The sequence below is a fragment of the Ensifer sp. 22460 genome, assembly GCF_052044935.1.
In the GTDB taxonomy this organism is placed as follows: Bacteria; Pseudomonadota; Alphaproteobacteria; order Rhizobiales; family Rhizobiaceae; genus Ensifer.
Genome location: NZ_JBQENZ010000001.1, coordinates 1 through 56,870 on the forward strand (window position 1 = coordinate 1; position 56,870 = coordinate 56,870).

Annotated in this window: 49 protein-coding genes, 1 tRNA gene and 1 pseudogene (1 of these 51 running past the window's edge); 24 read left to right on the top strand and 27 right to left on the bottom strand. The window is 61.8% G+C overall.

Features of this window, described 5'->3' with window-relative positions; all coding sequences use genetic code 11:
* The 3 genes from ACTJKM_RS00005 to ACTJKM_RS00015 all read right to left on the bottom strand — a co-directional run bounded on the left by ACTJKM_RS00005 (position 1) and on the right by ACTJKM_RS00015 (position 4,838).
* The gene (locus ACTJKM_RS00005) at positions 1 to 1,062 is read right to left on the bottom strand and encodes a porin (protein WP_440659799.1); all 1,062 of its coding nucleotides are present in this window, start codon (positions 1,060 to 1,062) and stop codon (positions 1 to 3) included.
* Positions 1,063 to 2,306: 1,244 nt separating this feature from the next.
* Positions 2,307 to 2,396, bottom strand: a tRNA-Ser gene (locus ACTJKM_RS00010).
* A gap of 225 nt (positions 2,397 to 2,621) precedes the next feature.
* Positions 2,622 to 4,838, bottom strand: a complete 2,217-nt coding sequence (locus tag ACTJKM_RS00015; RefSeq protein WP_218372955.1) for a caspase family protein — start codon at positions 4,836 to 4,838, stop codon at positions 2,622 to 2,624.
* A gap of 311 nt (positions 4,839 to 5,149) precedes the next feature.
* On the opposite strand from ACTJKM_RS00015, the gene ACTJKM_RS00020 reads away from it, so the two are divergent.
* From ACTJKM_RS00020 to ACTJKM_RS00030, 3 genes are all read left to right on the top strand, one after another.
* Entirely contained in the window at positions 5,150 to 5,506 is a 357-nt protein-coding gene (locus ACTJKM_RS00020) for a hypothetical protein (RefSeq protein ID WP_058320515.1), read from the top strand.
* Positions 5,507 to 5,701: 195 nt separating this feature from the next.
* A complete protein-coding gene (locus ACTJKM_RS00025; protein ID WP_058320279.1) occupies positions 5,702 to 6,079 on the top strand; it encodes a PilZ domain-containing protein in 378 nt (125 codons plus the stop codon).
* Positions 6,080 to 6,182: 103 nt separating this feature from the next.
* Positions 6,183 to 7,298: a pyridoxal phosphate-dependent aminotransferase gene (locus ACTJKM_RS00030; RefSeq protein ID WP_440635495.1), complete on the top strand. Its 1,116-nt coding sequence runs from the start codon at positions 6,183 to 6,185 to the stop codon at positions 7,296 to 7,298.
* A 57-nt stretch (positions 7,299 to 7,355) separates the two neighbouring features.
* On the opposite strand, the gene ACTJKM_RS00035 is transcribed toward ACTJKM_RS00030, so the two are convergent.
* Entirely contained in the window at positions 7,356 to 7,622 is a 267-nt protein-coding gene (locus tag ACTJKM_RS00035; RefSeq protein WP_057252835.1) for a sel1 repeat family protein, read from the bottom strand.
* Between the two features lie 596 nt (positions 7,623 to 8,218).
* On the opposite strand from ACTJKM_RS00035, the gene ACTJKM_RS00040 reads away from it, so the two are divergent.
* From ACTJKM_RS00040 to ACTJKM_RS00060, 5 genes and pseudogenes are all read left to right on the top strand, one after another.
* Positions 8,219 to 8,560, top strand: coding sequence for a DUF2147 domain-containing protein (locus ACTJKM_RS00040; protein WP_057252837.1), 342 nt, complete (start codon positions 8,219 to 8,221; stop codon positions 8,558 to 8,560).
* Between the two features lie 304 nt (positions 8,561 to 8,864).
* Positions 8,865 to 9,038, top strand: coding sequence for a hypothetical protein (locus tag ACTJKM_RS00045; RefSeq protein WP_093232134.1), 174 nt, complete (start codon positions 8,865 to 8,867; stop codon positions 9,036 to 9,038).
* A gap of 77 nt (positions 9,039 to 9,115) precedes the next feature.
* The gene (locus ACTJKM_RS00050; RefSeq protein ID WP_162261310.1) at positions 9,116 to 9,292 is read left to right on the top strand and encodes a hypothetical protein; all 177 of its coding nucleotides are present in this window, start codon (positions 9,116 to 9,118) and stop codon (positions 9,290 to 9,292) included.
* Between the two features lie 217 nt (positions 9,293 to 9,509).
* Positions 9,510 to 9,830, top strand: a pseudogene (locus ACTJKM_RS00055) (YnfA family protein).
* An 83-nt stretch (positions 9,831 to 9,913) separates the two neighbouring features.
* Complete coding sequence (locus tag ACTJKM_RS00060) at positions 9,914 to 11,416, top strand: AMP nucleosidase (RefSeq protein ID WP_058320282.1); 1,503 nt, start codon at positions 9,914 to 9,916, stop codon at positions 11,414 to 11,416.
* A gap of 57 nt (positions 11,417 to 11,473) precedes the next feature.
* Here the strand turns inward: ACTJKM_RS00060 and ACTJKM_RS00065 are convergent, their stop codons facing one another.
* Positions 11,474 to 12,427, bottom strand: a complete 954-nt coding sequence (locus tag ACTJKM_RS00065; protein ID WP_113132270.1) for a lysylphosphatidylglycerol synthase domain-containing protein — start codon at positions 12,425 to 12,427, stop codon at positions 11,474 to 11,476.
* Between the two features lie 131 nt (positions 12,428 to 12,558).
* Between ACTJKM_RS00065 and ACTJKM_RS00070 the strand changes: the two genes are divergently transcribed.
* Positions 12,559 to 13,536, top strand: coding sequence for a glycosyltransferase family 2 protein (locus ACTJKM_RS00070; RefSeq protein ID WP_057252846.1), 978 nt, complete (start codon positions 12,559 to 12,561; stop codon positions 13,534 to 13,536).
* Positions 13,529 to 15,058: a glycosyltransferase family 39 protein gene (locus ACTJKM_RS00075; RefSeq protein ID WP_113132269.1), complete on the top strand. Its 1,530-nt coding sequence runs from the start codon at positions 13,529 to 13,531 to the stop codon at positions 15,056 to 15,058. The genes ACTJKM_RS00070 and ACTJKM_RS00075 overlap by 8 nt, the downstream gene beginning before the upstream one ends.
* On the opposite strand, the gene ACTJKM_RS00080 is transcribed toward ACTJKM_RS00075, so the two are convergent.
* The gene (locus ACTJKM_RS00080) at positions 14,995 to 15,918 is read right to left on the bottom strand and encodes a diacylglycerol/lipid kinase family protein (RefSeq protein ID WP_113132268.1); all 924 of its coding nucleotides are present in this window, start codon (positions 15,916 to 15,918) and stop codon (positions 14,995 to 14,997) included. The genes ACTJKM_RS00075 and ACTJKM_RS00080 overlap by 64 nt on opposite strands.
* A gap of 146 nt (positions 15,919 to 16,064) precedes the next feature.
* Positions 16,065 to 16,538 (bottom strand): Lrp/AsnC family transcriptional regulator, encoded by a 474-nt coding sequence (locus ACTJKM_RS00085; RefSeq protein ID WP_058320285.1) that lies wholly within the window; start codon positions 16,536 to 16,538, stop codon positions 16,065 to 16,067.
* A 152-nt stretch (positions 16,539 to 16,690) separates the two neighbouring features.
* On the opposite strand from ACTJKM_RS00085, the gene ACTJKM_RS00090 reads away from it, so the two are divergent.
* Positions 16,691 to 17,599, top strand: a complete 909-nt coding sequence (locus ACTJKM_RS00090; protein ID WP_113132267.1) for a DMT family transporter — start codon at positions 16,691 to 16,693, stop codon at positions 17,597 to 17,599.
* A 79-nt stretch (positions 17,600 to 17,678) separates the two neighbouring features.
* Here the strand turns inward: ACTJKM_RS00090 and ACTJKM_RS00095 are convergent, their stop codons facing one another.
* The 3 genes from ACTJKM_RS00095 to ACTJKM_RS00105 form a co-directional block, all read right to left on the bottom strand.
* Complete coding sequence (locus tag ACTJKM_RS00095) at positions 17,679 to 18,566, bottom strand: ABC transporter permease (protein WP_057252855.1); 888 nt, start codon at positions 18,564 to 18,566, stop codon at positions 17,679 to 17,681.
* 112 nt (positions 18,567 to 18,678) lie between these two features.
* Positions 18,679 to 19,677, bottom strand: a complete 999-nt coding sequence (locus ACTJKM_RS00100; RefSeq protein ID WP_058320287.1) for an ABC transporter substrate-binding protein — start codon at positions 19,675 to 19,677, stop codon at positions 18,679 to 18,681.
* Positions 19,678 to 20,003: 326 nt separating this feature from the next.
* Positions 20,004 to 21,665, bottom strand: a complete 1,662-nt coding sequence (locus ACTJKM_RS00105; protein WP_440659801.1) for an electron transfer flavoprotein-ubiquinone oxidoreductase — start codon at positions 21,663 to 21,665, stop codon at positions 20,004 to 20,006.
* A 461-nt stretch (positions 21,666 to 22,126) separates the two neighbouring features.
* On the opposite strand from ACTJKM_RS00105, the gene ACTJKM_RS00110 reads away from it, so the two are divergent.
* From ACTJKM_RS00110 to ACTJKM_RS00130, 5 genes are all read left to right on the top strand, one after another.
* Entirely contained in the window at positions 22,127 to 23,425 is a 1,299-nt protein-coding gene (locus ACTJKM_RS00110) for an Hsp70 family protein (RefSeq protein WP_057250363.1), read from the top strand.
* 99 nt (positions 23,426 to 23,524) lie between these two features.
* Entirely contained in the window at positions 23,525 to 24,424 is a 900-nt protein-coding gene (locus ACTJKM_RS00115; RefSeq protein ID WP_058320516.1) for a uracil-DNA glycosylase, read from the top strand.
* A gap of 176 nt (positions 24,425 to 24,600) precedes the next feature.
* The gene (locus ACTJKM_RS00120; RefSeq protein ID WP_089043882.1) at positions 24,601 to 24,777 is read left to right on the top strand and encodes a hypothetical protein; all 177 of its coding nucleotides are present in this window, start codon (positions 24,601 to 24,603) and stop codon (positions 24,775 to 24,777) included.
* Positions 24,778 to 24,856: 79 nt separating this feature from the next.
* Positions 24,857 to 25,012, top strand: coding sequence for a hypothetical protein (locus ACTJKM_RS00125; RefSeq protein ID WP_093232127.1), 156 nt, complete (start codon positions 24,857 to 24,859; stop codon positions 25,010 to 25,012).
* A gap of 199 nt (positions 25,013 to 25,211) precedes the next feature.
* Positions 25,212 to 26,504, top strand: a complete 1,293-nt coding sequence (locus ACTJKM_RS00130; protein WP_440659804.1) for an MFS transporter — start codon at positions 25,212 to 25,214, stop codon at positions 26,502 to 26,504.
* A gap of 34 nt (positions 26,505 to 26,538) precedes the next feature.
* On the opposite strand, the gene ACTJKM_RS00135 is transcribed toward ACTJKM_RS00130, so the two are convergent.
* Positions 26,539 to 27,477: a DMT family transporter gene (locus ACTJKM_RS00135; protein ID WP_057250367.1), complete on the bottom strand. Its 939-nt coding sequence runs from the start codon at positions 27,475 to 27,477 to the stop codon at positions 26,539 to 26,541.
* A 429-nt stretch (positions 27,478 to 27,906) separates the two neighbouring features.
* Between ACTJKM_RS00135 and pepN the strand changes: the two genes are divergently transcribed.
* A complete protein-coding gene (gene pepN, locus ACTJKM_RS00140) occupies positions 27,907 to 30,555 on the top strand; it encodes an aminopeptidase N (RefSeq protein WP_113132791.1) in 2,649 nt (882 codons plus the stop codon).
* 269 nt (positions 30,556 to 30,824) lie between these two features.
* Positions 30,825 to 33,155, top strand: a complete 2,331-nt coding sequence (locus ACTJKM_RS00145; RefSeq protein ID WP_440659805.1) for a PAS domain-containing sensor histidine kinase — start codon at positions 30,825 to 30,827, stop codon at positions 33,153 to 33,155.
* An 88-nt stretch (positions 33,156 to 33,243) separates the two neighbouring features.
* Here the strand turns inward: ACTJKM_RS00145 and ACTJKM_RS00150 are convergent, their stop codons facing one another.
* From ACTJKM_RS00150 to feuN, 12 genes are all read right to left on the bottom strand, one after another.
* Positions 33,244 to 36,198: a bifunctional [glutamine synthetase] adenylyltransferase/[glutamine synthetase]-adenylyl-L-tyrosine phosphorylase gene (locus ACTJKM_RS00150; protein WP_058325579.1), complete on the bottom strand. Its 2,955-nt coding sequence runs from the start codon at positions 36,196 to 36,198 to the stop codon at positions 33,244 to 33,246.
* An 84-nt stretch (positions 36,199 to 36,282) separates the two neighbouring features.
* A complete protein-coding gene (locus tag ACTJKM_RS00155; protein WP_057250375.1) occupies positions 36,283 to 37,689 on the bottom strand; it encodes a sensor histidine kinase in 1,407 nt (468 codons plus the stop codon).
* Positions 37,686 to 38,384, bottom strand: a complete 699-nt coding sequence (locus ACTJKM_RS00160) for a response regulator transcription factor (RefSeq protein ID WP_058325578.1) — start codon at positions 38,382 to 38,384, stop codon at positions 37,686 to 37,688. The genes ACTJKM_RS00155 and ACTJKM_RS00160 overlap by 4 nt, the downstream gene beginning before the upstream one ends.
* A 252-nt stretch (positions 38,385 to 38,636) precedes the next feature.
* Positions 38,637 to 40,196, bottom strand: a complete 1,560-nt coding sequence (locus tag ACTJKM_RS00165; RefSeq protein WP_058325577.1) for a Do family serine endopeptidase — start codon at positions 40,194 to 40,196, stop codon at positions 38,637 to 38,639.
* A 340-nt stretch (positions 40,197 to 40,536) separates the two neighbouring features.
* Positions 40,537 to 40,992 (bottom strand): cytochrome c-type biogenesis protein, encoded by a 456-nt coding sequence (locus tag ACTJKM_RS00170; protein ID WP_058320294.1) that lies wholly within the window; start codon positions 40,990 to 40,992, stop codon positions 40,537 to 40,539.
* A complete protein-coding gene (locus ACTJKM_RS00175) occupies positions 40,989 to 42,977 on the bottom strand; it encodes a heme lyase CcmF/NrfE family subunit (RefSeq protein WP_058325576.1) in 1,989 nt (662 codons plus the stop codon). The genes ACTJKM_RS00170 and ACTJKM_RS00175 overlap by 4 nt, the downstream gene beginning before the upstream one ends.
* Positions 42,974 to 43,426, bottom strand: coding sequence for a cytochrome c maturation protein CcmE (ccmE, locus tag ACTJKM_RS00180; protein ID WP_057250386.1), 453 nt, complete (start codon positions 43,424 to 43,426; stop codon positions 42,974 to 42,976). Before ccmE ends, ACTJKM_RS00175 begins: the two co-directional genes overlap by 4 nt.
* A complete protein-coding gene (gene ccmI / locus ACTJKM_RS00185; protein ID WP_058325575.1) occupies positions 43,423 to 44,565 on the bottom strand; it encodes a c-type cytochrome biogenesis protein CcmI in 1,143 nt (380 codons plus the stop codon). Before ccmI ends, ccmE begins: the two co-directional genes overlap by 4 nt.
* Positions 44,566 to 44,697: 132 nt before the next feature.
* On the bottom strand, positions 44,698 to 45,141 hold the full coding sequence (locus ACTJKM_RS00190) for a hypothetical protein (protein ID WP_058325574.1): 444 nt from the start codon (positions 45,139 to 45,141) through the stop codon (positions 44,698 to 44,700).
* A gap of 217 nt (positions 45,142 to 45,358) precedes the next feature.
* Entirely contained in the window at positions 45,359 to 46,744 is a 1,386-nt protein-coding gene (locus ACTJKM_RS00195; protein WP_058325573.1) for an ATP-binding protein, read from the bottom strand.
* Entirely contained in the window at positions 46,734 to 47,405 is a 672-nt protein-coding gene (gene feuP, locus ACTJKM_RS00200) for a two-component system response regulator FeuP (protein ID WP_034789361.1), read from the bottom strand. The genes ACTJKM_RS00195 and feuP overlap by 11 nt, the downstream gene beginning before the upstream one ends.
* Before the next feature lie 142 nt (positions 47,406 to 47,547).
* Entirely contained in the window at positions 47,548 to 47,802 is a 255-nt protein-coding gene (feuN, locus tag ACTJKM_RS00205; RefSeq protein ID WP_057250394.1) for a two-component system FeuPQ modulator FeuN, read from the bottom strand.
* Positions 47,803 to 48,641: 839 nt separating this feature from the next.
* Between feuN and ACTJKM_RS00210 the strand changes: the two genes are divergently transcribed.
* Together ACTJKM_RS00210 and ACTJKM_RS00215 are read left to right on the top strand one after the other, a co-directional pair.
* Positions 48,642 to 48,782, top strand: coding sequence for a hypothetical protein (locus tag ACTJKM_RS00210; protein ID WP_173515957.1), 141 nt, complete (start codon positions 48,642 to 48,644; stop codon positions 48,780 to 48,782).
* 225 nt (positions 48,783 to 49,007) lie between these two features.
* Positions 49,008 to 49,346 (top strand): MmcQ/YjbR family DNA-binding protein, encoded by a 339-nt coding sequence (locus tag ACTJKM_RS00215; protein ID WP_057250396.1) that lies wholly within the window; start codon positions 49,008 to 49,010, stop codon positions 49,344 to 49,346.
* Between the two features lie 190 nt (positions 49,347 to 49,536).
* On the opposite strand, the gene ACTJKM_RS00220 is transcribed toward ACTJKM_RS00215, so the two are convergent.
* A complete protein-coding gene (locus tag ACTJKM_RS00220) occupies positions 49,537 to 50,004 on the bottom strand; it encodes a YcgN family cysteine cluster protein (RefSeq protein WP_057251076.1) in 468 nt (155 codons plus the stop codon).
* Between the two features lie 163 nt (positions 50,005 to 50,167).
* On the opposite strand from ACTJKM_RS00220, the gene ACTJKM_RS00225 reads away from it, so the two are divergent.
* From ACTJKM_RS00225 to ACTJKM_RS00235, 3 genes are all read left to right on the top strand, one after another.
* On the top strand, positions 50,168 to 52,369 hold the full coding sequence (locus tag ACTJKM_RS00225) for a transglycosylase domain-containing protein (RefSeq protein ID WP_057250398.1): 2,202 nt from the start codon (positions 50,168 to 50,170) through the stop codon (positions 52,367 to 52,369).
* 147 nt (positions 52,370 to 52,516) lie between these two features.
* Positions 52,517 to 53,104, top strand: a complete 588-nt coding sequence (locus ACTJKM_RS00230) for a DUF1214 domain-containing protein (RefSeq protein ID WP_058325572.1) — start codon at positions 52,517 to 52,519, stop codon at positions 53,102 to 53,104.
* The gene (locus tag ACTJKM_RS00235; RefSeq protein WP_057250402.1) at positions 53,097 to 53,642 is read left to right on the top strand and encodes a DUF1254 domain-containing protein; all 546 of its coding nucleotides are present in this window, start codon (positions 53,097 to 53,099) and stop codon (positions 53,640 to 53,642) included. Before ACTJKM_RS00230 ends, ACTJKM_RS00235 begins: the two co-directional genes overlap by 8 nt.
* A 267-nt stretch (positions 53,643 to 53,909) precedes the next feature.
* Here ACTJKM_RS00235 and ACTJKM_RS00240 read toward each other — a convergent pair whose 3' ends face one another.
* The 3 genes from ACTJKM_RS00240 to ACTJKM_RS00250 all read right to left on the bottom strand — a co-directional run bounded on the left by ACTJKM_RS00240 (position 53,910) and on the right by ACTJKM_RS00250 (position 55,546).
* Complete coding sequence (locus ACTJKM_RS00240) at positions 53,910 to 54,080, bottom strand: hypothetical protein (protein WP_176707512.1); 171 nt, start codon at positions 54,078 to 54,080, stop codon at positions 53,910 to 53,912.
* A 326-nt stretch (positions 54,081 to 54,406) separates the two neighbouring features.
* Complete coding sequence (locus ACTJKM_RS00245) at positions 54,407 to 54,688, bottom strand: hypothetical protein (protein ID WP_057250404.1); 282 nt, start codon at positions 54,686 to 54,688, stop codon at positions 54,407 to 54,409.
* Positions 54,689 to 54,841: 153 nt separating this feature from the next.
* Complete coding sequence (locus ACTJKM_RS00250; protein WP_082615819.1) at positions 54,842 to 55,546, bottom strand: SH3 domain-containing protein; 705 nt, start codon at positions 55,544 to 55,546, stop codon at positions 54,842 to 54,844.
* A gap of 297 nt (positions 55,547 to 55,843) precedes the next feature.
* Here ACTJKM_RS00250 and ACTJKM_RS00255 point away from each other — a divergent pair, with 297 nt between their 5' ends.
* Positions 55,844 to 56,870, top strand: partial view of a DUF2336 domain-containing protein gene (locus tag ACTJKM_RS00255; protein WP_113514566.1) — the 5' portion only. The gene runs 47 nt beyond the window's last position; 1,027 of the gene's 1,074 nt are visible here — the first part of the coding sequence; it begins with the start codon at positions 55,844 to 55,846; the stop codon falls past the right edge of the window.

Consider the following 56,870-nt stretch of genomic DNA (forward strand, 5'->3'; position numbering starts at 1 on the left):
TTAGAAGTCGCGCTGCAGACGGACGAAGCCGAATACCTGGTCGTCGCTGTTGTCAGCATCTTCATACTGAACCGAAACGCGGGTCGCGAGGCCTTCGGTGATCTTGTAGTCCAACGTTACGCCAGCGCGCCACATATCGTCGCTGCCAAAGTCGGTGACCGAGTCCTGCAGGCTGCCGAAGTACTGAACGCCGGGGGTGACGGCGAGCTTGTCGGTGGCGTTCCAGCGGTACGAAGCTGCAACGGACCACTCGGAAGCGTTCCAGTAGGTGTTCGGGTTGGAAGCCCAGATACCAGCAAGCTGGAAGACGCCCGGACCGAGGTCAGCCGAGAGCAAGCCGCGGATCGCGCCTTCTTCCCATTCGGTGTCGTAGCCGCCGAGCAAGTCGAAGGAAACGCCGCCGACCGAAGCCGAAACGATACCGGAGATGCCGATGCCGTTAGCCTTGGTGGACCAGCCTTCGAGCTCGTCAACCGAGATACCAGCCTGGAACGAACCACCGTCGTAGAGGTAGGCGATCGAGTTGAACTCGGTGACGTTGCCGAGCGTGTCGGTTTCGCCGTTCAGGCCCTTATCCCACCAGTTGTAGAAGAAACCAGCCTTGAGGCCACCGAGCTGGATGTAGGCTTCATCAACGTCGATGAAGTCGCTATCGCCAGAGTCGGTGTCGTTGTCGGCGTTGAACTCAGCGGCGAAGAAGCCGGTGAGCGTGCCGTACTCGGTGTCGCTTTTGGCGTCGAACGAGATGTAAGCGCGCGAGAAGGCATCCCAGTCAGACGTGGACTGATCGAGTACACCGTTGCCGTCGAAGTCGTGGTCACGCTGGTCATAACGGCTGGTCGAAGCGTCGTCACCAAACGAGGTCTGGAAACGGATGAAGCCGCCAATCTTGAGGCAGGTTTCGGTGCCCGGGATGTAGAAGTAGCCAGTGCCGAAAGCGTCGCAAACGCGAACGTATTCCATGGGCTCCGGCTCGGCTGCGACGATTGCGTCGGCTGCCTGTGCGCCGGATACTGCTGCGAGAGCAGCAGCGGAGCCGAGAAGAAGGCTCTTGATGTTCATTTCTGACCTCCAGTCAAAAGTTTCAAACGGGTCTGGGTATTTTGCTGAAGGACAGCTTTCCCTGCCCCATCCCCAACGTTCAAGAAGTCGGACGATCAACCGCCCTTGCTTCCGGAGTTGAAAATACAAGACCGGATCATCGGCGCAACGTCCAACTAGCGAGATCACGCGCTTTGCATCGCCCTTCGCCGAACCCTGTTGCTGAAACGACACAAAATCGCCGCAGACCCCGGAAGAAAATTAACAAAGCATTAAGAAAAGCCTTTGGTGGCAGGGGCTTAGCATTAGGGAAACAGACGCAGCCTGTTTCAGAAAGAGGCAGAAAGCTGCCCAAAATAGGGGAAAGGATGGCCACAAACGCCGACTCCACCTCCGCAGCAAGCGGCTAAAACAGCATTCGCTCCAGGAAATGAGAACAGGACGGACCTTTCGCAATCCAAAGATTCATCAGAATCAATGCCGAGATTCGCAAACGAAACGCATCCTTGATTCTGGTTCAGCGAGATCGTGGCCTGCACCCGCAGGAAGAGAACGTCTATAGACGGACGCGGCCCACAGAGATCTCGGGCGACGGTTGACGCCAGCCAGGCAGAGAGAGAGAGAGAGAGAGAGAGGTGCTGAAGCTGAAAACAGAGGGTGAGACAGCAGCCGAGATAGTGAACGCGGTAGGAATAAACCGTGCGAGCGTCCTTAGGATACTGAAAGAGGCTGCGTAGGGTGAAGATGCAGAACGAAACTGGAGGGCTCGCGGCGAGCCTCCATCGGTGAGATGTTGGGATAAGCCGCCGCTAGAGCAGTCAGTTCATCTCTGACTTCCTTCGAGGTCTTTAGGCCGAAGATCAGTCCATCGGGTCCTCTGCACCAATCGGGCAATCGTCGTAGGGCCTATCGGAGGACCTTCCTGCCCCCGTAACTAATCGCCATTCACTCTCATACACCCACTCGGCCCGGTATTGATCTAAATCGGAGCAAGACTTCGAAAGGGCAAACGTGCCTGGGTGCGGATTGGTCAGGCTGGAGGAGTACAGCGAGGACCCACGTCAAAAGGTCGCCTCCCTAACCCGGAAGGGCAGACATCTGGCCGACAGCCTTTATCGTCTTCTGGAATCTTGGTCCAAGGTGTCCCAAAACATTTCTGGGTCACACGACTGGGTTACAGCAGCAACAAGCCCCATCATTAGGGCTGTCCGCAAATCACTGAAAACTTAGAAGAAATTGGGGCCGCCTGTGACCCAAAAGAACAGTGGCGGAGAAGAAGGGATTCGAACCCTCGATACCGTTTCCGGTATACTCCCTTAGCAGGGGAGCGCCTTCGACCACTCGGCCACCTCTCCGTTAGCGCCTGACTAGTGACACTCAGCGGCCAATGCAAGATTTTTTTGTCGGTTTCCGGCAATTCCCCTCATTTTCCGTGTGGGCCTGGCCGGGAGGAAGCAAACGTGTGGGCGTAGCGACAGGCACTCGTGCAGCCAAGCAGGAGTGGCTGGAAAGTTTCGGCGCTTGCGGTCGGCCGATTCTCACACGCGATAGAAATGAACCCGAAGTCCGCGTGTCTTGCCCTACGATTTGCGTGCGAGGCGCTCGATCGCCTGCTGAGTGGCGGCACCGAAGTCGCCGTCAATCGGTCCACCATAGTAGCCGCGGTCCTTAAGCAGCGCCTGCATTTCCTTGCGGAACGCCGGCGTGAAGTTGTTGGGCTGCGTTCGCAATTCTTCCAGCTTGGCCGGGTCGCCGCCCTCGATGCTGGCTGCGGCCCAGCGAACCGCCTCCTTTGCGTCTGCCTTGGTACCGAGGCCGTAATCATAGAGACGGCTCAGATTGCCCATGGCGTAGGCGCTGCCGGCATTCGCGGCCATCTCGTACCAGGTGCGCGCCTGCACATAGTCCTGCGAGACACCGTTGCCGATATCGTAGAACCAGCCGAGCAATGCCATGGAATAAGAATCGCCCATATTGGCCGCCTTCTCGTACCAGACCTTGGCTTCGCCGTAGTTCTGCTCCGTCCCCAATCCGTTCTGATAGGCCCATCCGAGTGACGACATGGCATTGGTGTCGCCGCTTTCAGCTGCTTTCTTGTACCAGGACAGCGATTGCGCCAGGTCCTTGGGCAGGCCGAGCCCTTCCCGGTAGAACCAACCCATCGTTGCCATGGCGTTGGCATAGCCCTGGCTGGCCGCCTGCTCATACCACCTCGCCGCCTCCGCATAGTCCTGCGCGATGCCGCCGTAGCCCTCGCGATAGAGCCAGCCGAGTGACGCCTGGCCGTAGGCGTTGCCACCTCTCGCCGCCTCCTCGAACATGCGCTTGCCCTGGTCTACGTCCACCGGACCATCGGTCCCATAGACTGAGAACCAGGCCAGATTCGTCAGCGCATACATGTTGCCGCCGTCGGCCGCCTTCCGGTAGTTGCGCCGCGCGTCGACATAATTGCGGCCGGCATCTTGCGCCCGACCCAGCATGTTGACGAGCATCATATCGTCCGGGTTCTCGTTGACGGCCTGGGCGCAGGCGGTCAAAGCCCGCTCGGAATCGAGCTTCAGGAAATTGACCCCGAGGAAGCCCGGCATCGATTGCGGCTCGCCCGCCAGCAGATAGCAATCGCGCGAGGCCTGGGTGTCCTTACCGGTCGGCGAGACGTTGAGACCCTTTTGCGGCTCGAGCGCCGCGATCTGCTGCTCGGCTTCGGCTTTATACTTGCTGTCAGGATAACGCTCAATGAAGCGCGTCAGCGCCGCCGCATCGGTCGACTGTTTCAAGGCTTCCCAGGCAATCTCGTCAGGCGTCACGCTCGACGTCTGCTCGGCTTCGGTCAAAAGCTTCAGCTTCTTTTCGGCGAGCATCTTATAGACCGGGTCCGATCCATGCTTCGCCAGGAAGGCGGTTAGCAGATCCTTGTCGGCGAGGTCGCGGATGTTCTGCCAGTCGGCAGCCGCCTCGGATTGGCTGTTCGGCGACAGTTGTCCGCCGTTGTTGGTGATACTGATGTTCACCTCTTTGATATTGAGGAAGATCTGCGCACCACCGAGCGACCCATAAACGAACGGCTCCTGGCCGCGATTGGTCACCGACACCACCTCGTCCCGCACCTTGCCGAGCGCAATGCGGACATCGACGCCGGGTTCGGTCAGGTATTTGGCGAGTGCGGTGGCGAAGGGGCTGTTCTTGCCCTCCCCATCGAGCGCGACCGTGCCGGCCTTGGAGGCAAATGCGACGAGCAGGTCGGCCGATTCCGGTTCGACCCGCGCCAGCCCGCGCGAAACCGCCCTGGTCGAGATCGAGCGTGTCATGCTCTGCTCAAAGGGATTGTTGCGGCAGGCGTCGAGGATGACGAGCTTGAGCTTGGTGGCGCCTTCGAGCGAACGCTGAACCCGGTCGAGCCCGATGGCCTCGTCCTCGACGTCCTTGTCCGTTTTCAATTGCACGTCGACGGGAAGCAGAAAATTCTCGCCGTTCATCTCCATGCCGTGACCGGAATAATAGACGATCGCGACTTCGGCACCGGTTGCGAGGTCTTCGAACTCGCGCAACGCCTTGACCATGTCCTGGCGACTAACGTCGTGCACCGTCGTGACGGTATCGAAACCGGCCTCCTCGAAGGAGGCCTTCATCAGTTCCACGTCATTGGCAGGGTTGTTGAGCGGTGACGTTGCTTCATATTTCTCGTTGCCGATCAACAGTGCGACGCGCTTGGCAGCCCACGCATCGGACGCCGACACAAACAACGCCATACAAAGAATAGAGAGCGGCAGCCAATGCCGCAAATGCCCCATGAACATGCCCTTCCCTCCGGCACCGACCATCGTTCTTCGCCTTGCCCGGCTTGAATGACGAACGATGCCCTCACCCCTCTGAACCGCGGAATCACCACATCGGGCGTTCCGTTCATGCCGGACCAAAGTATTACGTATGAGGTGGGGGCTTTCAATGTGCGCACGCATCATAATTTATTCCGTGACACGCGCGTGGCCGGCACAAGGTCGAAGCAAGTCGGTGCGCTTAGCTGAAACATGATAGCGGCACGGCTGTCGATTCCATCGACGACGACGTTGCCGGAGGTTGCGAAAGGCTATCGGTCTCGGAGCTTGCCATGTCTATGAAGATGCATGTCGCGGAAGGAAAGCCCGGCCAGCTTGCGACTGCCCATCAGCACTACTTCATCGAGCGGCCCTGCCGCATCCTCGTCATCGGCGAACACCTGAAGGCGAAGACCAAATATCAATGCCTGCTGCGCCATATCTCGATCGCCGGCGCGATGCTCGATTTCAACGCGGCAATCCTGATACCAAAACACTTTTTCCTGGAAATCGAGGGGTTCAAGGAGGAAATCGGCTGTTCGCAGGTCCATCGCGAAGGCGCAGAGCTTGGCGTGCGCTTCAATATGCTGCTTTCGCCGGACTTCCTGCGCCGGCTGATCCGCATGCAATTTTCAAGTGGCGGAATCTGACCTTTCAAAGCAGGCCGTGCGACATTAGATTTTTAGTGATCGATTTCAGGGGATTGCAAGTTTCTCATGCAAAAGTGATTCTAGCATCGGTGGAAATCGCCCACCGATACAATGTGGGACAAATGAATTGTCCGGGGTCAAGGAATGCGGTCAGAAACTGATCGCGTCCGACCCGGCACTGGCGGAGAATGACGCATGCAGAACCAGACGATGTACTCCTGCGTCCCGTCGCCTTTCTACGAGCGGCGCTATGAGCGATTCTCCATCGGGCACGCCGGTACGCTGACCGCTGTGCAGCCGGGGCTCGGCAGCGTCTCCGTGCGATCCTGCCGGATGATCGACATTTCGCGTGGCGGCGCGAGCTTTGCCGTCGACACCAACATCGGCCTGCCCCAACACTATTATCTGCATATCGTCGGCACGCCGCTCAGGATCGGTTGCGCCGAAGTCTATCGCAACGGCGAGCGCATCGGTGTCCAGTTCATCAAGCCGATCGAGCAGACCTTGCTGCGCGAGATCATCCGGCAAGAGTTCTTCACCGGGCAGGTCAAGAACGCAAAGCCGCGGCTGTAGAGCACCGGAATTCCTGCAGCTTTTCTCGCGGGGATGATTCCGAATTGCCAAAGCATGCGATAAGTTCCCCGTGACGTTATTCGAACGGGGCCCATTATTCAGCATGTCCGCATTTTCTCGCTTCACGCCGCTCATCCAATCCCTGCCGTCAACAATTCCGTTTGTCGGGCCGGAGGCCATCGAACGCCAGAGGGGTCGCCCGATCGCCGCGCGAATCGGAGCCAACGAAAGCGGCTTCGGCCCCGCCGAAAGCGTGCTCTCGGCGATCCGGGAAGCAGCCGGCGGAACCTGGAAATACGCCGACCCGGAAAACCACGACCTGAAGCAGGCACTTGCGGCCCACCTCGGCACCACGCCGGCCAATATCGCGATCGGTGAAGGCATCGACGGGTTGCTCGGCCAGATCGTCCGCAGTGTGATCGAGCCGGGTATACCGGTCGTCACATCGCTTGGCGCCTACCCCACGTTCAACTACCACGTTGTCGGCCATGGCGGCCGGCTGGTCACGGTGCCGTATGCCGGCGACCGAGAGGACCTCGACGGCTTGCTTGCGGCCGTGAAGCGGGAAAATGCGCCGCTCGTCTATTTCGCCAATCCCGACAATCCGATGGGGAGCTGGTGGCCGGCAGACCGCATCGTCGAGTTTGCCAGGGCCCTTCCGGAAACAACGCTCTTTATTCTGGACGAAGCCTACTGCGAAACAGCGCCGGCCGAATCCCTGCCGGCCATCGATGCCTTGATCGATCGCCCGAACGTCGTGCGCACGCGCACTTTCTCGAAAGCATACGGGCTCGCCGGTTCACGTATCGGCTATGTGATCGCCACGCCGGGCACCGCCCAGGCATTCGACAAGATCCGCAACCACTTCGGCATGAACCGGATTGGTGTCGCTGCGGCGATCGCCGCGCTTGCGGACCAGGAGTATCTGAAAGAAGTGACGGCTAAGATTGCGGCCTCTCGCCAGCGTATCGCTGCGATCGGCACAGAGAACGGCTTGTCGCCGCTCGCTTCGGCCACGAACTTCGTGGCGATCGACTGCGGCCGGGATGCGGTCTTTGCCCGCGCGATCGTCGATACCCTGATGAACGACCATGGCATCTTCATCCGGATGCCGGGAGTGGCGCCCCTTAACCGCTGCGTCCGTGTCAGTACCGGACCGGAAGCGGAGATGGCCCTGTTTGAGGCCGCGCTGCCCGAGGTTCTGAAAAAGCTGGCCTGATCCAGCTTTCAGAGTCCGGCTGTCGGGCGGCGCCCCTCTGGGTGCCGCTCATTTGGTTCAATGAACCGTCATCCATTCGCGAGCGGCGCGCAGAGCTGCGGCGAGATCTGCCTTGCTCATCGTCATCGCCAGATCGGCGCGCAGATCGACTGCACGGTCGCAGCCCTTGATCGCGGCAATGTTCAGCCACTTGTGGGCGGCGACGAGATCGACCGGGCGACCGTGGCCGGTCGCATAGGCCAGACCCATTTCACAGAAGATTTCCGCCTGGTTGTCACCACCCATCGCGGCATCCGAAGCAATCTGCATATCAAAGCGTGCCATTGTCTTGTCCCTGTCTTGCCTGGTTGGTTCTTCCGAAGCGGCCCGCCCGTTTGGGGCGGACCATGCTCCAGATCAGCACTTGTTTTGGTCCCTGTTCGACCTTGCCTCTTTGCGGGCCTTCCGGAGCGCGCCATCTTTTTGCGGCGTCGTCTTCGGTGGTTTTTCGGAGCGTTTTTGTCCGCTCGTCTTATGGCTTCAATATGCAGCAGGGCTTTCAATGCGCGCTTAAAATGCATGCTTAATTTGCGACAAACAAAGTTCAAACGCTTGGTAAACTTGAGCTTTTGTTAAACATCGGAAGTCCGGGAATCCGGCGCATTCGCTTCAAAATTTACGAAAAATTCAACTGCCGATTTCAACCAAACGCTAACCACGAAAAGATCGACGGTGGCAGAGCCGCCAGGATTTCCTAGATTTCGACCTGCTTGAAACGGCCAAGAAAAAGCAGCAAAAGCCGCCGTTTGGCTTGTTTACCTTTACGTGCGCGTAAGCTATCTTGCGCGCGGCAGTGAGGAGACTGCCTTTTTTGCATACGAGGACATCTAAAGCTGCCGGCGGAGCGGACCACGCCGGCAGCCTCGATCTGGAGGACTGGAATGTTACGTACCTTGCTCATGACCGCGACGCTCGCCCTTGGCATTGCCGGGACGGCGGCAGCGGCAGAACCGATCGTCGGCAACTGGAAGACCGCAAGCGGCGCGACCGCGGAGATTGTGCCTTGTGGCGGAGCCTTTTGCGTGACGCTGAAGACCGGCAAGCATGCCGGCAAGCGCATCGGCAACCTCGCCGGTACCGACGGCAGCTATTCGGGCGAAATCACCGATCCGGATACCGACAAGACCTATAGCGGTTCTGGCGCCGTCAACGGCAATTCGCTGAAGATGAAGGGCTGCGTCCTGAAAGTGCTCTGCAAGTCACAGACCTGGACGCGCCTCTAAGCGCGCGATACGGCGGCACGGACACATTGACGAATTGAAAGGGCGGCCATCGGCCGCCCTTTTTGCATGTGCGGTCCATGGACTTAGCGCTGTTACGCGACCATTCGTAGCGCCGCCCCCTTGGCTCCTCCTTGCGCACCCACTGTGATCGCGACCGGTCTCGATCTCCCGATCCGTGCAGCGCGCCTCCCCATGCAACCGAAGATGAACGCCAGATGAACGGACATCTCAGCATCAATTCAGTTTGGGTGTGCGAAAACACACTCAATCGATTTGAACCTGCCTCCAAACAACGGACAGAACCATGGATATCCTTGCTCGGCGCCTCACCATCATCAGCCTTCTGATGGTCGTTTTCGCTGTAACTCTCGCCGCTGCCGTCAGCGCGGACACCGAACGTCGCCGCACCAATACCTATCTCGGTTCGCTGACGGATTGCACCGCGCATACGGCGCAATACTGCCAGGCCAAACTCTAACCCGGGACGAGACGGGCTACGCCCTGCTCCGCCGCCAAGTGAAACTGATCACCGCGTGATCTGATGGAGAAACGAACATGCTGGCCGCTCTTTCGACATCCGCGTTTCTCTCGCTGCGCGTGCTTGCACTGGCCGGCCTGCTGATGGCACCGGTTGGAGCGCTTGCCTACTCCAAGGCCAACGGTGCCGGCATCGGCAAACAGGGCGCCGGCCTCGTCCTCTTCGTCACCCTGCAGCGTCAATCGATGACCTGAGGCGGGGGCCACCCGATCGGATTGCATGAAAAGGGGCGCGCGCGCCCCTTTGTTCTTTCCGGCTTGCACTTAACGCCGCTTTCCTGTCCTCTCGCACCTGCAGCGTCGTGCTTCTTTTAAGATACGCCAAGGTTGCTGCAGCACTTTGAGTTTCTGCTTGTTTCCCCTAATCGGATACGATTGTGGGATTCGCCACAACAACCCCTTGTCAGCCCCGATGCCCGCCTATCTCGTCTATACGCTTGCCGCCCTTGCCGAAATCGCCGGCTGCTTTGCCTTCTGGGCGTGGTTGAAGCTCGATAAATCCATCCTCTGGCTTATTCCCGGCATGGCCTCCCTGGCACTTTTCGCCTGGCTCCTCACCTGGATCGACAGCGAAGCTGCGGGCCGCGCCTAAACGGCCTATGGCGGCGTCTACATCGCCGCGTCGCTGCTCTGGCTCTGGCTTGCCGAAGGGGTCAGGCCCGACCGCTGGGATCTGGCCGGCATGACCATCGCCCTTCTCGGCAGCGCGGTCATCGTCGCGGGCCCGCGTTGAACCGATGACCTGAGGCCGCCGCGCGGTCGTGCAAGCCAATATCTTGTCGTTTGCTTGTCAGAAGCCGCAGCCTATAATGCGACATGAACAAGCGAATCTCTTCACACTCCGTCCTTTCCGTCGCAACGCCTGAGCCTCTCGAGCCGCAATACTTCGACGATCCTGCGGCTGCTGTCGATTGCCTCGAGGCGCTCTACGAGCGCAATACCCGGTTCCTCTGCGAAGCGTTCGAGGGCCTGGGCAAGTCCGACGAGCCGCTCACCCGCTATCGCGCCTGCTATCCGCAGGTCAGCATCGAGACGAGCAGCTTCGGACATGTCGATTCCCGCCTGTCCTTTGGCTATGTCAGCGCGCCCGGCGTCTATACGACCACGATCACCCGGCCGAAGCTTTTCCGGCACTATCTGAAGGAGCAGCTCGGGCATCTGATACGGAACCACGGCCTCGGCGTCACCGTCTCGGAATCGGCAACCCCGATCCCCCTGCATTTTGCCTTTGGCGAGGGCGCCTATGTGGAGGCATCGGCGGCAAACACCATCGACATTCCGCTACGCGATCTGTTCGATGCGCCTGACCTGACGACGACCGACGACGAGATCGCCAACGGCTCCTACGAGCCAGGCCCCGGAGAACCCTCGCCGCTTGCGCCCTTCACGGCTCAGCGCATCGACTATTCGCTGGCGCGGCTCAGCCACTATACCGCGACCAACGCCACGCACTTCCAGAACTTCGTGCTCTTCACGAACTACCAGTTCTATATCGACGAGTTCTGTGCCTGGGCCCGCCAGCAGATGGCCGAAGGCGGCAATGGCTACACGGCCTTCGTCGAGCCCGGCAACATCATCACGCCCGCCGGCGCCGACAAGCCGGAGACCGACTATACGCTCGCACGGCTGCCGCAGATGCCCGCCTATCACCTGAAGAAGAAGGGGCACGGCGGCATCACCATGGTCAATATCGGCGTCGGCCCATCCAACGCCAAGACGATCACCGACCATATCGCTGTGCTGCGCCCGCATGTCTGGCTGATGCTCGGCCACTGCGCCGGTCTTCGCAACAGCCAACGCCTTGGTGACTACGTGCTCGCGCATGCCTATATGCGCGAGGATCACGTTCTCGACGACGACCTTCCGGTCTGGATCCCCTTGCCGGCGCTCGCGGAAGTGCAGGTGGCACTGCAGGACGCCGTTGCCGAGGTCACCGGCTACCGGGACTACGACCTCAAACAGATCATGCGCACCGGAACCGTCGCAACCATCGACAACCGCAACTGGGAACTTCGCGACCAGCGCGGCCCGGTCAAGCGCCTGTCGCAGGCCCGCGCCATTGCGCTCGACATGGAATCGGCGACGATCGCCGCCAACGGCTTCCGCTTCCGCGTGCCCTATGGAACGCTGCTCTGCGTATCGGACAAGCCGCTGCATGGCGAATTGAAGCTGCCGGGCATGGCGACCGCCTTCTACAAGACACAGGTCAGCCAGCACCTGAAGATCGGCATCCTTGCGCTGCAGAAGCTTGCGGCCATGCCGCCGGAGAAGCTGCATTCCCGCAAGCTCAGAAGCTTCTACGAAACCTCGTTCCAGTAACCATTGGAATTGCGCAATTCCGGACGGAAAACTGCTTCACACTTTTCCTGGAATTGCTCAGCGCCGTCTCCCGAGCGCCATCGACAGCATCGTGCCCGCCACCGCGGACACGATGATCAAGAGATGTGCGTTGACGCCGGCGGCCGCGAGTTGTTCCACTCCGGCGCGATCGGCGCCTGCGCCGAAGGACACTGCCCCGGCCGCGATCGCGGCCGGATAGGTGCCGACGCCAGCGGGCGCATGCATCGGCAGCACCGAGGAGAGTTCGCCGCCGAGAGCACCGCCGAAACAGGCGGCCAGTGGCGCAACGCCCATGAAGGCCAGCACCCAGGCAAGGACAAGCACCTTGACCGCCCAGTTGAGGATGGTCATGCCCCAGGCGCGCAGGAACGCGACGATATTGGCCGGGACGCCCGCCTCCAATTCGTCGACGATAGCATCAAGCTTTGTCGGCAACAGCCGACGCGCCAGCGCAATCACGTGATCCTTCAGCAGGAAGAAGAGAAGCGGCGAGACGAACGCGGCAAGCCATGCCATCCACAAGGCGGCTGATCCGCGGCCGATGACGAGACCGACGGCCGCAACGACGAGAAGGGCGTGCAGGTCGAGCAGGCGCATCACCAGAAGAGCGGACGTGCCGCGCGCGAGCGGCACGGAAAACTCCGAGCGCATCAGCAGCGGAAAGCTCGTTTCCCCGGCACGAAACGGCAGCATGATGTTGAGGAGATTATGGACCTGGGTGACGCGAAACAGCGGCAGGAAGCGCCCCGCCGTTTCGTTCGGGAAGTAATCGTAGATGCGATAGCAGCGAATGAAATAGGTTGCGACAAGCAGCACCAGAGCCGAGACGGCGGAACTGAAGCCGATCTCGGACCATTGCCTCAGCAGCGCCGGCCATCCCCAGAACCATTCGACGAAGGCCGCATAGGCCGCAATGGCACCTGCCGAAAGTAATGTCATCCGGTTGCGGGCGAACCAGGATCGCCGATCGGACTCGCAATCCGAAGTCATCAGGTCTCGATTTCCCGTGTTGAAACGCAAGATTGAACGTTGGTTATCACTGATAACTGTGCAAGAAAACGGTTATGTAGCCCAATCCAAATCTTGCGGCATTGTAAGCGCCGCATGTACGAGCTGTTCCTATGTACCCCATCGAACTATCCGTCGTCATTCCCGTGTTCAACGAAGAGGACAGCGTCCAGCCGCTGATCACACGTGTCCGCGATGCGCTGGCGAACTTTCCGTCTCCGTGGGAACTGATCCTCGTTGACGACGGCAGCACCGACCGAACGCTGGCAAATGCAAGAATGGCTCTTTCCGATCCGGGCCTCGATCTCAAGATTGTCGAATTGCAGAAGAACTTCGGGCAAACGGCAGCGATGCAGGCCGGCATCGACGCTGCCGCCGGGCGCCTGATCGCCACGCTTGACGGCGACCTGCAGAACGATCCGGCCGATATTCCCGAAATGGTCAAGGCGATCGAGGAGCGCGAGCTCGACCTGTTGGTCGGCTGGCGAAAGAACCGGCAGGATGGTCTCCTGCTCAGGAAGATCCCGTCCTGGTGCGCCAATCGCCTGATCGGCAAGATCACCGGCGTCAGGCTGCATGACTATGGCTGCAGCCTGAAGGTCTATCGCACCTCGGTCATCAAGCAGGTGAAGCTGATGGGGGAAATGCACCGCTTCATCCCCGCCTGGGTCGCCGGCGTGGTGCCGAGCAGCCGCATCGGCGAGATGCCCGTTACCCATCACGCACGGCAGCACGGCCAATCCAAGTATGGGATCTCCAGAACCTTCCGCGTGATTCTCGATCTGCTGTCGGTGCTCTTCTTCATGCGTTACAAAGCGCGCCCAGGGCACTTCTTCGGATCGATCGGGCTTGCGACCGGCGCGCTCAGCGCGCTGATCCTGATCTATCTCGGCTTCGACAAGTTCATCCTCGGCAACGATATCGGAACGCGACCGATGCTGATCGTCGGTGTCATGCTGTTCCTTTCGTCCGTTCAGCTCATCACGACAGGCATTCTCGCTGAGATGATGGCGCGAACCTATTTCCGCGACGACGGTACCACCAACTACATCGTGCGGCAGGTCTTCGTCCGGGACCCGGCCGATGCTTGACGTCGTCAATCGTCGGCCAAACACCGTCGTTGCGCTGATCGCCGGTTACTTTCTGCTCTGCATCGGCTTACGCCTCGCCATTTCCACATCGCTCGAAATCGACGAGTCGGAACAGGCCTTCGTCTCGCAGTTCCTGATGCTCGGCTATGGTTCGCAGCCCCCGTTCTACAATTGGCTGCAATACGGGCTGACCTCGGCCTTTGGGCCGTCGCTTGCGACGATGACGGTGCTGAAGAATGGGCTCCTGTTTCTGTGTTGCCTCTTCTACGGCCTCGCAGCACGCGAGGTCCTCAGCGATCGACGCCTGACCGCGATCGCAACGGTCGGCGTGCTGACCTTTCCGCCGATTTTCCTGCTCGCACAGCGCGACCTTTCGCATACGGTCGCGGCACTGTTTGCCGTATCGCTGTTCCTTTACGCTTTCGTCCGGACGATGACGCGGCCAAGTCTGTTCGCCTACGTCCTGACTGGAGCGGCGGTCGGCATCGGCGTCATCTCGAAGTACAACTTCGCACTCGTCCCAACCGCCGCGATTCTTGCGATCCTGCCCGAGCCGAAGCTTCGCGCCCGGCTCTTCGACTGGCGCATTCTGGTTGCGATCGCCGTCTGCACGCTGATTGCGCTGCCGCACGGCTACTGGATTCTCGAAAATCTCGGCGCCGCCTCGCGCAATACCCTCAATGAAATGGGAACGGCCCAACAGACGAGCTACCTGACGAAGGCGCTCAAAGGGATCGTTGCGCTGGTAGTCGCCACGCTTCGCGGCGCCGCACTTCCCCTGATCGTCTTCGCTCTCGTCTTCCGCAATGACCTGCCGACGATCTGGCGCGCCGAAAACCACTGGACACGCGTCGTCGGGCGCATGTTGCTGCTGTGCCTCGGCGCCGTGCTGCTGATCATGCTCGCCGTCGGCGCCACCCACATGCGCGAGAAATGGCTGGTTCTCTTTCTCGTCCTGCTGCCGCTCTACCTGGCCCTCAAGGTGGAGGCTTCCGGCGTCGACACCACACGCAGCGTTCGCCCCTTCCTGCTGCTCGTCGCCTTCATCATCGTCACCACTTTGGTGGTCGTCTCGGCACGCGCGGTTGTTCGCCCCTGGTTCGGCAAATTGTCGAGGCTCAGCATTCCCTATAGCACCCTTGTGGATACCGTGGTCCGACAGGAGGGAGCCGAGCCGGCGATGGTCATCGCCGCGGACAAGCTGCTTGGTGGCAATGTGCGCACGCGCCTGCACGGTGCCAAGGTCTTCGTCCCCGGCAACAGCAGCAGCTCTCCGATCGAGCATCCGGCCGGACCGCTCCTCGTGGTCTGGAGCGACAACGGCAAGCTCGATGCTCAACCACCTGTCGGGCTTCTCGACACCCTGAAGTCACTCGGCGTGCCGGAGGCAGCGATGAAGCCGCAGCAACTCGCCCTGCCCTATCTCCACGGCAATCTGCCGGATCGCTATGGCTTCGGCTACTTCTGGATCAACGACCCGTCGCGGTCGGCGCCGACGAGCAACTTGAGTTCACCCGGGTGAATGCGAAGCGCGACGTCACGGCCCATCGGCAGGAGTTCGCCGTCGATGACGCAGTTGATCTTGCGCTCCACCTTGGGAAAATGCAGATCGAGCGCATGGCCGCTCATGGCGGTAATCAGCGGGCTGTCGCGGAATTTGCCGCGCATCACATCGAAGGCGAGCTTGGCCACGCCCGGCGGGCTTAGGGGCGGCGCCGTGTAGAAGCCGAGATGGCCGGCTGTGACATCGTCGGCATACATCAGCGTATCGCGGCCGAACGGATTGTTCGAGACTGAAACCGCCGAAACATGACGGCTCTCCTTATGGCCGTCGACATCGAACTCGACCTCGAAATCGGGCGGATTGAGAATCACGCCTACCGCGGCGCGGGTGCTTGCGGCGATTTTGCCTGCCCTCGAACGAAAGCTGAAGGACTCGCGATAGCGCACCATGCGGGCATGCAGGCCCATCGAAAACTGATGCACGAAGGCCCGGCCATCGGCGCTGCCGATGTCACCGTCGATGATCACGCCATTCGCCAGCACCTCCGGAACCTTCCAGATATCGAGCGGCAGCTTCAGCGTGCGGGCAAAAAGGTTCATCGTCCCGGCGGGAACAACGCCGAGCGGCATGCGGTTTTTCCAGGCGACCCCGGCAGCAGCCGAGATCGTGCCGTCACCGCCGCCGGCGATTATCGCATCGAGGTCATCGCGGCGGCATGTGCGCTCCAAGGTCTCGCGCATCTCGCTTCCGGAAACCGTCGCAATTTCGATCTGGTGGCCGGCGGTATGGAAGACCTCCTCGACCTTCCGGCCATAGACCGCCATATCCGTCGTGCGGAAGGTTCCGCCTTCACGATTGAAGATCGCCTTGATTTTCATGAATGGGTCACTGACTCCGTTGCCGCGGCAAAGCTGCTCACCGCGATCAGATAATCGCGATTGCGGCCAATTCCAGAACCTTGCCGAAACTTAACGGGAATGGAGCGCGTGCCGGTCGGCGCTCGGAGACTGGTAATGACAACCGTTCAGCGCGGCTCGGGCAACTTCAGTGGCCCGCCGGTCTTGATCGATCGGATCGCGAAGTTCGAACGGATGTCGGTCACACCCGGCAAGGCAAGCAGCGTCTCGGTCAAGAGCGTCTCGTAAGCCGGGAGATCCTCGACGACGACCTCGGCGAGGAAGTCGGCATTGCCCGAGATCAGGAAACAGGACACCACCTCGGGAATGGCGAGCAGCGCCTCCTGCTGCCGCTGCGCATTCTCGCGGCTGTGCCGTCCCACCTTGATCTCCACGAAGACGGTGAGCCCGAGACCGGCTTCCTTGCGGTCGATATCGGCCCGATAGCCACGCAGGATGCCGGATTTCTCCAGATTGCGGATGCGCCGCAGGCAGGGCGACGGCGAAAGATTGACCTTTTCTGCGATCTCGACGTTCGTCGCGCGCGCATCCTCCTGAAGGATCCTGAGGATAGCGAGATCGAATTTATCGAGATTTGGCATGTTCACAAACTTCAGAGGTTACTATTGGCACATTGTTGCTGATGATAGTCTATTTCGGGCATAAATCGCAAGGACATGCCCGGCCTTCCGGGCGTAATCTTCCTTCCAGACCCAAAAGCCCCTCAGATATCCAAATCGGGAAGGAAATTCAAATGGTTGCGCTTACGCTTGCTCGCGGCAATACGTCGCCTGCCACCGCCGGCTATGCCGGTGCCTTCGTGACCGTCCTCATCTGGGCCGGCTGGATTCTCGCAACCCGCCATTCGGCCGGCACCGCACTCAGCACAATCGACCTTGGCCTGATCCGCTACGGCGTACCGGCGCTCCTGCTCGCGCCGCTCTGGCTCAAGACCGGGCTCTTGCCGCGCAAGCTGCCGATCCTGCTCCTCGCCTTGATGGTCGCGGGCTCCGGCGCGGTCTTTTTCCAGGTCTCCGCCTTTGCGATCCACTCGGTTCCCGCCTCCTCCGTCGGCATTCTTCTCGGCGGCTCGATGCCGCTTGCCACCGCCCTGATCGGCATCACGATCTTTGGCGAGCGTCCGGACCGAATGCGGATGGTGGGTTTTGCCGCGATCGTCGCCGGTGTCGCTATCCTGCTGACGCGCAACCTTGCCGTTTCAGTGTCCACAGGGTGGATCGGATACGCGCTGTTGCCCGCAGCGGCCACGCTCTGGGCGATCTACACCCACACCTTCCGCCGTTCGGGCCTGAGCCCGCTGCAGGGAAGCGCTTTGATTGCGGCCTGGTCGTTCCTGATCCATCTGGCGCTTGCCGCCTGTTTCGGAAGCACGCTTGCCAGCGTTCCGGTCAAGGAGATCGCCCTGCAGATCACCAGCCAGGGCATCCTCTCCGGCCTCATTGCCATGGTCGCCTATGGCTTTGCGGTGAAGAGCCTCGGCGGCACGCAGGCCGCTGCCTTTACGGCGCTGACCCCGGTGCTGGCGATGATCGGCGGCGCGATCCTGCTCGGCGAGCAAATCGGCCCGTTCGAAATGCTGGCCGCAATCGTCACGGCTATCGGCGTGGCGCTTTCGACCGGCATTCTCTCTACCCGCACCTAAACCGAGAAGTTCCCCAATAAGACAAAGGCCCCGGCGCGTTTCCGCTCCGGGGCCTTTTCTTTTCTTGAGATCGCTCGGCTCAGCCGTGGATGATCTCCCGATGTTTCTGCAGGCGATGGCCATAGGCCTGGCTGACACGATCGAAGATGATCGCGATGCCGACGATGGCGAGCCCGTTGAAGATGCCGAGCGTGAAATACTGGTTGGCAATCGCCTTCAGCACCGGCTGGCCGAGGCCCTGAACGCCGATCATCGAGGCGATGACCACCATGGCGAGCGCCATCATGATCGTCTGGTTGATGCCCGCCATGATCGTCGGCAGGGCCAGCGGCATCTGCACGTTCTTGAGCTTCTGCCAAGCCGACGAGCCGAATGCATCGGCTGCCTCAAGCACGTCCTTGTCGACAAGGCGGATGCCGAGATTGGTGAGCCGGATCATCGGCGGTATCGCGTAGATGACCACGGCAATCAGTCCTGGAACCTTGCCGATGCCGAGCAGCATCACGACCGGGATCAGATAGACGAAACTCGGCATGGTCTGCATCACATCGAGGATCGGATTGACGATGTTCTGGACCCGGTCCGACCGGGACATGACGATGCCGAGCGGAATGCCGATGGCGATCGACAAAACGGTACAGACGAAGATCATCGAGATCGTCTTCATCGTGTCGTCCCACATGTCGAAGTAGCCGATGAGCAGCAGCGTACCGATGCAGCCGGCGACGATCTTCCAGTTCCGACTCGCCACCCAAGCGATCAGCGCGATCAGCACCAGGATGATCGGCCAGGGCGTCTTCGTCATGAAGCGCTCCGACTGGATGAGGAAGAACTGCAGCGGTTCGAAGAAACCTTCGATTGCGTCGCCATAGGCGCGCGTGAACGACCGGAACCCCTCGTCGATAGCCTTCTTCAGCGCCCGCAGGCTTTCGTCGTCCATATGCGGAAACTGGGTCAACCAGTCCATTCCAATTCCCCTTCACATCTCACCGGCCGCGATTGTTGTTTTGCTGTTGCCGGGGGGTCAAACAAAGAGGCGGCGCAAGGATCGCGCCGCCCGTGGGTTCAATCGGTCGCAATCAGAGCGCGGCCTTGACCTTTTCGGCGACCTCGGGCGAGACCCACTGAGTCCAGATGTCGGGGTTTTCCTGAAGGAAGTGTTTGGCGCCCTCCTCGCCGCTTGCCTGGTTGTCGGTCATCCAGGCCATCAGCTTGTTGACCGTGTCGTTGGTCCAGGCGCGCTTGTTGAGGTAGTCCATGGCCGGGCCCGCGCGATCGGCAAAAGCCTTTGTCACCAGCGTCTGGACCTTGTCCTTCGGCCAGTCGTTCTTCTTCGGGTCCGGGCAGTCGGCAACCGTGTTGCAGCGTTTCCACTCGGCTGCGTCCGCCGCGACCCCATGCCCGAGCTTGACCATCTCGTATTTGCCGAGAAGGGCCGTCGGCGCCCAGTAGTACCCGACCCAGCCCTGCTTGCGCTCATAGGCCTTGGCGATCGAGCCGTCGAGACCGGCGGCCGATCCGGTGTCGACCAGCGTGAAGCCCGCCGCCTCGCCGCCATAGGCCTTGTAGAGCTGAGTCGTCACTACCGTTCCGCCCCAGCCCTGCGGGCCGTTGAAGACGGCGCCCTTGCTGGCGTCTTCCGGATCCGGGAACAGCTCCTTGTGCTTCAGCACGTCGTCGATCGTCTTGATGTCGGGATTGGCGTCAACGATGTATTTCGGGACCCACCAGCCCTGAACGGCGCCATCGGAGAGTGCGACGGCGGCACCGACGAGCTTGCCTTCTTCGAGGCCGCGATTGACGACGTCGGGCAGAAGATCCACCCAGCCTTCCGGCGCGATATCGGGCTGGCCCTTTTCGATCATCGAGGTGATCGTCGGCACGGTATCGCCAACGACGAGCTCGGCGTTGCAGCCATAGCCTTCCGCCAGGATGATCTTGTCGACGCTCGCCAGCACTTCGGCGCTCTGCCAGTTCATATTGGCAATCGTCACATCGCCGCATTCGGCGGCCGAGGCCGCACCAGCAAGGCCAAGAAGGCCGGCGGCCAGGCACGTCGTTGCAAGAAGCTTCTTCATTTCCGTTCCCTTTGTTCTGGCGGTGCATCCCGTCGCACTGCCGATCTCACCGCGGGGATCGGCAGCGTCACAAGGCTCGGTCCAACTCGAAACAACAGGGACCGAAAGGCCTGCGGATTCGTCGGCTTCGAGCCGATGACACCATGAAAGCTAACGGGGTTTGCCGGCAAGGACTTTCCCAATAGCGGCACGGATTGCCTTTTCGATGATCGGACTACCGCTCGACACGTGCGCGCGAATACAAAAGAGGCGCCGGAGTTCCCTCCGGCGCCTCGAACAATTTCGTTTCCGCGAACCTCGGAGGTCCTGCGGCCGCCATCCAAAGATCACATATTCGGATAGACCGGGCCTTCGCCGCCCTGTGGCGGCACCCAGTTGATGTTCTGGTTCGGGTCCTTGATGTCGCAGGTCTTGCAGTGCACGCAGTTCTGCGCGTTGATGACGAAGACAGGCTTGCCGTCCTTCTCCACCCATTCGTAGACCCCGGCCGGACAGTAGCGCGTCGACGGGCCGGCAAAGACGTCGAGTTCCGACGTGCGCTGCAGCTCCGGATCCTTGACCTGCAGGTGGATCGGCTGGTCTTCCTCGTGGTTGGTGTTCGACAGGAACACCGAGGAGAGCCGGTCGAAGGTCAAAACACCATCGGGCTTCGGGTAATCGATCTTCTGGTGCTGCGCTGCCGGCTCCAGCGACTGGGCATCGGTCTTGCCGTGCTTCAGCGTGCCGAAGAACGAGAAGCCGAACAGCTGGTTGGTCCACATGTCCAAGCCGCCGAGCGCAACGCCGATCGCCGTGCCGAACTTCGACCACAGCGGCTTGACGTTTCTCACCCGCTTCAGGTCCTGGCCGATGGCGCTGTCGCGCCAGCCGCGCTCGATCTCGATCGGCTCGTCATTGGCGCGACCGCTCGCAATCGCCGCCGCCAGCTTCTCGGCCGCGAGAATGCCCGACAGCACCGCATTGTGGCTGCCCTTGATACGCGGCACGTTGACGAGACCGGCCGAACAGCCGATCAGCGCGCCGCCAGGGAAGGACAGCTTCGGCACCGACTGGTAGCCGCCCTCGGTGATCGCGCGCGCGCCATAGGAAAGGCGCTTGCCGCCCTCGAAGGTGCCGCGGATCGCCGGATGGGTCTTGAAGCGCTGGAATTCCTCGAACGGGAAGAGATAGGGGTTCTTGTAATTGAGGTGCACGACGAAGCCGACGGCGACCAGGTTGTCTTCGAGATGGTAGAGGAACGAACCGCCGCCGGTCTTCATGCCGAGCGGCCAGCCGAAGGAATGCTGCACCAGCCCGGGCCGGTGATTCTCCGGCTTCACCTGCCAGAGCTCTTTCAGACCGATGCCGAATTTCTGGACGTCGCGATCCCTGGAGAGATCGAATTTCGCAATCAGCTGCTTGGCGAGCGAGCCGCGCACGCCCTCGCCGATCAGCGTGTATTTGCCGAGCAGCGCCATGCCACGGGCGAAGTTCGGTCCCGGTTCGCCGTTGCGCTCGACGCCCATGTCGCCGGTGGCAACGCCGATGACGGCACCTTCGTCGTTATAGAGCACTTCGGTCGCGGCAAAGCCCGGATAAATCTCGACGCCGAGGGCTTCGGCATGGCTTGCCAGCCAGCGACAGACATTGCCGAGCGAGACGATATAGTTGCCGTGATTGTTCATCAGCGGCGGCATCATGAAATTCGGCAAGCGGATTGAGCCGGCCGGGCCCAAGAACAGGAAGTGGTCGTCCGTGACCTCGGTCTTGAACGGATGATCCGCCTCGTCGCGCCAGCCCGGCAGCAGCCGGTCGATGCCGATCGGATCGACGACGGCGCCCGAGAGGATATGCGCGCCGACTTCGGCGCCCTTTTCCAAGACGACGACCGAAAGCTCCGGATTGACCTGCTTCAGCCGGATCGCCGCCGCAAGACCGGCAGGCCCCGCCCCGACGATGACAACGTCGAACTCCATGCTCTCGCGTTCGGGCAGATCTTGCTCGGTCATACCGTCTCTCCAGTCTCACCGGTCTTCTGCCGGTTCAGTTCCCAGGACATATCATTCCGTCATGGCAAATGCAGTTTGGCTTGTCGAGCCGGGATGCGACAGACGATGCCCGCTTTTGCGCATGAGGTCATGAGTTTAGGGCAAATGTTTATATGACGTGTACGTAAACGTAAATACATCATTTTGTCGCGTGCCGACGCTATGAGCCATTCGGCCTTGCTTTTGCCGAAGAGCCATGCCACGAGGCCGCCGCACCCTTCCGGCGGTCCGCGCCGGCATATCCCATTCGCAAACGGCACTCGACTCGGCGCCCCTCTGGCGCCCGGACGACGTGTCTTTTGCCGACTTCGGGGCCGGCCGCCTGAACATGCGGAGACGGCCCGACAAAATTACATGTTGCGTTGCGCGCCGCCGGCTTGCTCCGGGCGGCGGAGCGACGCCAGACGCAAGGAGACCACCATATGGCCAAGGCACTGGGCTTCGACTTCGGCACCACCAATTCCGTGCTTGCCGTTGCCGCCGGCGATACCACCCACTCGATGCAGTTCGACAGTCTCGCCGGCACGACCGACGCCATGCGCACCGCGCTTTCCTTCATGAAGGACGCCAACCTTGGCGCCCAGGCACTGAAGGTCGAAGCCGGCCAGGCGGCGATCCGCGCCTTCATCGACAATCCGGGCGACTGTCGTTTCCTGCAATCGATCAAAACCTTTGCCGCAAGCCCCCTCTTCCAGGGCACGCAGGTCTTTGCCAAGCGCCACAGCTTCGAGGATCTGATGCGGGTGTTCCTGAACAAGCTGCGCGACTATGCCGGCGACAGCTGGACGGATCAGTATAGCCGCATCGTCGTCGGCCGACCGGTGCATTTCGCCGGCTCCAGCCCTGATCCGGCGCTCGCGCTTGAACGCTATGGCGCAGCCCTCTCGGAATTCGGCTTCCCGGAGGTGCACTACGTCTACGAGCCGGTGGCGGCGGCCTTCTACTTCGCGCAGAACCTGAAGCAGGATGCAACGGTCCTGGTCGCCGATTTCGGCGGCGGCACCACCGACTATTCGCTGATCCGCTTCGAGACCAAGGCAGGGCGGCTGACCGCAACCCCGATCGGTCATTCGGGTGTGGGCATTGCCGGCGACCATTTCGACTTCCGCATCATCGACAACGTCGTCTCGCCGCTGATTGGAAAGGGGAGTCTCTTCAAGAGCTTCGACAAGCTGCTTGAAGTGCCGTCGAATTACTATGCGAATTTCGGCCGCTGGAATCAGCTGTCCATCTTCAAGACGTTGAAAGATTTCACGGATCTGAAAAAGCTCGTGCGCCAGAGCCTCGAGCCGGAAAAGCTCGAAGCCTTCGTCGACCTGATCGAACATGACGAGGGCTATCCGCTCTACAACGCGATTTCGGCGACGAAGATGCGGCTGTCGCAGGAAGACGAGACCGAATTCTATTTCGCCCCGCTCGGCGAAATGTCGCGCCGCACCGTTCGCCGCAGCGACTTCGAAGGCTGGATCGCGCCGGAGCTGGCCCGCATCGAGGGCGCACTCGACGACGTGCTGCAGTCGACCGCGACGGCGCCCGGGTCGATCGACAAGGTGTTCTTGACCGGCGGCACGTCTTTCGTTCCGGCGGTGCGCGGCATCTTCGAGCGGCGCTTCGAGGCCGACCGCATCGAAAGCGGCGGCGAACTGCTGTCGATCGCTCACGGTCTGGCGCTGATCGGCGAGCACGAGGACATCGCCCACTGGACGGCCAATGCGGCGTAAGCCGAGGCCTGCGCGCCTGATGTGCATGACCTTGGATAGGAATGCCGGGGGCCGGAAAAGCGGTTCCGGTCCGACGGCTTATGGGTTAGGTTGGCGGCCATGATTTCCGCCCACGATCTCTCTCCGGCGCAGCTTGCCGCCCTCCTCGCCTTCCATGCGGATGCGGGCGTCGAATGGCTGCTGGAAGAGGAGCCGGTCGACCGCTTCGCCGAGTTCGAGGCAATGAAGGCGGCGCGCGGCAACGCGCGCGCGCCGGCGGCCAACGACCGTGGGGAGACACCCGCTTCGCAACCGGCTGCACGCCAGACAGCGGCAGCGGCTGCCCCCGCTTCCGCTCCATCCCGCGAAAGCCGCGCACCCGCTCCGGCCGCGAGCGCCCCTGCCGTCGCCATTCCCGATGCGCAGGCGATCGAAGAGGCGCGCTTTGCCGCCGAATCAGCCCGATCGCTCGCCGAGCTCAGGGTTGCGATGGAGGGTTTTGCCGGCTGCAATCTCAGGAACAGCGCCCGCAACCTCGTCTTTGCCGAGGGCGACCCGGCAAGCGGCATCATGATCGTCGGCCCGATGCCCTATGCCGACTGCGATCGCGACGGCCAGCCCTTCGCAGGCCGGCTCGGCGAGATGCTGACCCGCATGCTCGCCGGCATCGGCTTGGCGCGCGAAAGCGTACTGCTCAGCAACGTCGTGCCCTGGCGCCCGCCGGGCAACCGCGTGCCAACGGCGCGCGAAGCCGACATCTGCCGTCCCTTCATCGAACGACAAATCGCCCTTGCCGAGCCCAAACATCTGCTTTTGCTCGGCAATTTCACCGCCCGCTTCTTCTTCGGCGGCAACGACACGATCCATCAGCTTCGCGGCGAATGGCGGGAGCTTTCGATCGGCGGCATCACGGTGCCGACGCTCGCAACGTTGCACCCGCAGGATCTGATGACGGCGCCCGTCAACAAGCGCTTCGCCTGGCAGGACCTGCTTGCCTTCAAGGCCCGGGTCCAAGGCTGATTCTCGCCGAATTACGGTGCGCCCATGCGGCGCCAACCTGCCTGCCCGCTTTATGAACAAAGAATGAAGAAAGCCATGCGGTTTGCGCATATCAGCGGCGCATTATGACGCATTGCAAAATGAGATGTTGCAGCGCAATATACTGGCACGGGAGGAATGGAATAAGGAATTGAACCATGACTGCCCGCTTTCGTCCGATCCACAGCAGCTTTGAGACGCTCCGCCACACCGGCGCTGCTTACCGGACGCCGTTCAACCGCTTCGGCACGGCAGCCAACGAGCAGATGACCGCGATCGGCCTTGCCCGGACCACCCGTCCGGCGCAGATTTTCGCCGATTTCATTCAGCGCTGATCCCCACGCGATACGCTTGACCGCGTATCGCGTGCACAAGTCGCCATTATCGGCCGACGACGAAGAAAGGAACGCAACCATGACCAAGCCCATCGTTAGCCTCAAGGTCCTGTTCGATTCGATCTCCGACATCGGTACTGCCGTGCGTGCCTCGCGCGAATACACCATTCTCAGCACCAAGAAGGATGCACGCCGCGCCCATCGCGTGGCCGTGAGCCCGCTGCTGCCGAACTGATCGCTGCCGGCAAAGAGGCCTACCGCCTTTTTTGCCATCGCCTGTCGCAATCGACAGCGCCCGAAAAACTGGATAGAGCCACACTCGCTTTGACCTTGGAGTGTCGGGCTCGTCCGGTATCCGTCAGACCGTCCTCGCTCCACCTGCGCTTGCCTGCCGTCGCCATCGATGGAGGGGCGCCTTGTTTTCAGGAGCGCCGATGCTGGCCAACCTCGCTTCCGTCTTCAGCCTGATGGTGTCGACCCTGCTCATGATGGTCGCCTTCGGCCTTCAGAGCTATGTCATCCCGGTGCGCTCCGTCGCAGAGAACTGGTCGACGCTGACGGTTTCGATCATCGCCACCGGCTACACGGTCGGCTTCACGCTATCCTGCATCGTCACGCCGAAATTCGTGTTGCTCGTCGGCCATGTGCGCGTCTTCACGGCCCTGATCACGCTGCTTTCCATCGCAATCCTGCTTTGCGGCCTCATCGTCGACTGGCGCGCCTGGATCGCGTTTCGCGCCATATCGGGCTTTGCGATTTCCGGAAGCTACCTCGTCATCGAAAGCTGGCTCAACGAACGCGTCACCAACGAAAACCGCGGCCTGCTGTTTTCGCTCTACCTGATCACGACGATGGTCGGCACGATCGGCGGACAATATATGGTGCCGCTCGGCGACCCGACGAACACATCCCTGTTCATGCTCTGCGCCGTGCTGTTTTCGCTCGCCCTCCTGCCGACGGCCCTCTCCTCCTCGCCGATGCCCGCACCGCCCGCGCAGGCCAAGTTCGACATCCCGACGCTCTTCCGCCGCTCGCCGGTCGCCGTCGTCGGCGGCTTTCTCGCCGGTGCGCTCTCCGGCGCCTGGCTCAATCTCGGCGGCGTCTTCACCCAGAAGATCGGTCTTTCCACCGCCGAAGGTGCGACCCTGCTCGCCTCGCTTTTGACCGGCAGCGCGATCTCGCAGATCCCCATCGGCCGCCTCTCCGACAAGATCGACCGGCGCATCGTCATGATCGGCTGCGGCGTCGTCGGCGTCGTCTCCTGCCTGGTGATGTCGGCCGCAATCGGCAGTTCGCCGACCGTTCTCTACGCCATCGCCGCCCTCGTCGGTTCGGTACTGTTTCCGATCTATGCGCTCAACGTCGCGCATGCGAACGACCTCGCCAAACCCAACGAGTATGTCGAGACATCGTCCGGCCTGATGATCACCTATGGGCTCGGCACGATCTCCGGCCCTCTGATGGTCGGGCCGGTCATGGATCGCTTCGGCCCGGCGGCGCTGTTCCTCGTTCTCGCTGTCTATTTCGCCCTCTATGGCGGCTACGCCGCCTGGCGCATCCTGCAGCGCGAGCAGCACAAGGGCCTGGTCGCCAAGACCGATTTCCAGGCAACGAGCGTGATGCCGACACCCGGACCTGACGTGACGAGCCCCATCGCCCAGCAGATGGCGCAGGAACCGCTGATCGATGACGACACGGTTCCTGCCTGGGATAAGCCGCGCTCATAAAGGCCACCGACAGAAGCGAACTCGCGCTTCGTCCTCAGCCCTGCGGCGTCACGTGCTTGCGGGCGCCCCTGCGCTCCAGCCCGAGCCGATGTTCGCGGAAGATGATGAAGATGCCGGCCCCGACGACGATGGCGGTGCCGATCAGCATGGTGGCCGTCGGAACATCGTCGAACAGAAAATAACCGATGATCAAGCCGAGCACGATCGACGTGTATTCGAACGGCGCGATCGTCGACATGTCGGCATGACGATAGCTCTCAGTCAAAAGGATCTGCGCGACGCCGCCGCAGAAGCCGGCGACCATAAGCAGCAGGAAGGCTTCGCGCGAGATCGACGGCCAGCCGAAGGGCAGCGTCGCCAGCGAGAAGACCGAGGCCGACAGCGAGAAGTAGAGCACGATCGTATGGGTCCGCTCGTTCTTGACGAGCTTTCGCACCAGCACCATTGCCACCGCGCCGAGAGCCGCCGAAACCAGCACCGCTGCGGCGCCCAGCGCCTCCAGCGAACCGAAGCCGCCTTCGCGGAAAAGGGTCAGCCGCGGCCACGTGATGATCATCACGCCGACCAGCCCGATGACCACCGCCGACCAGCGATAAAGCCGCACCGTCTCGCCAAGGAAAAGTGCCGCGAAGGCGACGGCGATCAGCGGCATGGCGTAGCCGATGGCGATCGCTTCGGGCAGCGGCAGATGCACGAGGCCGTAGAAGCCGAAGCTCATTGCGAGAATGCCGACGAAGCCGCGGGCGATATGGCCGGTGAAATCCTCTGTCTTGAAAGCATCGCGCAACTGTCCGCGGAAGGCGAGATAGCCGAGAATGGGCACCATGGCGAAGGCCGAGCGGTAGAAGGTGATCTGGCCGGTGGCCATCTCGTTTCCGGCGGCCTTGATCAACGTCGACATGCAAACGAAAATGACGACGGAAAGGACCTTGAGCAGGATCCCCTTCATCGGGCTTTCGACTTCCGCATCCATTGAGGGCACTTTTCGAACAGCCTCCGCCGGCGATCAGCAGACACGAGGGCTGGTTTGGAGATTTTTAGGCGGAGAAACCGCCACAGGACTTCGTCACCTTAGCGACGCTCGGCAAGAAAGTCGGATCAAACTTCGTGATGAATGACGTTTTTTCTTGATCGATTGCCGTTCGGCAAAACGACGTCGAGCTTTTCTTTAGCTGCCGCGAAAAAAACCTTTCCAATTCATGTCTTGTTAGTCCCACTTCGGTACACGTCAATCCGATAAGGGAGCGGGAAGACCTTCGGGAAGACATGCCTTTTCTGTCGAAAGTGCGGTCGCCGGCATCACAATCGTGTGGCATTATCCGACTTTTCGCCCCTTGGCCTTTTCACCATCACAGGCGCCCACTACAAATTCTCCAGTAGAACGGCGCAAGCGGGACTGACCATGCGGACAAATACTGGCCAGATTATTCATCTGGAAGACTATCGGCCGACCGACTTCGTTCTGGAGAGAGTGGATCTGACCTTCGAGCTAGACCCGAAGGAAACCAAGGTCGAAGCCCGATTGATCTTCCATCGTCGCGAAGGCGTCGACGCATCGGCGCCTCTGTTGCTCGACGGTGACGAGTTGAAGATGACCGGCCTGCTGCTGGACCAGGAAGAGCTCGCAACCGCCCTGTACGACGTTGCCGACGATACGCTGACCATCCGCGGCCTACCGGAAACCGCACCCTTCGAAATCACCATCACCACGCTGCTTTCGCCTGATACGAACACGCAACTGATGGGGCTTTACCGCACCAACGGCATCTACAGCACCCAGTGCGAGGCCGAAGGCTTCCGCCGCATCACCTATTTCCCCGATCGTCCGGATGTGCTTGCCGTCTACACGGTCAACATCATCGCCGACAAGGCGTCCGCTCCCCTCCTGCTGTCCAACGGCAACTATCTCGGCGGCGCCGACATGGGCGACGGCCGCCATTTCGCCGCCTGGTTCGACCCGCATCCGAAGCCGAGCTACCTCTTCGCGCTCGTCGCCGGCGATCTCGGCGTCGTCGAGGATACGTTCACGACGATGTCCGGCCGCGAAGTCGCGCTGAAGATCTATGTCGAGCACGGCAAGGAGCCACGCGCCTCCTACGCCATGGACGCGCTCAAGCGCTCGATGAAGTGGGACGAAGATGCCTTCGGCCGTGAATACGACCTCGACATCTTCATGATCGTCGCCGTCTCCGACTTCAACATGGGGGCGATGGAGAACAAGGGTCTCAACGTCTTCAACGACAAATACGTGCTCGCCGATCCGGAAACGGCGACCGATGCGGACTACGCCAATATCGAGGCGATCATCGCGCACGAATACTTCCACAACTGGACCGGCAACCGCATCACCTGCCGCGACTGGTTCCAGCTGTGCCTCAAGGAAGGCCTGACGGTTTACCGCGACCACGAATTTTCCGCCGACATGCGCTCGCGTGCGGTCAAGCGCATTGCCGAGGTGCGGCACCTGAAGTCGGAGCAGTTTCCCGAGGACGCCGGCCCGCTGGCCCATCCGGTGCGGCCGACGAAGTATCGCGAAATCAACAACTTCTATACGACGACCGTCTACGAAAAGGGCTCGGAAGTCACCCGCATGATCGCGACGATCCTCGGCCGCGATCTGTTCAAGAAGGGCATGGACCTCTATTTCGACCGGCACGACGGCCAGGCCGTCACGATCGAAGATTTCGTCGCCTGCTTTGAAGAGGCAAGCGGCCGAGATCTCCGCCAATTCGCGCTCTGGTACCACCAGGCCGGAACGCCGCTGGTCACCGCTTCTGGCGCCTATGACGCGGCCAAGCAGACCTTCACCTTGTCGCTCGAGCAGACCGTGCCAGCGACGCCCGGACAGGGCGCCAAGGAGGCGATGCATATTCCGCTGCGCATGGGTCTGCTGCTTGAAGGCGGCAGCGAAGTCGACCTCTCCTCGGTCTCCGGCGCCGACTTGACCGGCGACGTCCTGCACCTCACGGAGCGCAAGCAGACGGTGGTTTTCTCCGGCATCCCGTCGCGCCCGGTGCCGTCGTTCAACCGCGGCTTCTCCGCGCCGATCAATCTGCATATCGAGCAGAGCGCCGAGGACCTCGCACTAATCGCGCATCACGAAAGCGACCTCTTCGCCCGCTGGCAGGCGCTCAACGCCATTGCGCTCAGCAACCTGGTCGAGGCCACGGCGAATGTCCGCGCCGGAAAGCCGGTCGTTTGCGACAAGGCGCTCATCGACGGCCTGATCCGCGCCGCCGCGGATGACACGCTGGAGCCCGCCTTCCGCTCGCAGGCGCTGGCGCTGCCGAGCGAATCCGATATCGCCCGCGAGATCGGCACGAACAACGATCCCGACGCGATCCACGCCGCACGTCAGCAGATCCTGGTGGCCGTTGCCGCTGCCGGACGCAACACCTTCCTCAAGTTGGCCGAAGACCTCGTTTCGTCAGGCGCGTTCAGCCCGGATGCTGCGAGTGCAGGCCGGCGGGCGCTGCGCAACAGCGCCCTCACATACCTCGTCCAGGGCGATGAAGGGCCGGAGCGCGCCGCCAAGGCCTTTGCCGCCGCCAACAACATGACCGATCTCAGCCATGCGCTGGCGCTGCTCGCGCACCGCTTTCCGGATGCCGCCGAGACCTCGGAAGCGCTTGCGACGTTCCGCAAGCGTTTTGCCGACAACGCACTCGTCATCGACAAGTGGTTCGCCGTCCAGGCGACCATCCCCGGCGCCGCAACGCTCGATCGCGTCAAGGCGCTGATGGCCGAGCCCCTGTTCAATGGCAACAATCCCAACCGCGTGCGCTCGCTGGTGGGCACCTATGCCTTCGCCAACCCGACCGGCTTCAATCGCGCCGATGGTGAGGGCTACCGCTTCCTCGCGCGCCAGATCCTCGACATCGACCCGCGCAACCCGCAGCTTGCGGCCCGTATCCTCACCTCGATGCGTTCCTGGCGCTCGCTGGAGGACAAGCGCGCCGGTCATGCCCGCAAGGCCTTGAAGGAGATTGCCGGAGCGTCGAAACTTTCGGCCGACGTCGGCGACATCGTCGAGCGGATGCTCAAGGCCTGAGTCCTAGAGCATCCGGCTTCAAGTGGAATCACTGCTCTAGAATCAAAGTGCTAGAGCGTCCTTTGTGCGTTCATCTGAACGCACTGCGCTCTGGAACTCATTGATTTTGTTTAGGGCCGGGCCGCTCACGCGACCCGGCCTACTATTTCCCAACGATAAGAAATGGTTAACAAATCTTTACCAACGCCTCTGGACAAGGCGAATCGCCCTGTGATTCATTGAGTCAGATTCGGGCGAGCGGCGCGCCGAATCATCAGAGGGTTTTCAGATTGGGAAAGATGGCGGACGCGCGACAGGCGAGCGCAGCCGACGGGCGGTTGCGACTCAAGTTTCCGGGGCTTGCCGGCCGCCTGGAGCAGGAGTTTATCTCGCAGGCGAAGATCTTTGCCGGACCGACCTCGCGGCGTCTGGCGAGCGCGGAGCCCGTTCTCAAGCGTTCCATCCCGATCCTCATCATCGCATTCCTGATCATCGTAGCGGTCTCGCGCATGTCCAGCATCATGGACGAGCACGCCCGCATGGAAGAGAGTTCGCGCCAGACGGTCGGGCTTGCGGCCGCCATCGCGGTTGCGGCCTTCCAGACGGACGGTGCAGCCCTTTTTGACGAGGGCCGCCGCGCGGACGCGGAGCAACGTTTCAGCCAGTATCTGCCAACCGGCATGCTCGATCCCCGCACGTTCATCCTTGCGGTCCGCAAGGATGGCCGGATCTTCGCCAGCACCCAGGAAGGCGGGCCGCTCATCGGCCGGACGCTGGCGGCGGTCGCGCCGGATATCGCGACGTTGCAGTATTTCGGCGAACATTCCAGCGTCATGAAGACACCGATCGTCGGTGTCGACCATATCGTAGCACTGGCGCAATTGCCCGATGCCGCCGGGGTGGTGCTGGCCGCAACGCCGATCACCCAGCTCGAAACGACCTGGCGCGACGAGGTGTCACTCAACGTTACGCTCTTTGCGGGCATTTCGGCGATCCTGCTGATGGTGCTTTACGCCTACTACATTCAGGCCAAGCGGGCCCGCGACGCGGATTCGGTCTTTGTCGAATCCAACCTGCGTGTCGAGACGGCGCTGTCACGCGGCCGTTGCGGCCTCTGGGATTTCGACCTCGCCAACCGTCGGCTGTTCTGGTCGCGGTCGATGTACGAGATGCTTGGCATGCCCGGCGAGAGCAGCGTGCTCTCCTTCGGCGACGCCGCACGGCTGATGCATCCCGATGATCGCGGCATCTACGGCGTTGCGCGCACAATCGCGCGCGGCGACGCGCGCCAGATCGACCAGGTTTTCCGCATGCGACATGCGGATGGCCACTATGTGTGGCTACGCGCCCGCGCGGAAATCATCCGTACCGTTTCCGGGCGGGCGCATCTGATCGGCATCGCCATGGACGTCACCGAGCAGCACCGGCTTGCCCAGCGCTATGCCGAAGCGGACCAGAGGCTCGCCGACGCGATCGAATGTACGTCTGAGGCCTTCGTCCTTTGGGACAAGCATGACCGCCTGGTCATGTGCAACACCCACTTCCAGGAAGCCTACAAGCTGCCGGATCACGTGCTTGTTCCGGGCACCGAACGCATTGCCGTGCAAACCGCGGCAGCACGCCCCGTGGTCGAACGGCGCATCGCCGATCCTGACCGTAGCAACCAGTCGCAGACGAGCGAGGTTCAACTTGCCGACGAACGCTGGCTGCAGATCAACGAGCGGCGCACGCGCGACGGCGGCCTCGTTTCCGTCGGCACCGACATCACGCTTCTGAAACGCCACCAGGTGCGCCTGCGCGAATCCGAGCGGCGTCTGATGGCGACGATCGGCGACCTTTCGGCGTCACGCATGACGCTGGAGCGGCAGAAGACCGAGCTTTCGGTCGCCAACTCCAATTACCAGGCGGAAAAGGAACGCGCCGAAGCGGCGAACCGCGCCAAGTCGGAATTCCTGGCGAACATGTCGCATGAACTGCGCACGCCGCTCAACGCCATCCTCGGCTTCTCGGAGATCCTGCAGAACCAGATGTTCGGGCCGCTCGGCTCGGAGAAATACAACGAATACTCGCGTGACATTCACGAGAGCGGCAAGCACCTCTTGAACGTCATCAACGACATCCTGGACATGTCGAAGATCGAGGCCGGGCACATGCGCATCAGCCGCGAGAGGATCGATCTGGCGCCGTTGATTGAAGAGACGCTGCGCTTCACGACAATCCCGGCGGAGCAGAAGAACATCCGTGTGGTGCAACAGATCTCGTCGGGCCTCACCATGGTCGCCGATCGACGCGCCATGAAGCAGGTGCTGCTCAACCTGCTTTCGAACGCCGTCAAGTTCACCAACAATGGCGGGCGCATTTCGCTTCGAGCGCGCAAGGTGACCGGCGCCGTGACACTGACGATCGCCGATTCCGGCATCGGCATTCCGCGCGACGCCCTTCAGAAGATCGGCCAGCCTTTCGAACAGGTGCAGAGCCAATACGCCAAGAGCAAGGGCGGATCGGGCCTCGGGCTCGCGATCTCGCGCTCACTCACCCGCCTGCACGGCGGCAGCATGAAAATACACTCGACGGAAAACGTCGGCACCATCATCTCGGTTAGAATCCCCGACCGCGCCTGAAGCGGGATCAGGAGAAGTGCGAACGGTTTCCGCTCGCATCCCGCTCAGCATATTGATCGCGATGATTTAACGCGTCAGTGAACGACGCTCAGCCTGAAACCACCGATTGGAAAACGCGCCGCACCGCCTTCGACAGGCGGCGGATGTCTGCCTCCAAGGTTTTCAGGTCCGGATAGTCCCCTGCCCGGCAGACGAGATCGATCAGCCCGGCCGGCGCCTCCTTCGGCTCGAACTCTCCCTCAATGCACAGCCGCACGATCTGCGACAACTCGGTAAAGAGATGCAGCGCCTCCAGGGCGACATCGAGATCGTTTGGGTTCATCAAGGCGTCGCCGAGCAGCTTCAGCGCATCGCCGGTATTGGTGCCGGCAGTCAGCGGCTGAACGCCATTCGCCGGCGCGACGAGCGCCAGGTACTGGCTGATAAATTCGATATCGACGAGACCGCCCGGGATCAGCTTGAAATCCCAAATGTCGCTCGGCGGCTTCTCACTATCGATCATCTCGCGCATGGAGATCACGTCGGCACTCACCTTGGCAACATCGCGCTTGCGGCCGAGGATTTCGGCGAAGATCGCATTGGCCTCAGCAATCAGTTTGTCGTCGCCACAGATGCAGCGCGCCCGGGTCAGAGCCAGATGCTCCCAGGTCCAGGCCTCTTCGCGCTGGTATTTGGCAAAGGCGTTGATCCTGGTCGCGACCGGCCCCTTGTTGCCGGAAGGGCGAAGCCGCATGTCGACCTCGTAAAGAATGCCTTCGGCGGTCGGCGCGGAAAGTGCCGCGATCAGGCGCTGCGTCACCCTCGTGAAATAGCGCGTCGGGTCCAGCGGCTTGGTGCCATCGGACTCGGTTGCCGCCTCATCGTAGTCATAGAGCAGGATCAGGTCGACGTCCGAGCCCGCGGTCAGCTCGTGGCTGCCGAGCTTTCCCATACCGACAACGGCGATGCGGCCGCCGGGGAAATCGCCGTGCACGGAGCGGACTTCGTCCTGCACCGCCTTCACCGCCGCGGCGATGATCAGGTCGGCGAGATCGGTAAAGGCGCGGCCCGCCTGGGCACCCGATATGGCGCCGGTCAAAAGCCGGATGCCGATCAGGAAGCGCTGCTCGGCAGCGATGATGCGCAGGCGGTCGAGCACCTCCTCATAGTGCCGCGCGCCGCCGACGAAATTGGCGATGCGCGGCGCGAGGTAGTCCCGGGTCGGCAGTTCGGCGAGCAGGCCCGGATCGAGCATGCCGTCGAAAACATGGGGACGCGCGGCGATGATTTCGGCAAGCCGCGGCGCCGACGACATGACGTTGACGATCAGTGACAGTAGGCCCGGATTGTTGCCGAGCAGCGAAAAGAGCTGGATGCCCGCCGGCAGGCCGGAAATGAAATTATCGAACCGCAGCAACGCTTCGTCGGCCCGGCGGCTTTCGCCGAAGACGCGCAGAAGCTCCGGCGTCAGCTCGGTCAGCCGTTCGCGCGCTTCCACCGATTGCGTCGCACGGTAGCGGCCGTAATGCCAGGTGCGGATCGTATGGGAGATGTCCGACGGCCGCTGGAAGCCGAGCTTTCGCAATGTCTCCAGCGTATCGGGGTCGTCGCGCTGGCCAGTGAAGACGAGGTTGCCGGTCTCGGTCGAGAGCTTGGCCTCCTGCTCGAAAAGCTGGGCATAGCGGCGCTCGACGGTTTTCAGCACGCGCGACAGCGCCTTGGAGAAAGCGGCCGTGTCCTCGAAGCCGAGCATATAGGCGATACGCTTCAGCTCTGCCTCGGTCTCGGGCAGGACATGGGTCTGCTCGTCGCGCACCATCTGGATCCGGTGCTCCACATCACGCAGGAACCAATAGGCCTCGACAAGTTCGTCGGCTGTCTCCTCGTCGATCCAGCCGGCCTTGACGAGGACCCGCAGCATCGGCTCGGTCGCCCGCTGGCGCAGCTCCGGCATGCGGCCGCCGGCGATCAACTGCTGCGTCTGCACGAAGAACTCGATCTCGCGGATGCCGCCACGGCCAAGCTTGATGTTGTGCCCCTTGACCGCGATCTCGCCATGCCCCTTGTGCGCATGGATCTGCCGCTTGATCGAATGAATGTCGGCGATCGCCGCATAGTCGAGATACTTGCGGAAGACGAAGGGGACCAACTCGCGCAGGAAGCGCTCGCCGCCCTCGATATCACCGGCCACCGGCCGCGCCTTGATGAAGGCGGCCCGTTCCCAGTTCTGCCCCCTGCTCTCGTAATAGAGCATCGCCGCTTCGACCGGGATCGCGAGCGGCGTCGAGCCCGGGTCCGGCCGCAGGCGCAGGTCGGTTCGGAAAACATAGCCGTCGCCGCTGCGCTCCTGCAGGATGCGGATCAGGCGGCGCAGCAGGCGGCCGAAGGTTTCCGAGGCATCATCGCGATCGACGATGATGCCGGATTGCGGATCGTAGAAGACGACGAGGTCGATGTCGGAGGAGTAGTTGAGCTCGAAGGCGCCGAGCTTGCCCATGCCGAGCACGACGACGCCGGAACCGACACTCGGGTAGGCGACGTCCTTGACGATCAGCTTGCCGCTCTCGTGCGCGCTCAGCAGCAGGTGATCTATCGTCGCCGACACGGCAGCACCGGCAAATTCGCTGAGCCAGCGCGTGGTTTCGCGGCCGTCGAAATGCCGGGAGAGGTCAGCAAGCGCCACGGCGAAGGCAAGCTCGCGCTTGGCTCTCCGCAGCCGCGCCATGATCTCCGTGTCGGGCAAAGCAGCGCCACCCTCGTTCGGCTTCCAGGCGTCGCGGGCGCGCCGCACCCGTTCTGTCAGGAAGGTCGTAAGATCAGTGGACAGAAGTTCTTCGAGAATGGCCGGGCGGCTGGCACCGGTGTCGCGCAGGAAGGGCGACAGCGCAAAGGCCGAGACGACGAATGTCTTGAACGGGCTCTCCGAAGCGAGCAGGCTTGCGATCTGGTCATGACCCTTGGCCATGTCCTTCAGCACCGAGAGCGCCGCCTTGGCGTCGGCCTGGGTTGCAGGACGGATCGGCGCCGTCTCGATCTCCCAGCACTGCTGCACCTGTTCCTGCATGCCCTCTCCCTTCCGCTGCAGCGGGTGTGGCGGAACAACCGCGCACACATTCCTCATACCGCCTCTTCTCCGGGAACCGGTCTATCAGGTTGCAGCCATCGGGAAAACCATTTGCACGGTCAGACCCTTGCCACCGTCGCCGGCCGCGGGCTCGGTATCGGCAAGACGCAGCGAGCCGTGATGCGTCTCCATGACCGCCTCCACCAGCGACAGGCCGAGGCCCGTGCCCGGTTTGGACCGGCTCTCATCCAGGCGAACGAAGCGCTTCACCACCTCGTCATGCATTGCTGCAGGTATGCCAGGGCCATGATCGGCGACAGACAGCAGCACATACCCATCGCGCTTTTCCAGAGAGACCTTGATCAGCGGATTGTCCGCACCGTCAGCATATTTGATGGCGTTGTCGATGAGGTTGCCGAGGGCCTGTCCGATCAGTTCGCGGTTGCCCGATATCCCGACGTTCTTGATAACCTCGGCTTCGAGTTTCAAGCCGACATCCTCTGCAACGGGCTCGTACAATTCGACGCAATCGGAAACGATCTCAGAAAGGTCGACCTCGCTCATCTCGGCCGCGGACGAGCCGGCCTCGACCCGCGAAATCATCAAGAGAGCATTAAAGGTCCGGATCAGTTGATCGGACTCGCCAATGATCTCCTCGAGCGCGCCGCGCTGGCTGGTTCCCTTGCGGGCAAGTGCGGCTTCCGCCTTGTTGCGCAGGCGCGTCAGCGGGGTCTTCAAGTCATGGGCGATGTTATCGGAGACTTGGCGCAGACCTTCGTTCAACTTCTCGATGCGGCCGAGCATGGCATTCAGCGATTCCGACAGCCGATCGAACTCGTCGCCGGAGCCGCTCATCGGCAGGCGCTGCGAGAGATCGCCGGCCATGATCTTGGTGCTCGCCTCCGACATGCGGTCGATACGCTTCAAGGCGTTGCGGCCGATGCCGAACCAGATGACGAGCGCGCCAAGCCCCATGACGCCGAGCGCCACCATCAGCGCCTGACGCACCAGCGCGCGAAACTTCTGCGGCTCCTGCAGATCGCGACCGACGAGAATGCGCAGACCATTGTCGAGCACCAGCACGTGGGCGAGCGCCACATGGCTGTCCTTCTTCGTCTCGTCCGTATAGCGCTGATAGGCGAAGGGACGTTCGGTCCAGCCTTCGCTATCAAGCAGTCCCGGTTCGAGGCTTGCGACGTTGCCGGCAAGAATTTCGCCGCTCGGCCCGGCGATGACATAGAGATTTGCGCCCGGCTGACGCGCGCGGCGTTCAAGCGAGCGCAGAAGACCGTTCATGCCGGCGCGGTTGTAGACCTGCTCGATCTGCGCCACTTCCGCAGTCACGGCATCGCGGGTCTGCTGCTGCAGCAACCGCTCCGACATGCCGGTGACATAGAAGACGAGGAAGGCCGCACAGAGCGAAAAGAGGATGAGGTAGAGGGCGGAAAGCCGAACCGCGGTCGTTCTGAAGAGAACGCGAAGCTTGCTCATGCGGGGGCCCGGTCATCCTTGATCATATAGCCGGCGCCGCGCACGGTGCGCAGCAGCGGTACATCGAAGTCCTTCTCGATCTTCGAGCGCAGCCGCGACACGTGCACGTCGATGACGTTGGTCTGCGGGTCGAAGTGATAGTCCCAGACGTTTTCCAGCAGCATGGTGCGGGTGACGACCTGGCCGGCGTTCTTCATGAGATATTCGAGCAAGCGAAACTCACGCGGCTGCAGCGGGATCTCCTTGCCCTGGCGGCGGACGGAATGCGACAGACGGTCGAGTTCGAGATCGCCGACGCGGTAGACCATGTCCTGCTCGGGCGTACCCTTGCGGCGGCCGAGCACCTCGACACGCGCCAGCAGCTCGTTGAAGGCATAGGGCTTTGGGAGATAGTCGTCGCCGCCGGCCCGCAGGCCCGTAACACGGTCGTCGACCTGCCCGAGGGCCGACAGGATCAGCACCGGCGTGTGGATATCCTTGCGCCTGAGCTCGGTGATCACAGACAGGCCATCACGGCGCGGCAGCATGCGATCGATCACCAGAACATCGTAGCTGTTCTCGCTGGCCATGAAGAGGCCGCTCTCGCCGTCGCTGGCGTGATCGGAAACGATGCCTGCCTCACGGAAGGCTTTCGCCAGATAGGCTGCCGCGTCGAGATCGTCTTCAATGATGAGAATCTTCATACGCGCGACCATAGTCCCGGACCCCTATCTGTCTCAACCCGTTTCGGCCTTCCGACAACCGGCCAGACAACCGGATTGGCGAATGCCCTCGATCGCGAAAGCATCGGTCGTATGGACCCAAAATCATCGTGATCGATTTTCGTAAGTGAGAGCGGGATGCGGGTGGAAAACCGCACACACCTTTCCTCATCCCGCTCCAAACGGCGAGCGCCGCGAAATCACTTGGAAATCGCGGCGCTCCGGTCAATCATTTGACTGCCGCGATCAGCCCTGATCGATCGGTAGGGCCACGAAGCGGCTGCCGTTCTCGGCCTCTATCTGGAAGAGCGCCTTGCTGCGGCCGTCCTTCTTGGCAGCGTTGATGACCTTGAGGATATCGTCGGCAGACTTCACCTCCTGATTGTTGACGGAGACGATCTTCTCGCCCGTCTTCAGGCCACGGTCGCTGGCATCGGAGTCCTCATCGACCGAAGCGATGGTGACGCCCTTGCCGTCGTCGGACGGCACGACGGTAACACCGAGGTCAGCCAGCGCCTGTTCGCTCGAAGGCTGCGTTTCTTCGGACTGGTCGTCCTGGCTCTTGGCTGCTTCCTTGTCATCCTTCGGCAGGGTGCCGATTTCCAGCTTCACGCTTTCGGACTTGCCGTTGCGCCACAGCGCGAGGTCGACGGTCGTGCCCGGACGGATTGCGGCCACCTTGCGGGCAAGATCACGCGGATCCTTGACCGTGTCGCCATTCAGAGCGGTGACAACATCGCCCTTCTTGATGCCAGCCTTTTCACCGGGAGAGCCGGCCTGCGGCTCGACGACGAGCGCGCCGCTTGCCTCAGCCAGGCCGAGCGATTCGGCGATGTCCTTGGTCACCGGCTGGATCTGCACGCCCAGCCAGCCGCGGGAAACCGAACCATCCTTGATCAGGTCGGAGACGACGTCCTTGGCAGTCGCTGCGGGAATGGCGAAGGCGATACCGACGTTGCCGCCCGACGGCGAAAAGATCGCGGTGTTGATACCGACCACTTCACCGGAGAGATTGAAGGTCGGGCCGCCCGAGTTGCCGCGGTTCACGGCCGCGTCGACCTGCAGGTAGTCATCATAGGGGCCGGAGCCGATGTCACGGCCACGGGCGGAGATAATGCCCGAGGTGACGGTGCCGCCGAGGCCGAACGGATTGCCAACGGCCACGACCCAATCGCCGACGCGGACCTTGCTGTCGTCAGCCCAGCTGACATAGGTGAACTTGCGCTTGTCGTCGACCTTGAGCACGGCGAGGTCGGTGCGGCTGTCCTTGCCGATCAGCTTGGCGTCGAGCTCGGTGCCATCATTGAGGATGACGGTGAAGGCTGCGCCGTCTGAGACGACGTGGTTGTTGGTGACGAGGTAGCCGTCTTCGGAGATGAAGAAGCCGGAGCCTTGCGAAGTCGGACGCAGGCGGCCTTCGCCATGCGGACCACGGCGACCCGGGCCGCCGCGCTCAGCACGGTCACCATCGCGCGGGCCGAATTCCTTGAAGAAGCGCTTCAGCGGGTGGTCATCAGGCAGATCGTCGAAACCGCGACCATTGAAATCGAAGGTGAAGTTGTTGCCCTCTTCGGAAACCGGATTGACGCGCGACTGAACGCGCACCGAAACGACGGCCGGCGAAACCGCCTCGACGACATTGGCAAAGCTCGGCACCGACGGTGCTTCCACCTTCACCGCTTCCGCAAAGGACTGGGAGACGCGCGCCGGCAGGCCGGAGGTCAGCATGACGGCGGCAAGGCCGGCAACCGTCGAGGCCTTCAGAACGGTCTTGAGGGAGGGACGCAGGGATTTGGTCGTAAACATCCGTTTTGCCTTTTCTCTTCCTTGATGCTGCCTGAGCGGCCGCACCGAAACCTGGTTGCGATGCCCGTCTCAGGGAAGACGAGCTCGGTTGGCTGACTGGAGGGGCAGCCGATGACGAAAGATGTAACGGATGGGACCTTACTGAGTTCTGTCCGGAAGATGAATTTTTGGTAATGTTCGGCGACAGCGAAGATGGACGCTGCTCAAGCCCGTTCCAAAGCGTGGGCCATCACAAATGGCTCCGCTCTCCAACCGGAGAGATCCCCAACGGTTTCAACATGTTGGCCTGGAGACGAGGAGCGCGAAGCGGCAAATTGCGCCACGTCGCTTTTGGCAGACGTCAGGGCTGAAGCAGTTTCTTCAGCTTTTCCTTTTCATCCTCGGAAAGCGGCGTTCCCTTTGCTTGGGCTCCGCGGCGGCGGGCCGCAATGACAAGGGTGATCGCCCCGACGAGCAGCAGGGTCGCCGGCATGCCCCACAGGATCAGCGTCTTTGTCTCGAAGCGCGGCTTCAGCAGCACGAATTCGCCGTAACGGGACACGACATAATCGATCACCGCTTCATCGCTGTCGCCATTGGCCAAGCGCTCGCGCACGAGCACCCGCAGGTCCTTGGCGAGCTCGGCATTGGAATCGTCGATCGATTGGTTCTGGCAGACCATGCAGCGCAGCTCGGCCGAGATTGCACGGGCACGCGCCTCCAGCGCGGGATCGGCGAGTACCTCGTCCGGATTGACCGCGAAGGCCGAGCCAACAGGCGAGAGGAGCAGCAGGAGCGCTAGCAGCAGACGGATCATTCGGCAGCTCCCACCGGTACTGTCTTCGGCCGCTTCGCCCGGGTCGGCGCGCCGACCCGCAGGCGACGGTCGCTCAAGGACACGAAACCGCCTGATATCATGAACAGCGTTCCGCCCCAGATGCAAAGGATCATCGGCTTCCACCAGATGCGCACGACGATACCGCCTTCGCTGATCTGGTCACCGAGCGAAACATAGAGCTGGCTGAGCCCGAAGGTCCGGATGCCGGCCTCCGTCGTCGGCATGCGGCGTGCCTGATAAAGACGCTTCGACGACCAGACTTCGGACACGGCAACGCCGCCGCGGCTGATGGTAAAGTGACCGGATTCTTCGGTGTAGTTCGGGCCGCTACCGTTACGCATGCCATCGAAGCGCAGGGTGTAGCCACCGGCATCGACCGTCATGCCGGGCTTCATCTCGACCACGGTCTCGGTTTCGAACGCCGTGACGGCGACGATGCCGATCAGGGTGACGCCGAGGCCAATGTGGGCAAGCGCCGTGCCGAAGGCGGAGCGCGGCAGGCCGGTGAAGCGCCGCCAGGCCACGTTGCCCGCGACCTTGCCAAGACCGGAGCGCAAGCCGAGATCCGTCAGGGAACCGGCGATCAGATAGACGCCAAGAGCGATGCCGAAGACCGCCAGGACCGGGCCGCCATTCATTGCGTAATAGTAGCCAGTACCGAAGACGAGACCTATCGCAACCGCAGCGAAGAGCCGCTGGGCGACGCCGACGAGGTCACCGCGCTTCCAGGCGAGCAATGGACCGAACGGCACGGCGAAGAGCAGCGGCAGCATCAAGAGACCGAAGGTCATGTTGAAGAACGGCGGACCGACGGAGATCTTGTCGCCGGTGAGCGCCTCCAGCACCAGCGGATAAAGCGTGCCGGTCAAAACCGTTGCGGTCGCCGTCGTCAGGATCAGGTTGTTGAAGACCAGCGCGCCCTCGCGCGAAATCGGCGCGAAGATGCCGCCGGCTTTCAGGTGCGAGGCGCGCAAGGCGAAGAGTGTGAAGGCGCCGCCGATGAAGAAGACGAGGATGGCGAGAATGAAGATGCCGCGGGTCGGATCCGTGGCGAAGGCATGAACCGAGGTCAGCACGCCTGAACGCACGAGGAAGGTGCCGAGCAGCGACAGCGAGAAGGTCATGATCGCGAGCAGCACGGTCCAGATCTTCAGCGCTTCGCGCTTCTCCATGACCAGGGCCGAATGCAGCAGCGCCGTGCCCGCGAGCCAGGGCATGAAGGACGCGTTTTCCACCGGGTCCCAGAACCACCAGCCGCCCCAGCCAAGCTCGTAGTAGGCCCAGTAGGAGCCCATGGAAATGCCGGCAGTAAGGAACGTCCAAGCGGCAAGCGTCCACGGGCGCACCCAGCGCGCCCAGGCGGCATCGATGCGGCCCTCGATCAATGCCGCGATCGCGAAGGAGAAGCAGACGGAGAAGCCGACATAACCGAGGTAGAGCAGCGGCGGATGAATGGCGAGGCCGACATCCTGGAGGATCGGGTTCAGGTCCTTGCCTTCACCAGGCGCCGGGATCAACCGCGCAAACGGATTGGACGTCAGCAAAATGAAGAGCGCAAAGGCCATCGCGATCCAGGCCTGGACCGCAAGCACATTCGCCTTCAGCGTTTCCGGCAGGTTGCGCCCGAAGGCTGCGACCAGTGCCGAGAAGAACGTCAGGATCAGCAGCCACAGCAGCATCGATCCCTCGTGGTTCCCCCACACACCCGAGATCTTGTAGATCAGCGGCTTCAGGGAATGGGAGTTTTCCCAGACGTTGCGAACCGAGAAGTCCGAGGTCACATAGGCGAAGGTGAGCACAACGAAAGCGAAAGCGACCAGCAGAAAACAGGCGACCGCTGCGCTTGACGCCAGTTCCATCAAGCCGCGATCGTTCAGCCGTGCTCCGAGGATCGGCAAAGCGGCCTGGATGACCGCGGTCGCCAATGCCAGGACCAGCGCGTAGTGTCCGAGCTCGATGATCATTTAATGGTTTCCTTCCCGCTGAGCTCAACGCCCTGGGCCTTCAAGCGGTCGGCGACGTCCTTCGGCATATAGGTCTCGTCATGCTTGGCGAGAACCGTATCCGCCACGAAGACGGAACTCCCTTGAACGAAGGCTCCCTCCGTCACCACGCCCTGCCCTTCGCGGAACAGGTCGGGCAGGATGCCCGTGTAGGTTACCGGCACGCCGGCAAGCGTATCGGTGACGGTAAAGGTGACCGTCTTGCTGTCGCCGCGTTTCACCGACCCCCCTTCAACCACACCGCCGAGGCGGATGCGCGTACCCGGAGAGACGTTCGCCTTGGCGAGATCGCTCGGCACGTAGAAATAGGCGATCGCCTGGCTGAAGGCGAACATGACAAGAAAGGCTGCGAGAACCAGGAAGCCGACGCCGCCGCCGATGATCGCCAGTCTTTTTTGTTTGCGCGTCATTGCGTCACTCCATCGGTCGCAATCCCGAGTTCACGAGCAAGCGTCAGGAGCTGTTTGCCCCCGTCGCCATCGGCCGGGAAGGTCTTCAGGCCCTCCTTTAGCGCTGCCGCGGCCTTGTCTCGTTGATCAAGGACAACATGGGAGCGGATCAGTCGCGCCCAGCCTTCGAGGTTATCTGGATTTTCCTTGAGGCGGCTTTCGAGGCTTTCGACCATGCCGCGGATCATTTCCTGACGATCGCCGGAGCTCATGCTCTCGGCGGCAGCGACATCCTCGGCGTTCGGATTGCCAGGTGCGGCAGCGCTGCTGGTGCCGGCGCCCGTCAGCTCTGCCACATGCTGCTTGACCAGCGGCAGCCATGGCGCGTCCGCAGGCGACGTCGCGACCAGCCTGTTGAAGGCAGTCAGCGCCTCCTCCTTCTTGCCTTCCTGCTTGAGACCGAGGGCAAGGTAGAATTCCGAGCGCGGATCATTGGGGTCGAGCGTCAGTGCCTGCCGGAGCGCCTCCTGCGCCTTCGTCGTCACGAGGCCGTCGGATTGCACAACGAGCGCCTCCGCGTATCCGCCGAGACGCGCCGGCGTCGGCCCCAGCAAGCGGATCGCCCGGTCATAGGCGTCAACCGCTTCCTCAATGCGGCCGTTGCGCATGTAGATCGGTGCGAGCAGATCCCAACCGGCGCCGTCGTTCGGGTTCACCGCAAGGTGGTTTTCTGCCTTGGCGATCAGGACATTGATGTCGCCGTTGGGATCGGCAAGACGAGCGGCAAGCGGCTGCGCCGGCACGCCCGGGCTGCCGGTCAGCAAATAAAGACAGAGCCCAACCGCGGGAAGACAGAGGAGCACGAATATCTGCGCCAGACGATTGGCCCCGCGCCGCGGCGAAACAGCCGTCGCCACAGCGCGATCGCTGTCGCCGGCTGCCAGCAGTCGGCGCGCCACTTCGGCGCGCGCAAGCTCGGCATCGTCGCTGCCGATCAGACCGCTGTCCTGATCGCGCTTCAGTTCGTCGAGCTGGTCGCGATAGACCTCGATGTCATGGCTGTGGGGAGACGATGGGGCTTCCCCTGCCCGCATCAGCGGGAGGATCAGCACGGCGGCGACGGCCGCCGTCAAAGTGGCGACGAGGATCCAGAACAACATGGACGCTCAATACTATGAGGCCCATGCCATTCCAACTCGAAAACCCGTCATGACGGAGATTTGAGGCGTTTCGCCGCAACGGCCGGCCAAGCCCGTCCCTGACAACGCTCGGACGCCTCAGAGAAGCTGCGCTCAGGTCAGCGGCGTCCAGCTGCCGTCGGGATTGCGGCACGCGGCACCCCGGGCCGTCTTCGCCTGGGTCTTGACCGTGACGGTATGGCTGTACTGGCGGCAATTCTGCGATCCGACCTGATAGGGAGCGGCCGCAACGACGGAGCCGCTGACGCCGCGTCCGTTCCAGGTCACAGGCTGGCCACCCGGTGCCGCCTCGAGTGCGCGATACTCCGCCTCAAGCGCCCGCTGGCGGTCGGACGTACCGATATCGAGATCGGCAAGGCGACCGATCACGCCGCCCTGAAGCGCAGCGATGTAGGTTGTCGAGGAGACAGCGCGGGTCGCGGTCGAACCGAGGCCGGCGACACCACCCTTGCCGCCCGAGGTGGTGCCGCAACCGGCAAGAGCCACGGCCGACGCGATCACCACGATCCTACCGCCAACGACAAAAGTCCGTGTCATTTCTGCCTGGTTCCTCATGATCCGCGACACTCAATCATCCCTATCCGAAGCCGCATTCAAGAACCCCATGCATTCGGGTCAAATGACGACTTGTCCTTGATTTTCTTTTGGCATTCCCCGCCTGCCGAGGCAACTGCGTGCCCTGCCGATGTGACATTTTCGAGCACGGGTGTGACACCTAGATCACGAAACCGCGTACGCCCTTCCTCATCTTGCACTAGGCCGCGGCCGGCAACAGGAGCTGCGCGCGCAAGCCTCCTTCGTCCCGTCGCGACAGCTCAATGGTGCCTTGATATTCCCGCACGATCTCGCTGACGATCGAAAGCCCGAGCCCGGTTCCAGGCTTGCTTTCGTCAAGCCGCTTGCCGCGCTTCATCGCCAGCGCAATCTGGTCGGGATTGAGCCCCGGGCCGTCATCATCGATGTCGAGCACGATCCACTGCCTCCCGGGCTCCTTCGCATGCAGCTCGATCGGCGCCGGCCGCACGTTCAGCCACACCTCGCCACGGGCGTGGCGGGCGGCATTTTCAAGCAGGTTGCCAACGGTTTCCTCGACGTCCTGCAACTCCATCGCGAGCACCAATCCCGGCGGGTTGATTGACAGATGGACCTGCTTTTCCGGGTTGAGCTTGCGCATCACCCGAACCAGGCGTTCGAGCGCCGGCTGCGCCTCGGTCCTCGCCAGGACGGATTCCCGCTGCGCCGCGATCCGCGCGCGGCTGAGATAGGACTGAACCTGCATCTGCATCGCATCGACTTGGCTGCGCACCAGTTCGCCGTGCGATGCATCCAGCACGCGGGCCTCGTTGAGGAGCACGGCGATCGGGGTCTTCAAGGAATGCGCGAGGTTGCCGACCTGCATGCGCGCACGCTCGACGATGCGGCGGTTGCTGTCGATCAAGGCGTTGACTTCGTTGGCAAGCGGCTGGATTTCACGCGGGAAGGCCCCGTCGAGCCTTTCGCTTTCGCCGGTGCGGATCTTCTCCAGGGAGCGGCGGACCTGATCGAGCGGACGCAGGCCGAAGAGGATGGTCAGCGCGTTCACCCCGAGACCGCCGAGACCGAAGATGGAGAGCGCGATGGTCAGGTTGCGGGTGAAGCGATTGATGTCGGCTTCGAGCACGTCGCGGTTGCCAGCCACGCGAAAACGCGCGGTGTGGCCTTGAATGTCGAGCACGACCTCGGTCTCGGACACCTCGACCTCGTTACCGAACGGATCCTTGGTGGTGTAGAACCGGACGTAGCCGGTGTCGAACGGAACCTCATCGACGCTAGCGATCGGCAGCTTGCCGTTGCCGAGCGACGTCGAGATCAAGGGCGGTGTGTCGAATTCGCCGATCGGATCGACGATCCAGTACCAGCCGGTCTGCGGCTGCGAAAAGCGGAGATCGCCGAGCTGCGGGCTTCCAGAGAGGACCGTCTTCTCGTTGACCGAAATCGAATTGACGACATTGAAAAGCTGCGCGCGCAAGAGGTCCTTGAAGCCGCGCTCGGAGCCCTGCCGATAGAGTTCGGAAATGACCACGCCGATCACGACCAGGGCGACGACCGCCCAGACGGTGGAAACCGCCAATACGCGGGCTGTGAGCGATCTAATTGCCATTGCCCGGCGCTTGCATTCGGTATCCGAGACCGCGCACCGTTTCGATCAGGTCGTTACCGATCTTCTTGCGCAGCCGGCCGATGAACACTTCGATCGTATTGGAATCGCGGTCAAAATCCTGGTCGTACATATGCTCGACCAGTTCCGTGCGCGAAACGACCTGGCCCATGTGGTGCATGAGATAGGAAAGCAGCCGGAACTCGTGCGACGTCAGCTTGAGGGCCACGCCATCGACGGTTGCCTTGGAACCCTTGGTATCGAGGCGCACCGGGCCGCAGACGATCTCCGAGCTTGCATGGCCGGCAGCACGACGGATCAGGGCGCGGATGCGAGCGAGAACCTCTTCGACATGAAAGGGCTTGGCAACATAGTCGTCGGCGCCGGCATCGATGCCCGCGACCTTGTCGCTCCAGCGATCGCGCGCCGTCAGGATCAGCACCGGCATGGTCTTGCCATCGCCGCGCCACTTCTCCAGAACCGTGATGCCATCCATCTCCGGCAGGCCGATATCGAGGATCACGGCATCGTAGGGCTCGGCGTCGCCGAGATAGTGCCCCTCCTCGCCGTCATAGGCCTGATCGACGACATAGCCGGCCTCCTTCAGCACTTCGGCGAGCTGCCGGTTCAGGTTGGCGTCGTCCTCGACAATCAGAATGCGCATTCGCCTCTACTTCCTCTCGCGGCCATCCCCGCTGCTTGTTTCGCTAAATCCTAGCCGATTTAAGGACAGAAACATGCAGGCATTCAAAGCACTGCAGCGACCTTTTCGCATCGGACAAGACGCACGGTACTGCAGGGATCGCTTACATCGGCACCTTGACGGTCACCTTTTTCGGTCGCCCACCGTTACCGGGAACGAGCACCGTGATCACGCACTGGCCATCGGACGTCGGTTGTGCCGACAACAACTCGCCGCCGGTGTCGGCGACCACCTGTGCAGCGGCCGCGCTGCAATCGCCGGCCACACGGACGACATTATCCGACGGCACGTTGATCGCAGGCGGGCTGAAGCCCGCGAGGCCTGCAGCAAGCGCGGCTATGATCACTGGTGAAGACATGAACGCACTTTCGACTTGGGAAGCATCATGGCAGAAGCAATAACCGAATGAGGCTGAATGGCAAATGAATGTCGGCCTTCCGAGCCACCAGGAACCCATTGGAAAACCCACAGACTCAACTGGAATTCCGACCCTAGATTGCAGCGATTCCATCCCTGACGGAACCCGGGCCAGGGCCCTCCTTCGGCTAGCGATAGCCACTTCATGCGACAGTTTCATCTGCGCGGCTGCGGGGAGAACAGAGCTTGAAGCTCACCGGCCTTGGTCGTGGCAGCCTTTTGTTAAGTATGTTTCGCTAGACTTCAGACGTCGTCATAGGCTCGCGCGTCGCGATGGCCAGGGCATCCGCCATAGCCCGAACACTGAGACAGCACATCAAGCAGGAAGCGATTCCCGATTCCTTTGAATCCCTTGGCGGCGATCGTTCGAAAACTGAGTCAACACCCTGCGAGGTTGAGTCAAGTTGATCGCAGCCCGATTCCGGCAGCCAGACTAAGCCACTGACACCCTTCGATTTCATAGCGATGGTTTTCGCCCCCTAGCGCGCAAGCGTGCCGACGTTCGGCACATCCTATTCGTGCCTGAATACGTGAAGCTTGGCGTTCGCGTACAAAGAATAGACGTTCGCAAAATTACTTCAAAAGAACAGCCAATTTAGTCGCATCTGAACTACCACATCTGTGAATTGACGGACGGCTGTGGATCAACGAAAAATTAATCGATTTAAATATTTTTCAATCGTTTAAATGATTTAAGCCACTGATTTACAAAGTCTTTACGATATGAAATTGTCCGCCGCATCAAACGTCATGAAACCGTCATAGGCCCGGGAGGATCGGATGCAGACGCTCGCCAACAACCAGCCCGCATCTCAGCAGTCCAAAGTACCGCAATCGCTGCTCGACCGTTTCGAAAACGAATGGCGCGCCATGCGCGCTGCCGGCGAAAGCACCCCGAAGCCGATCCAACCGGCTGAGTAACGCCTGTCAACGGCGCATCGATTGTCGCGCGCCATGACCCTCCCAACATAGAGAAGACGCAACACGGAGTTGAACCTTCGGGTCGGGATGAAACACGTCCTGCAATGCCGCGTGTTCCGTCGCCGCTCGAACGGATAGGCGCCGTGGCAAATGCTGCGGCCCTTCGATTTTTGTGGCGATTTTCAGCCTTTTGGCCATTCGGAAAAACCATGTTACTCTTCCCGAATGCTAACCGAAGAGATCGAAAAACTCGCGCTAAGCTTGCCGGGAACGGAAGAAAACGCGCATTTCGGCACACGGGACTTCCGGGTGGGAAAGCGCATTTTTATGAGCTTGCCGGAAGCGGGTCGCGCGGTCTTCAAATTCACGCCTGACCAGCAGCGCATGCTTCTGGAAATGGAGCCCGGGGTCTGCGCCGCCGTGCCCGGCGGCTGGGGCGACCGCGGCTGGACCTCATTCTACTTCGTCGAAGCGGACGAGGGTCTCGTCCGCCAGTCGATGGAAACCGCCTGGCGTAACGTCGCGCCGAAAAACCTCGTCAAGAAGAACGGTGGCAGTCACTAAAGCCTGTCGCGCAGAAGTGCGCAGCGGTTTTGCGATAACGACAAGCGAGATATAAAAAACTTAAAGCGCAAGGAGCGAATCTGAAAGATCGCGACGCGCATTACGCTGGATCGAAAAGCGGATAGCCGCCTCGCCGGAATGCAAAGCGCTCCGCTCTCAGGGCGATTGCGAAGCGCCGGCCGGTCCCCTCTCAATCCACGCTTTCCTGTCCCACTTCCAGCGGCCAGGTGACGAGATAATCTTCATAGTCTTCGATATCGATGCCATCCTCGGCGACGGTGCGGCCACGCACCGAAATGCCTGCAGCATGAACCGTGTCCGGGTCGCCTGAAACCAGCGGGTGCCACCAATAGAGATCGCGCCCCTCGGCAACGAGGCGGTAACCGCACGTCGGCGGCAGCCAGGTAATCTCGCGCACGGCCTTGGGTGTCAGTTGGATGCAATCGGGCACCGTCGCCTGCCGGTTTTCATAGTCCTTGCAACGACAGCTCTCGCCATCGAGCAAGGTGCAACGGATCGAGGTCCAGGCGATCTCGCCGGTATCCCAATCCTCCAGCTTGTTCAGACAACAGAGCCCGCAGCCGTCGCAAAGGCTTTCCCACTCCGTATTGGTCATGTCCTCAAGGCTTTTCGCCTTCCAGAAAGGCATTTCGCCCATCGTCATCACACTTTCGTCAAATAGCCCGCGATACAGAAATTTCGCAGAAAATTGCCGGTTTTTTAAGGCCGGCGGCGCGATATGCAAGTAGATTGGAATTTGACGTCGTGCAAATATTGCCCGGCGCCGGCATGATGCCACAAAGCCTTCAGGACGTTGAGACGTGCGGGAACCGAGGAAAGACGATAACCGGCCGAAAAAACGGCACATCTTTCTCAGGGTCGACTCCTGGATCGATTCCACGGTCTGGAATGCCGGCTTCAAGCTGTCGCAATGGTGGGAAGATACCACCATCTTCTTCCGCCGTTTCCGCGTCACAGGCTGGAAAAAGGTCGTCTTCGAGGTGCTCGGCGAAGGCATGAACTGGGGCACCGTCGGCTCCGTGCTGATGCTGGCGCTCGCGCTTCCCGCCTTCGAGGAAACCAAGGGAAACTGGCGCGCCCAGAGCGATTTCGCCGTCACCTTCCTCGACCGCTACGGCAATGAAATCGGCCACCGCGGCATCATTCACGAAGATTCCGTGCCGATCGACGAACTGCCCGATCATCTGATCAAGGCGGTGCTGGCGACCGAAGATCGCCGCTTCTTCGACCATTGGGGCATCGACTTCCTCGGCCTTGCCCGGGCGATGACCGAGAATGCCCGCGCCGGCGGTGTCGTCCAGGGCGGCTCGACACTGACCCAGCAGCTCGCCAAGAACCTGTTCCTCACCAACGAACGCACGATCGAGCGCAAGATCAAGGAAGCCTTCCTTGCCGTCTGGCTCGAATGCAACCTTTCGAAGAAGGAAATCCTAAGGCTCTATCTCGACCGCGCCTATATGGGCGGCGGCACCTTCGGCGCGGCAGCGGCAGCGCAGTTCTATTTCGGCAAGTCGATCACCGATGTCAGCCTGGCGGAATCGGCGATGCTGGCCGGCCTCTTCAAGGCACCGGCCCGTTACGCGCCGCACGTCAACCTGCCGGCCGCGCGCGGACGCGCCAACGAGGTTCTGAGCAACCTCGTCCAGGGCGGGCTGATGACGGAAGGCCAGGTGATTGCGGCGCGGCTCACTCCCGCAACCGTGATCGATCGCGCCCAGGTGAAGGCACCCGACTTCTTCCTCGATTGGGCCTTTGACGAAGTCCAGCGCATCGCCCGTCCCTTCGCGCAGCACTCGCTGATCGTGCGCACCACGATCGACATGGGCCTGCAGAACGCTGCCGAGGACTCGGTCGAATCGAGCCTGCGCCAATATGGAGAGAGCTTCCATGTGAAGCAGGGCGCGCTCGTGATGATCGAAAATGGCGGCGCGTTGCGGGCCATGGTCGGCGGCCGCGACTATGGCGAGAGCCAGTTCAACCGGGCGACCCGCGCGTTGCGCCAGCCAGGCTCTTCCTTCAAGGTCTACACCTACGCAGCGGCGATGGAAAAAGGCATGACGCCGGAAACGGTCGTCGTCGACGCACCGATCACTTGGCGCGGCTGGTCACCACAGAACTACGGCCGCAGCTATGCCGGGCGTATCACCATCCTGACGGCGATCGCCAAGTCGATCAACACCATCCCCGTGCGCCTCGCCAAGGACAAGCTCGGCACCGATCTGATCGCTCAGACCGCCAAGGCAATGGGCATCGAAACACCGCTGCGCACCGACAAGACGATGCCGCTCGGTACCTCCGAAGTGACAGTGCTCGATCAGGCGACCGCCTATGCCGTGTTTCCGGCCGGCGGCATGCAGTCGCGCCGCCACGGGATCAGCCAGATTCTCAACTATGACGGCGACATTCTTTACGACTTCGGGCGTGACGAACCGCCGGCGCGGCGCGTGCTTTCGGAAACCGCAAATACATCGATGAATTCGATGCTGACGCAGATTCCGATCATCGGCACGGCGCGCAAGGCTGCGCTCGACAACGGCATTGTCGTCGGCGGCAAGACAGGCACGACGCAGGCCTATCGCGACGCCTGGTTCGCCGGCTTCACCGGCGACTATACGACCGCCGTCTGGTTCGGCAACGACGACTACACGTCCACCAACAACATGACCGGCGGCTCCCTGCCGGCGATGACCTTCAAGCGGCTAATGGACTATGCCGAGCAAGGCATCGAGCACCGCGCTATCCCCGGCGTCACCGCCCCGACGGCGCCGGCGAAGCAGCCAGAGGTCGCGACGGCCAAGCCGGACGAGAACGCCCTGCCGCCACTCGTCCGCCCGCGCTCGTTGTCGGCCGAGGTCACCCGCCTGCTGCGCACGATCGGCGAGACCTTCGAAAAGGCCCCAGCACTGAAAGCGCCAGAAAAGGCCGGCGGCAGGCTCGCCGCCCTCGGCGCTGCCGAAGAAAAACGCTCCGGACAGACGGACCCCAATGCCGCCAGCAACTAAAGTCTCCCGGCCAGGCCCGCGGCATCCATCTCATCGTGAGGCCGCGCGCGCCCCGTCAGTCGCCGTTGCGCCGGGCGCCAATTTCGGCGACATATGGAGGCAACCCCATGTTGCCCCGCCGCCGAACGATTTCCGATAGAGCCGCCCTTGTTTCGAATCCCCTTCCTCGTCGCCCTCGCTCTTGCCATCGCCTTCGGCGGCGGCATTGCCTCGGCCGTATGGGCGCTGAAGGCGACCGTCGGTTTCGGCTCGATCGCGATCGGCCCGTGGGTTGCTTTTCCGGAAGCGCAGACGATCAATGCCGATCCCTATGCCAAGGCGCACCGGGCGCGCGCGGGCGAACTTCTGTACGGTGGCGCCGAAGGATTGATGTTCAGCGCCCAGACCGACGACAAGGGCCAGAAGCTCCAGGCGACCTGCTCCTATGACGTCACGGGGCTGACGCCGCAGGCTCGCTTCTGGACGCTTTATGCCGCGAATGCCGACGGCCTGCCGTTGCGTCCCGGCTCCGACCTGCCCTCGGCCCTCAATTCCTGGACGGTGCTGCGTAGCGAAAACAGCAATTTCACTATCCATGTGTCGCCGAACGCCCAGCCGGACAATTGGCTGGCCGTGCGCCATGCGGGGACCTTCCGGCTGGTCCTGACGCTGCTCGACACGCCGACTGCAGGTTCCTCGGGCCTGATCGACCTCGCCATGCCTGTTATCACCAAGACCGGGTGCGGCGATGCGTAAGGTTCTCTTCGCCACGGTCCTCGGCCTCGTAGGCGCCGCCCTGCTGCACATCATCATCATCCTGTCGCTGCCGCAATTTACCGGCCGCGACGCCTATACCCGCGTGCTGGGGCTGCTCGAGATGGACAGTTTCTTCGCGCTGACGAGCACGCCGGGGTCGACCGGCCTTGCCAATGACGATCCCTATCTCAGGGCGGCCGTTTGCAGCTTCTCGATCTCGGACGGGCCGGCGCGCTTCCTCGCCAGCGGCAGCGTGCCGTTCTGGTCGCTCGCGGTCTTCGACAGCAATTCGAACGAAGTCTTCAGCATGAACGACCACACGGCGGTCAACGGCAAGCTCGATCTTGTCGTCGCGACGCCGATTCAGCTGGTAGAACTGCGCAAGTCTCCGCCGGAGGCACTGGCACAATCGATCATGGTGGAGATGAAGGAACAGGACGGCTACGCCGTTTTGAGAGCGATGGCGCCAGTCGACAGTTTCGAGGAGCAGGTCCGCAATTTCCTTGCGGAATCAAGCTGCGAGCCATTTCGGCGCTAGAGTATCCCGCTTTCAAGTGGAATCACTTGAAGCGGAAAGATGCTCTAGAAACAAAGTGCTAGAGCGACCTTAGTGCGTTCATTTGAACGCACGGCGCTTTAGATGCTTCGGACGTGAAGGCATCTGACCGCGCTGTCGCGGTTGCGCGCGGCAGACAGCCAACGCAAAGACTACGTTCAGTGCAGGAATTATGGTGAAGGACCCTGAGGTTTCGGGCCAAGGACGCGCGCCCGGTCGTAACCGGCCGCCGATGCGGGAAATCGAACGTTACTGCTTCTTGATCCGGCGTCCATCGGGTGCCGTCGGCTGCGGGTCGCGGTCGAGGCGTTCGTAGCGGATACCGGTAAACAGAAGCACTTTGGCCCCGCCCGATATGGCCGGCGGTCTACGCGGCGGTACGCGAACCTTTCGGTCCTGAATTCTGATCACGTCTGCCATGCTCGTCTCCACAAAGTCTTGAGACGGATGAACTACCGTACAGATTTCACCCTGCCCTCTCGGGCCAGCGCATTTTTCCAGGCCTTGCCTGGACAGGCGCGCTTTTCTCGTTTGCTCCTTCTTCCGGTCGCCCGGATGTTGCTCTTCTGGTTCACACGACGCAGCCCGATGATAACGGGTCCGCCCCGATTGAGCCATAGGCTGGTTAACAGATTGCTAATACACCGCTGCAACACCAACCTAGATTCATTATCTCGCCAGACGAGCCCCCGAGATGTATCCGAGGTAACAACCCGGAGCGGCGGTTCGCAAACCGCGGCTTTTCGCTAGCGTCGCGAGATCAGGCCAAACAGAAACGACACCCCGGCAACCGCCACCAGCGTCGACAGCGGCTCCTCGCGCACGCGCTCGCGAACGCGTTCCACCATCAACTCCGCCTCGCCCTGCACGACTGCCCTCGTGCCGCTGCCAATCGCAGAGACTGCTTCGGTCAGCCGGGCGATTTCCGCCCGCAGTTCGGCAATCTGCACATCAACCTCAGCACGCGCTTGCGCCTGCGAAACGTTTTCGCTGACTGTCTGCACGGCCTCCAGTTTCTTTTCCACCATTACAATGCTCCCTTGTCTGCGCCGTCTCAACGCTCCGGATGGCGTTTGGTTCCGCCAGAAGCTGCAGAAAACCGGAGCGCCGAAAAGCAAACGGGCGGCCAGAGCCGCCCGTTTTCCAGTCCAACGCAAGAACGCCGTTTCAGGCGCTCCACGTCAGTTTTCGCAGTTCGGATCGTCGAACTGGCACCGAACAAACGGTGCCGGGCGGGCGCCTTCGTAGATGCCGTCATCGTTCTGGCGAACGCGCACGCCGTCGCTGCGACGTTCCCATTCGCGGCGCTCTTCACGCACGGTCTGCTCGCGGTTCCATTCGCTCTCGCGGCGCCGCCACTCGTCTTCACGTTCACCGGTTTCCCAGTCCCGGCGCTCGCGGCGGCGGTCACTTTCCCAGTCGCGGCGGTCGCGCTCGCGCTGGCGCTCCCAGTCGCGACGATTCCGGCGGTCGTCGACCCAATCCGGTCCGTGGCGCCAACGATCGCGCTCGCGATAGAAGTCACGACCGCGGTAGTTGCGGTCCCAATAGTTGTCGAACTGGAAGACGACCGTTGGAATTCCGAGCGGGCGATAATAGCGGGGCTCGACGTAAACGCGATTGCGGCGATAGTCGGCCTGGACATAACGCCCGGCGACCCAGCCGCGCCCACCGTAGAACGAGACATCGCACCACGGCAGATCTGCAAGGCATCCGTGGATTTCCACCGATTCGCCGACCGGGATCATCGATACCGCCGGATAGCGGGTGCTCGGACCGGAGCGCATGTTCACATTGGCAGTGGCAAAGCCTTCGGCAGCCTCGGCGACAACCGGGGCCGCGAGGAGCGCACAGACCGCCGCTGCGCGCAGGATAAATTTCTTCACAGTTCCATATCTCCCATGGAGAGGCCCCTCTTCATTTGGCCTCCAAACGTCGGCGGGCGTCCGGAGCCCTTGACCGTCGCCGCGATAACTCCTGACCGCATGTGGATTTTTTATGGCTGATGCCGCGGATGTCCCCGAGAAATGCGGGGCCAGCGGGGCGAATGGGCGGCCCTGTCGCGCGCCACGCATGTGCCGTAAGCCTGAATAAAGCTCCAACATCCATAGTTAACAGTGCGCTAACGCTTTTCTTCTAATTTTTGCGACGTGTGCCTTTCCGGATCACCGGAAACGGCGATCATGTTTTGCGTGCAGGGAATTACCGTGACGGATCGCTTTCGTGAGTTGGAAAGGCCACAGACCGGCCGCTTGAAGGACGTTGTCCTGATGGCGACGGTTACCGGTTTCGAAAGCCTGCGCATCCCCCGCAAATCCGATATGAAGCAGTTTGCCGAACTGTTCGAACCGCTCTTCCTCGGCTCCAGCAACGAAGCGCGCCGTCAGGCGGCGGCAGCCCTTTCCCAGTGCTCGCAGATCCCCGAAACAGTCGCCGCATTGATCGGCGGCATGCCGATTTCGATTGCCGCGATTTTCCTGACGCGTTCGAAGGCGATAGCCGACCGCACTCTCATTGCGGTCATCCGCGAGCGCGGGCCGGAACATGCCGCAGCAATCGCGCGGCGTCCCAACCTCTCCCCTCTTGTCGTCGATGCCCTGGTCGAGCACCACAATCCACTCGGGCTTGCCGCGCGCAGCAGCGCGGCAAAGCAGGCGGTGGCGGAACAGACATACCCGGAGGCTGCAGCCGCTTCCTTGCGCACCGCCCGCGAAGAAGCGCTCAGGCACGAGATCAAGACCCTGGCGCGAGCGGGGTCACGCAACCCCACGCCGGCCGCCTCATCCGAGGCAATCAATGACGTGCATGCTGCATTGCTTGTTCGCTTTGCCCGCAGCGGCGAGATCATCCTGTTCTCGCGCGTCCTCGGCCAGGCGCTCGGCACCAAGGACGCCCACGTCGAGCGCATCCTGCTCGATATTTCCGGACAGCGGCTTGCGACGAGCCTCGTCGCGCTCGATGTCCAGGCGACCGATGCCGGTTTCGTGCTTCAGGCCCTGTATCCGCATCTTCGTGAGCCCTTCGGCGAGACGAGCCATGCGGAAGCGTTGATCGGCGCCATGAACCGTACCGCCTGCCGCGAACAGCTCGATGGCTGGTTCGAGGCAGAGGCCGAAGAAAGCGCTCCAGCGGCAAGGCACGAAGCCTACTTTGCCGAAAATCCCGCCAACGATGCGCGGCAGATCGGCGCCCGCAAGATTGCAGCGGCCG

Coding starts and splice junctions, on each gene's coding strand:
- ACTJKM_RS00005 (WP_440659799.1), bottom strand. CDS start 1,062: ATGAACATCAAGAGCCTTCTTCTCGGCTCCGCTGCTGCTCTCGCAGCA.
- ACTJKM_RS00015 (WP_218372955.1), bottom strand. CDS start 4,838: ATGTTCATGGGGCATTTGCGGCATTGGCTGCCGCTCTCTATTCTTTGT.
- ACTJKM_RS00020 (WP_058320515.1), top strand. CDS start 5,150: ATGTCTATGAAGATGCATGTCGCGGAAGGAAAGCCCGGCCAGCTTGCG.
- ACTJKM_RS00025 (WP_058320279.1), top strand. CDS start 5,702: ATGCAGAACCAGACGATGTACTCCTGCGTCCCGTCGCCTTTCTACGAG.
- ACTJKM_RS00030 (WP_440635495.1), top strand. CDS start 6,183: ATGTCCGCATTTTCTCGCTTCACGCCGCTCATCCAATCCCTGCCGTCA.
- ACTJKM_RS00035 (WP_057252835.1), bottom strand. CDS start 7,622: ATGGCACGCTTTGATATGCAGATTGCTTCGGATGCCGCGATGGGTGGT.
- ACTJKM_RS00040 (WP_057252837.1), top strand. CDS start 8,219: ATGTTACGTACCTTGCTCATGACCGCGACGCTCGCCCTTGGCATTGCC.
- ACTJKM_RS00045 (WP_093232134.1), top strand. CDS start 8,865: ATGGATATCCTTGCTCGGCGCCTCACCATCATCAGCCTTCTGATGGTC.
- ACTJKM_RS00050 (WP_162261310.1), top strand. CDS start 9,116: ATGCTGGCCGCTCTTTCGACATCCGCGTTTCTCTCGCTGCGCGTGCTT.
- ACTJKM_RS00060 (WP_058320282.1), top strand. CDS start 9,914: ATGAACAAGCGAATCTCTTCACACTCCGTCCTTTCCGTCGCAACGCCT.
- ACTJKM_RS00065 (WP_113132270.1), bottom strand. CDS start 12,427: ATGACTTCGGATTGCGAGTCCGATCGGCGATCCTGGTTCGCCCGCAAC.
- ACTJKM_RS00070 (WP_057252846.1), top strand. CDS start 12,559: ATGTACCCCATCGAACTATCCGTCGTCATTCCCGTGTTCAACGAAGAG.
- ACTJKM_RS00075 (WP_113132269.1), top strand. CDS start 13,529: ATGCTTGACGTCGTCAATCGTCGGCCAAACACCGTCGTTGCGCTGATC.
- ACTJKM_RS00080 (WP_113132268.1), bottom strand. CDS start 15,918: ATGAAAATCAAGGCGATCTTCAATCGTGAAGGCGGAACCTTCCGCACG.
- ACTJKM_RS00085 (WP_058320285.1), bottom strand. CDS start 16,538: ATGCCAAATCTCGATAAATTCGATCTCGCTATCCTCAGGATCCTTCAG.
- ACTJKM_RS00090 (WP_113132267.1), top strand. CDS start 16,691: ATGGTTGCGCTTACGCTTGCTCGCGGCAATACGTCGCCTGCCACCGCC.
- ACTJKM_RS00095 (WP_057252855.1), bottom strand. CDS start 18,566: ATGGACTGGTTGACCCAGTTTCCGCATATGGACGACGAAAGCCTGCGG.
- ACTJKM_RS00100 (WP_058320287.1), bottom strand. CDS start 19,677: ATGAAGAAGCTTCTTGCAACGACGTGCCTGGCCGCCGGCCTTCTTGGC.
- ACTJKM_RS00105 (WP_440659801.1), bottom strand. CDS start 21,665: ATGACCGAGCAAGATCTGCCCGAACGCGAGAGCATGGAGTTCGACGTT.
- ACTJKM_RS00110 (WP_057250363.1), top strand. CDS start 22,127: ATGGCCAAGGCACTGGGCTTCGACTTCGGCACCACCAATTCCGTGCTT.
- ACTJKM_RS00115 (WP_058320516.1), top strand. CDS start 23,525: ATGATTTCCGCCCACGATCTCTCTCCGGCGCAGCTTGCCGCCCTCCTC.
- ACTJKM_RS00120 (WP_089043882.1), top strand. CDS start 24,601: ATGACTGCCCGCTTTCGTCCGATCCACAGCAGCTTTGAGACGCTCCGC.
- ACTJKM_RS00125 (WP_093232127.1), top strand. CDS start 24,857: ATGACCAAGCCCATCGTTAGCCTCAAGGTCCTGTTCGATTCGATCTCC.
- ACTJKM_RS00130 (WP_440659804.1), top strand. CDS start 25,212: ATGCTGGCCAACCTCGCTTCCGTCTTCAGCCTGATGGTGTCGACCCTG.
- ACTJKM_RS00135 (WP_057250367.1), bottom strand. CDS start 27,477: ATGGATGCGGAAGTCGAAAGCCCGATGAAGGGGATCCTGCTCAAGGTC.
- pepN (WP_113132791.1), top strand. CDS start 27,907: ATGCGGACAAATACTGGCCAGATTATTCATCTGGAAGACTATCGGCCG.
- ACTJKM_RS00150 (WP_058325579.1), bottom strand. CDS start 36,198: ATGCAGGAACAGGTGCAGCAGTGCTGGGAGATCGAGACGGCGCCGATC.
- ACTJKM_RS00155 (WP_057250375.1), bottom strand. CDS start 37,689: ATGAGCAAGCTTCGCGTTCTCTTCAGAACGACCGCGGTTCGGCTTTCC.
- ACTJKM_RS00160 (WP_058325578.1), bottom strand. CDS start 38,384: ATGGTCGCGCGTATGAAGATTCTCATCATTGAAGACGATCTCGACGCG.
- ACTJKM_RS00165 (WP_058325577.1), bottom strand. CDS start 40,196: ATGTTTACGACCAAATCCCTGCGTCCCTCCCTCAAGACCGTTCTGAAG.
- ACTJKM_RS00170 (WP_058320294.1), bottom strand. CDS start 40,992: ATGATCCGTCTGCTGCTAGCGCTCCTGCTGCTCCTCTCGCCTGTTGGC.
- ACTJKM_RS00175 (WP_058325576.1), bottom strand. CDS start 42,977: ATGATCATCGAGCTCGGACACTACGCGCTGGTCCTGGCATTGGCGACC.
- ccmE (WP_057250386.1), bottom strand. CDS start 43,426: ATGACGCGCAAACAAAAAAGACTGGCGATCATCGGCGGCGGCGTCGGC.
- ccmI (WP_058325575.1), bottom strand. CDS start 44,565: ATGTTGTTCTGGATCCTCGTCGCCACTTTGACGGCGGCCGTCGCCGCC.
- ACTJKM_RS00190 (WP_058325574.1), bottom strand. CDS start 45,141: ATGACACGGACTTTTGTCGTTGGCGGTAGGATCGTGGTGATCGCGTCG.
- ACTJKM_RS00195 (WP_058325573.1), bottom strand. CDS start 46,744: ATGGCAATTAGATCGCTCACAGCCCGCGTATTGGCGGTTTCCACCGTC.
- feuP (WP_034789361.1), bottom strand. CDS start 47,405: ATGCGCATTCTGATTGTCGAGGACGACGCCAACCTGAACCGGCAGCTC.
- feuN (WP_057250394.1), bottom strand. CDS start 47,802: ATGTCTTCACCAGTGATCATAGCCGCGCTTGCTGCAGGCCTCGCGGGC.
- ACTJKM_RS00210 (WP_173515957.1), top strand. CDS start 48,642: ATGCAGACGCTCGCCAACAACCAGCCCGCATCTCAGCAGTCCAAAGTA.
- ACTJKM_RS00215 (WP_057250396.1), top strand. CDS start 49,008: ATGCTAACCGAAGAGATCGAAAAACTCGCGCTAAGCTTGCCGGGAACG.
- ACTJKM_RS00220 (WP_057251076.1), bottom strand. CDS start 50,004: ATGGGCGAAATGCCTTTCTGGAAGGCGAAAAGCCTTGAGGACATGACC.
- ACTJKM_RS00235 (WP_057250402.1), top strand. CDS start 53,097: ATGCGTAAGGTTCTCTTCGCCACGGTCCTCGGCCTCGTAGGCGCCGCC.
- ACTJKM_RS00240 (WP_176707512.1), bottom strand. CDS start 54,080: ATGGCAGACGTGATCAGAATTCAGGACCGAAAGGTTCGCGTACCGCCG.
- ACTJKM_RS00245 (WP_057250404.1), bottom strand. CDS start 54,688: ATGGTGGAAAAGAAACTGGAGGCCGTGCAGACAGTCAGCGAAAACGTT.